Raw genomic sequence first — 56,192 nt, forward strand, 5'->3', positions numbered from 1 at the left:
CCCGAAGCCGACCATGCTGTGGTCACTGGTCCTGTCGGCCTTGCTGACACTGCTGGCGGCGGTCGCACCGAACTACGGCACCGTGCTGGTATTACGGGCTTTGCTGGGGCTGGCCCTGGCCGGCCTGCCGGCGGTGGCCATGGCCTATCTCAGCCAGGAGGTCGAAGCGGGCTCGCTGGGTCGGGCCATGGGCCTCCTGATCGCGGGCAATGCGGTGGGCGGCCTGTTCGGCAGACTGGTCGCCGCCACCGTGACCGACTGGTCTTCCTGGCGCATGGCGCTGGCCGCGCTGGGCATTGTCGGCGTGCTGGCGGCCTTATGCTTTCAGCGCTGCCTGCCGCCTTCGCGGCATTTCCATCCCAGCCGTTTCGATGCCCGCACCATGCTGAGCGACCTGCAAGCGCATTGCCGCGACAAGGGCCTGCCCTGGCTTTTCCTGCTGGGCTTCTTGCTGATGGGTTGTTTCGTCAGCCTATACAACTATCTCGGCTACCGGCTCGCCGCCGCGCCGTTCCACCTCAGCCAGGGGCAGATCGGCCTGGTGTTCTCGCTCTATCTGGTCGGCATGTTCGGCTCCACCTGGGGCGGCAAACTGGCGGACCGCTTTGGCCGCCGCCACGTGCTGTGGATCCTGGTTGCGGCCATGGCTACCGGCCTGTTGCTGACGCTGGCTCCCAGCCTGCCGGTGATCATCGTGGGTATCGCCCTGTTCACCTTCGGCTTCTTCAGCGCCCACTCGGTCGCCAGCAGCTGGGTGGGCCGCCGCGCCAGCCACGCCATCACCCTGGCCTCCTCGCTCTATCTATGCGCCTACTACCTCGGTTCCAGCCTGCTCGGATCGGCATCGGGACTGATGTGGCATGTGGATGGCTGGCATGGCGTGGTCGCCCTGCTGGCGTCCATCCTGCTGATCGCCGTCGTGCTGGCGCTGAGCTTGCGCAAATTGCTGCCGCGGGTGGCGGTAGTCTAAGCGCGGCAAGGGGCTGGTGCAGGAACTACCAGCCCCTTGCTACTTGCCTAAGCCGGATTACTTACGCGCCGAAATCAGATACATCACGGTTGCACCGCCCGACCAGTAGCGGCCGGCATCGACCAAGGACCGGGTTCTTTTGTAACGCTCGGCTCGCTGTGCCGAATAGCCGGCCACGAAAGCCGCATCGGCCGCATCAAGGTACGCGGACCAGCGGCGCACGTGCTCATCCCACACGGCACAACGCGCTGCCGACATGCCGTCGAGCAGTTCGTCCAGATTGGCTGCCTGCTCCAACCCCAGGTACGGCGGCAACGATGGCGCGGCCTTGTCCGAAAGATGGCTTTGCACTGCCTCGAAGCCGGCCTGCTGGAACAGGTAAGCCAAACGATCACCCAGCGAGGAATCCCCTTCCCCGCTCAAGCGCTTGCCGATTTCGCACAGCAACCGATAACGGTAGTCGGCTACCCGCTCGGCCGAACTGGATAAGTCGTCGGGTGCTTCCGCCATGCCGGCATTGGCGAGATTGCTGGGCTCACTGCAGATCACCATGCCGCCGGGCCGGACGACTCGGTGCATTTCGCGCAATGCCGCCAAAGGGTCGGCCAGGTGGATCAGCACCGTTTGGCAGGTCACCACGTCGAAACTATCGTTCGCGAACGGCAGCTGCTGGGCATCGCCCTGCCGAAAATTTAGCGTGGCACCCTTGGCCGCGAATTCGTCGCACAACTTGACATCGCCGGCCGCCCATTTCGGATCACGGTCCAGGCCGGTAATTTCGGGGTGGCTATCGAGATGGGGGAGCAGCAGGCGGCTCCAGTGGCACTGACCGCAACCGACGTCCAGGAGGGTCCGGTATTGCTTCAACTGCCAGCGGCGTGCCATCAATTCGAGGAAATCGGCATTCCACCAGAAGTCGCGGTAGTCACCGAAGTACTCTTCGGAGTGGGCGAGCGTAGCCGGTGCGGCCGACGTAGTAGGCTGGTTCATATTCTGTCCTTGCTTGAAACGCGATAAGGCGAACCGCGGCGCAGTGGCGGCGGTTGGCTAAGAGGTACGTACGCGTCCAAGAGGAACTTACATCGGCGGGGTTCCGGGCTGGGGAATATCCGAGAATACTAGCATGGCGAACTCGCCGAACCAATCGGGCATGGGCTACCGTAGCATGCCCGCGGACAGCGCTTGACAATATCTCCGTGATATCGCTCGGGAATTCCGCCAAGAACGTTGTATAATACCGGTTGATGCGACCCGACGGTTTATGCCTTGCAGTTTCAACTCAGCTTGTCTCACGGCACATGCCGGCCCGCACATCTACCAGCTCAGTCAAGCCTTTACCCTTCGATGGCAGCGCCCAAACGCGCCGCAATCGGGGTGGGGCGGTTGTATTCGATGTCTGGACCCGAAGCGGGAGACTCCGTGCCGGGCAGTGCAGTATCAGACCCTTTAACCCAGCGTGTTGGGCCAGCCTGTCGGGGCGGAGCCAACGCCAGGAGAAATTATCCGCATGGCAAAAGAAGAACTGATTGAAATGGAAGGCAGCGTGACCGAAGTGCTGCCAGATACGCGTTTTCGCGTAAAACTGGAAAACGGCATGGAGTTGATCGCCTATGTGTCCGGCAAGATGCGTATGCACCGCATTCGTATCCTTACCGGCGACCGCGTGACCGTGGAGCTGTCGCCCTACGATCTGACCAAGGCGCGCGTGAGCTTCCGGCACAAGGACGAACGTGCCACCCCTGGCGGCGCGCCACGTCGCCCAGGACAGTACCGCCGCTAAGCGCTACTGTATGCATTCGAACGGCACCCTAGGGTGCCGTTTTGCGTTTAATGCGCGGGGCCTTGCAAAGCGCAATACAAGTCCGCGCTATATAATGCCCGTCCCGTTAGAATCGATCTCCGCCCCTCACTCCGCCGCCCCTGCAAGGTTTTACGGATGACTCTATCGCGCCTGATCGGCCAGTTCGTGCGGCAACACTGGCAGCCTTACGCTCTTTCCGCCCTGATGCTGGCCTGTGTCGGCGCGCTGACGGTATTTATCCCGCGCCAGGTCGGCTCGGTGGTGGATGGCCTGGTGGCCGGCCAACTGTCGGGCGAACCGCTGCTGCTGCGCCTGGGCGTGCTATTGCTGGCCGGCCTGGGCATCTATTTTCTCAGGGTGGGCTGGCGCCTGCAGCTCTTCGCCGCCAGCTACCGGCTGGGCGTGCATTTGCGCACCCAGTTGTATCGGCGCCTGTCCTTGCAGGGTCCGAGCTTTTATCAACAGCAGCGCACCGGTGACCTGATGGCGCTGGCCACCAATGATGTGGATGCCGTCGAGATGGCGTCCGGCGAAGCCATGCTGGCCGGCTTCGACGGTACCTTGACCCTGGTCATGGTCGTGGCCATGATGACCCTGGGGATAGATTGGCGCCTGGCACTGGTGGCCCTGACCCCCTTCCCTCTGATGGCGCTGAGCTTCTGGTATATCTCCAACCAGATCCATCGTGCCTCGCACGATTCCCTGGAATGCTTCAGCCAGCTCAATGACCATGTGCAGGAAACCCTGTCCGGTGTGCGCACCATTCGGGCCTTGGGCCTGGAAGCCCGCTCGGCCGCGCGTTTCGCCGAACTGGCCGAAAACGCCGCCACGGCCAGCCTGCGGGCGCAGCGCTGGGAAGCCGCCTACGAGCCGGCAGTAGGCCTGACCCTGGTCAGTGCCTCGGTGCTGACCTTGGCGCTGGGTGGCTACCTGGTCTGGCAGCAACAGTTGAGCATAGGCGCGCTGACCGCCTTCAGCATGTATCTGGGCCAGCTGATCTGGCCCATGTTCGCCGCCGGCTGGGTGATGTCGCTGATCGAACGCGGCCGCGCCGCCTGGAACCGAATGCAGCCCGTGCTCGATGCCCCTTTGACGATCGCCGACCAAGGCCGCCAAGCCGATATCCGGCCTGGCCTGCTGAGCTTCGACAAGGTGGGTTTCCACTATCCCGGCCAACAGGCGGATGCCTTGCAGTCGGTTTCGTTCACGCTGCCCGCCGGCCAGACCCTCGGCCTGGTCGGACCGACCGGCGCAGGCAAGTCAAGCATCATCCGCCTGATCCTGCGGCAATATGCCCAGCAATCCGGCGACACCCGCTGGAACGACACAGCCTTGTCCGACTATCAGCTGGAGGCCTTGCACGGCGCGATCAGCTGGGTCCCGCAGGAGCCCTTCCTGTTCTCGGCCAGCATTGCCGACAATATCGCCCTCGGCAAACCGAATGCCAGCCAGGAAGAGATCGAACGGGCCGCGCGCCTGGCATCCATCCACGACGATATCCTGCGCTTTGCGCAGGGGTATCGGACACCCGTCGGAGAGAAAGGCGTGACCCTGAGCGGCGGCCAGCGCCAGCGCGTGGCGATCGCCCGCGCCCTGCTGATGGATGCACCCTTATTGCTGCTCGACGACGCCTTGTCCGCGGTCGATACCCAGACCGAAACCGATATCCTCAGCCATCTGCGCGAGGCGCGCCGGGGCCGCACCGTGATCATCGTCAGCCATCGGCTCAGCGCCGTGATGGATGCCGACCAGATATTGGTGCTCAAGCACGGCCGCATCGTGGAAACCGGACGGCACGCCGCCTTGCTGGAACACGACGGCTGGTATGCCGCGCAATGGCGCTATCAACAACTGGAGGCCAGCCTCGATGCGCTCTGAAGCCAACACCAAGTGGCAAGCCATAGCCTTGCTACGCCGCGCGGCTGCCCCGGAGCATAGGCATCTCTGGGTGGGCACCGCCTGGCTGATCGTGGCGGCAGGCCTGGAGGCGCTGGGCCCGTTGCTGGGCAAGCACTTTATCGACCAGCATCTATTGCCCCGCCAGCTGGACTGGCCGCGCATCGTGCTGTTGCTGATCGGCGTGCTGGCGGTCGGCTGCCTGGCCAGCATCATCCGCTATCGGCAGCTGACCCGGCTGGCCGGTGTCGCGATGCGCTCGGTCCGCCGCCTGCGCGAGACGGTGTATGGCCATGTATTGCGGCTGCCGATGGCCTTCTTCGACAAGGCGATCACCGGCCAACTGGTCAGCCGCGTGACGAACGATACCGAGCAGGTGAAGAATCTGTATGTACAGGTGCTGTTCGTGATGCTGGATAGCCTGATCGTCTTGACCGGGGCGCTGATCGCGATGGCCTGGCTGGATTGGCGGCTGATGCTGATCGTATCGGTGCTGGTGCCGGCCGTGGTGGTCATCGTCTGGTTCTACCAGCGCTGGAGCGCGCCCGCCGTCGCACTGGCCCGCGAGCGCCGCAGCGATATCAACGCACAGATGGCCGAAAGCATCGCCGGCATGGCGGTCCTGCAGGCCAGCAATGCCGAGACCCGCTTTCGCGACCGCTTCGGCCGTACCAACCAACAGCACTACGGTGCCCGCCTGGCGGAATTGCGGGCGAATGCCTGGCTGCTGCGGCCCATGCTGGACCTGCTCAATGTGCTGTTGCTGGTGGTGGTGATCTATAGCTTCGGCCAGCGCCGCCTCAGCGGCCTGGAAGTGGGCATCCTGTATGCCTTTGTCAGCTATATCGGCCGGGTGGTCGATCCGCTGATCCAGATCACGCTACAGTTCAGCCAGTTGCAGCAGGCCGTCGTGGCGGCGGCACGGGTCAATACCCTATTGAACGAAACTCGCTCCGACCCCACCGCCGGCGGCGTGCGAATCAGCCAGGGCCGTATCGATATCCAGTCACTGAAGTTCGGCTATACGCCTGACCGGCCGGTGATCCACGACCTCAGCCTGACCATCCCCGCCGGTGCTTTCTATGGCGTGGTGGGCCATACCGGCAGCGGCAAATCCACCCTGCTCAGCCTGCTCTTGCGTTTCTATACCGCCCAATCCGGCAGCATCCAGCTGGACGGCGTTCCCCTGGCGCACTTCGGCGACGAGGACTTCCGCGCCGATGTGGGCCTGGTGCCGCAGGAGCCATTTCTGCTGGCCGCCAGCGTGCGCGAGAATATCGATATGGGTCGCGGCTTGAGCGATGCCGAAATCGAAACCGCCGCCCGCGCCGCCCGTTGCCACGATTTCGTGCTGGCACTGGAGCAGGGCTACACCACGCCGCTGGGCGAAGGCGGAGCAAGGCTGTCGGTGGGCCAAAAGCAATTGATCGCCATCGCACGGGCGCTGGCCGGCAAGCCCCGCATCCTGTTCCTGGACGAAGCGACCGCCCATATCGACTCCGAGACGGAACAGGTCGTGCAACTTGCCCTGGCGGAACTGCGCGGCAAGGTCACCATCATCGCCATCGCCCACCGGCTATCCACCATCCGCGATGCGGACCGCATCATCGTACTCAATCATGGCCATATCGATGAACAGGGCAGCCATGAGGCACTGATGGAAATCGACGGCGGCATCTATCAGCGTTTGTACCTGCTGCAGCAGATCGACGATTAAATGGCCATGCCTATACTGCATCATCGTGATGCCGTGTGGATCCGCCATGAATAAGCAGCGTCGCCACTTGTTGCGCATGCTGGGGAGCGTGCCGTTCCTGACCGCCGCCAGCAGGCCCGAACGTTTGCTGGTCAGCTACAACGATGACTACGCGCCTTACTCGTATATCGACCCGCAGCAAGGCGGCGGCCAAGTCCTGGGAATCCTGCCGGAAATCCTCGATCCCCTCCTGGCCGAGATACCCGGCATCCTGGCCGGCAAGCAGGGCTTGCCGTGGCGGCGGGTACAGGCGATGGTGCAGCAGGGCGAGGCCGATGCCCTGTGTACTTTCGCCTCGGCCGAGCGCAAGCAATACGCCGTGTTCAACCGGGTGGCCGTGACGACCCTGGTTCCCCACCTGTTCTTCTCGGCCCGCCATCCACGCCGGGCCGAATTGGAGGCGATCCGATCGCGGGACGCCTTGAAGGCCTTCCATCTGGTGGACCAGAAGGGCAACCAGTGGGCGGAGCAAGCGCTCAAGGATTTTCCCAGCGTGGAATGGACACCTGGCCACGACGCCATCTTCCGCATGGTGATGGCCGAACGGGGCGACCTGCATGTCTCGCTCAGCCCGCTGGTCACCTTGTGGCGCCTGAAGAAGCTCGGCATCCATAGCCAGGTGGTATCGATTCCCGCGCCCTATGTGGCCGCCGAGGTGCCGTTCCATCTAGGCGTGCGCCTCAGCCATCCCTTGGCGACGGAAATCGCCGAGTACCTGGACAAGGCCTTGCTCAAACCGGCGGTCGCCAGGCGTATCGAGGACATCCTCAAGCGGTACGGAGGCCAAGCTTAGGCCTTAGGCCCACCCCGCAGCCTGGAAACCACGGCGCCGATACCGCTGACCACCGCCAGCACCACCGCACCGGCTACGATACCGGCCAGCCCGTCGATTACGGTGGGCGCAATAAAGGCCAAGGGCGTGCCCAGTACCGGCACCACGGCCAGCGCCTCGGTCCAGTGGTGGATCAGCTCATGCGCGCCGGGCAGGCCGTGGGTGAGGATGCCGCCCCCGACCATGAACATGGCGGCGGTACCGACCACCGACAGGGTCTTCATCAGATAGGGCGCGGTGCGTAGCAAAAGGCCGCCGAAGCTGCGCAAAGCCCCATCCAGGGCGCCGCTGCCGGACCGTTTGCTCAGATACAAACCACCATCGTCGAGTTTGACGATGCCGGCCACCAGCCCGTATACGCCCACCGTCATGATCAGGGCGATCCCGGCCACCACCGCCACTTGCTGCATAAAGGGCGCGGTCGCCACCGTGCCTAGCGAGATCACGATGATTTCCGCCGACAGGATAAAGTCGGTACGTATCGCGCCTTGGATCTTGTCCTGCTCGAAAGCCACCATATCGACGTTTTCATCGACCAGTGCTTCCACTTGCGCCAGATGCTCGGCCGCCGCCTCTTCCTTGCCATGCAGCAGCGGATGAATGATTTTTTCGAAGCCTTCGAAGCACAGATAGGCGCCGCCCAGCATCAGCAGCGGCGTGACCGCCCAAGGCGCCAGGGCGCTGATCGCCAGTGCCGAAGGTACCAGGATAAGCTTGTTGCGAAATGAACCCTTGGCCACGGCCCACACCACCGGTAATTCGCGCTCGGCGCGAACCCCGGCCACCTGCTGGGCATTGAGGGCCAGGTCGTCGCCCAGCACCCCGGCCGTCTTCTTGGCGGCAACCTTGGTCATCAGCGCCACGTCATCCAGCACCAGCGCGATATCATCCAACAGAGTCAGCAAACTGCTTCCGGCCACATCGGGCTCCTTTAAGAGGGGTAGGGAACCACCGTGCTGCGTCGTCGGTCTGCAGTCGGGGGTTCGCAAAGTTCGGTATTGTAACCGTAGCAAAGTGCGCAGTCCTTGCAGCCACAACAGCATAGAATGCCGCCTTTACCATGTTACTTGCCACTATGAATTCGTCACCGCACTGGCTGTTCAGATTTCTTCTGCTCTTGCTGATCGGCACGCTGGCGCATGCCGCGCCCGCGACCGAGGAAATTTTCGAACATTTCAAAGACCGCATCGCGCAGGTTCAGGTAATCGACCTGTCGGCCGGCAGCCGCGTCGGTTATGGCAGCGGCTTTGCCCTGGGCCGGGCGGATCGCATCGTGACCAATTACCACGTGATTTCCAAGCTGGTGATGGCGCCCAGGCACCATAAGGCCGAACTGAAGCTGGTCGACGGCCGGGTGATACCGGCCGAGCTGCTGGCCTTCGATGCCGTCCATGATCTGGCTGTGCTGGTTCCCGCCCAAGCGTTGCCGGCGGCGTTCGAACTGGCCGGCTCGCCCCCGCCCAAGGGCCAGCGCCTTTATTCCCTGGGCGTGCCTAACGACCTCGATTTCACCATCGTCGAAGGGACTTACAACGGCCTGGTCGGCAATACCTTTCACGACCGTATTCATTTCACCGGCGCGATCAATTCGGGCATGAGCGGCGGCCCGGCCATCGATGCCGCCGGCCGGCTGGTCGGCGTCAATGTCGCCAAGGATTTGCGCGGCGACCTGGTCTCCTTTCTGGTGCCCGCCGCCGATGTGGCCGCCCTGCTTGCCCAGCCTGCACCCAAGGGCGAACGCCGGACGGTATTGCGCGACCAGCTGTTGGCCAATCAGCAAAGCGTGGTGACCCAGCTGCTGGCCCAACCCATGGTGCGCCATCCACTGGGCAGCTTCCAGCTGCCCGGTCGCTTTGCCGAATTCATGCGCTGCTGGGGCGATGCCCAACGGCGCGACAAGCAGCGCTATCAGCAAGCCAGCTACCAATGCAGCAATCAGGACGATGTCTATCTCGACGACGGCTTCAGCACCGGCACGATCGCGCTGCGGCACGACTGGTATGGCAAGGGTGAACTCAACCCGCTGGCCTTTACCGCCCTGGTCAATCGGATGGCCTCCTACCACAACGCCTCCGGCGCCGATGGCGATGATGAACTGGGCAACTACGCCTGCCAGCAAGCCTATGTGAAGCTGCAAGGACGCGTACTGAAGACCGCCGTTTGCCTGCGCGCGTTTCGCAAGCTGGGTGGCCTATACGACCTTTACCTGAAGGCGGTCAGCGTCGGCGACGGCAGGGAGGCCGTGGTGAGCACCTTGCAACTGGGCGGGGTGACGCAGGCGAACGCCTTGGGCTTCGCGCGCCGGTATCTGGAGGCCATGCAATGAGCGCGGTCATCTTTATCGAAGAATTGGACCGCGCCGGCCGGGTGGAGCGGCGTCAGCGGGTGGCTGCCGACCATCTCACCCTGGGGCGCGGCTACGACACGGAAGTGATTCTGGACGACCCCCTGGTTGCCCCCCATCACCTTCAAGTCGAACTATTGCCTGAAGGTCGCCTCCGGGTTCGGGTGGTCGATTCCGACCATCCCTGCGCCATCGGCGGGCAGTGGGGCGAGGGCGGCGAGATCGGTCCCGACGATATCGTCCAGATCGGCCACACCCGGCTGCGTTTTCGCACCCCTGGCTACCAGGTGGCGAACGCGCCCCGACGCTCCATGCGGGACTGGCTGCAGCTATTCGGCCTGAAGGGTCTCGATTGGGCGCTGCTGGCACTGGTGGTGTGCACCGTCGGCATCGAATACTGGCTGGTCGATACCGAGACCCGCGGTGTGAGCCCCCTGTTGCTATCCATGGCATCCATGGGCGCGGCGATGCTGGTCTGGGCCGGATTCTGGTCGCTGCTGTCGCGCTTGCTGGTCAAGCACTTCGAATTTCACCGCCATCTGGCGCTCTGCGCCGCGGCCTTGCTGTGCGTACAATTCGCCGACTGGCTGCTGGTACCGCTGGGCCTGGTCTGGCTGCCGGATTGGTTGCCCTGGCTGGCCATCGTCGCCACCGCCGTTGCCCTGCTGTTTGGCCACCTGCGCCTATGCGCCCACGGCGACCGTGGGCCGGCCACCCTGGCCGCCGTGCTGGCCTTGGCCGGCGGCGGTATAGGGGGCTTGGACTGGTATATCGATGCACACCGGCAGAACAGCGAGATTCCCGCCGATGTGCGTATCGTGCCCTTGCCATCCAACTGGTTGCCGACAACCAGCAGCGACGCTTTTTTCGACCGCGCCAAGACCTTGGGCAAAGAAGCGGACGACGCGGCCAAGGCGCTGGATTGAAGTGAAAACAGCAGATTTGGCCGCGAACGGTACAAGCGCACCAAGTTTATTATTCCATAATGGAATACTGAAAGTACTTTAAATAAGTAAAAAGAATTAAATGCTTTGCTATCTTTCCTAGCTGCGCGGCGCCTTCCGATTGGGGGCGTCGATCCGGCAGCAAAACCGGCCGTCCTTTACCCGGTCATGGGCGGCCTTCAGGGGGAGAAAGCATTGAAAAAAAATTCAGGTTATTCCTTGACGGCGGTGGCGCTCGCCATCGCCACGCTCAGCCAGCATGCCCAGGCCGCGGATACCGACGACAACCCTACCGAAAAAGTGGTCATCACCGGTTCCCGCATTGCCCGCGCCAGCCAGGAAGGTCCCACCAGCGTGACGGTGATTACGGCCGAGGACCTGGAGAAGAAGGGCTATAAGAACGTCTTCGACGCCCTCAATAGCCAGACCCAAAGCACCGGCTTTGTCCAGGGCGCGGATTACGGCAACACCTTCACACCAGCCGCCAACGCCGTCAGCCTGCGGGGCTTGGGGGCGAACCATACGCTGGTCCTGCTGAACGGGCGGCGGGTGGCCGACTATCCGATCGCCTACGAAGGATCGATCAATTTCGTCGATCTGGCCAATATTCCGTCTGCCTTGATCGACCGTATCGAGATCCTTAACGGCGGTGCCTCGGCCATCTATGGCTCGGACGCCATCGCGGGCGTGGTCAACGTCATCCTGAAAAAACAGGCCAGCGGCGTGGACGTGGACCTGAAGGTGGGTACCACCCAGCGCGGCGGTGGCAGCAACGCGCGCGTGCAGATCAGCGGCGGTGCGGAATTCGGCAAGCTAAGCGCCATCTTCGCGGCCGAGATCAGCCGCCGTGACGCTATCTGGAGCAAGGACAGGGACTTCATGGCCGACACCACCCTGCACGGCGCCGCACCCACCAGCGTACTGTCGCGCAAGAATGTGGACAACGGCCGCTATATCGACCTTGGCGACAGCTGCCAACGCATGGCCGGCCATTTCGGCAATAGCCTGGTGCGGGTCAACGGCAGCAAAGGTGCCTATTGCGCCAGCGGCCAGGCAAGCCCCTCGTTCTGGACCACCCAGACGGAAAACCATAGCGAGAATCTGTTCGGGGGCCTGAACTACGCAGTGAATGAACGGACCAATCTATTCGGCGAGCTGGCCCTGGGTTTCAATACCACCCGCAACAATACCCGCGGTCCCAGCTGGACATCGGAAGCAGCCGGCAATGGCTATTTCTTCAATCGCGACAGCGGCCGCAACGAGGTCTGGAGCAAGCGCTTCTCGCCCGAGGAAATCGGCGGCGCCACCCGCTTCAATCGCCAATGGGATGACAGCGCGGCCAGCCTGGCCGTCGGCGTTCGCGGCGATATCGCTGCCAGCAGCTGGAATTACGAGGCGAGCTATAGCGCTTCCTCCTATGTCAGCAAGGACAATCGCCCACGTCTCCTGAAGGCCATCGACAGCTATTTCCTCGGTCCCAAGCTGGGCGAGGACGCCGATGGCGTGGCGATCTACGCGCCCGACGCCGCCCGCTTTACCCAGCCCATCACGCCGGCGCAGTTCGACCAGTTGGCCGGCGCTTCCCGCAGCAAGGACAAGGCCTGGACGCAAACCCTGAGCATCAGCGGGAGCGGTGAGCTGCTTGCGCTGCCCGCCGGCCCGCTCAAGCTCGCCGCCGTAGCCGAGCTGGGCAGCCAAGGTTTCCGCAACCAACCGGACGAGCGCATCAACCAGGGTGTGTACTACAACAGTGCCAATGCGCAGATCACCAGCGGATCACGCTCGCGCTACGCACTGGGGGCGGAGTTCAACCTGCCGCTGCACCAGCAGTTGAATGCCACCCTGGCCGGACGCTACGACCACTACAGCTTCGCCGGCCGCAAGGACAGCAAGCTGACCTACAACGCCGGCCTGGAGTATCGCCCCGCCAAGAGCCTATTGCTGCGCGGCAATTACGCCACCAGCTTCCGGGCACCGGATATGAACTATATCTACGCCGCCAAGACGCGCGGCTACTACGCTTCCTCCACCGACTACTACCGCTGCAAACTGAGCGGCCAGCCGCTGGCCGACTGCGAATTCGCGAACCAGTCGCCCGGCGCCAACTATATCCAGACCGGCAGCAAGGAGTTGCGTTCGGAAAACGGCAAATCCTACGGTTATGGCGTGGTGTGGTCGCCGGCCAGCAGTTTCGATATCTCGGCCGACTACTGGAATATCCGCATCAAGGATCTGGTCACCAACCTGGACGCCGACACCATCCTGCGCGATGAAGCCGATTGCCGCACCGGCGTACAGGACGCCGGCTCGGTACTGTGCCTGGATGCCCTGGCGCGGGTACACCGCAATCCCGCCAATGCGGTCTTCGAGCCCAATGCCATCCGGGAAGTCATGGTCAACCCCATCAATGCCGCCAATGAACGCACCAGCGGCGTCGACCTGACCGGCAAGTGGCGCTGGAAGAAGGCCGGCTGGGGCAGTTTCCTGGTCCAGGCCAGCTATACCCGCGTGCTTAGCCACCACTACCGCCAGTTCAGCAAGGATCCCGAAACGGATCAGTTGAAATCCATGCAGAACAGCAACTGGCCCAGCAAGTTGAATGGCAGCCTCGGCTGGACGGGCGAGTCCTGGCGCACCACCCTGCAACTGGACCGCTACGGCCGGATTCCGAACGGCGACCAGAGCGGCCGGCTATCGCCTTATGTGCTGGCCAACTGGAGTGCCAGCTACCAGTTCGGCAAGAACGGTTCGGTGGGCGTGATCGTCAACAATGTGCTGGACAAGGTAAGGCTGGACCCAAGCGGCGGCTGGCCTTTCTATCCGGTCGGCAGCTATAGCCCGCACGGCCGCCAGGCGTGGCTGCAATTGAGCTACCACTTCGGTAGCTGATAGAGGGACGGCAAGGCCGCTCTCCCGGCCTTGCCGTCGCTAGCCGTTGATGATTTCACCCCCGTTGGGATGCAGCACCTGCCCCGAGATATAGGACGAATCCGGGGATACCAGAAAAACAAAACTGGGCGCAATCTCGTCGGGTTGCCCCGCTCGGCCCATGGGCGCCTTGCTACCAAATTTGGCAACTTCGTCGGCATCGAAGCTGGCGGGTATCAAGGGCGTCCAGACGGGACCGGGTGCTACCGCGTTGACCCGAATACCTTCGTCGCGCAGCGAGACCGACAAGGACCGGGTGAATGCCACGATCGCGCCCTTGCTGGCGGAATAGTCCAGCAGCTTGGGGCTGCCGCGATAGGCGGTTACCGAACTGGTGTTGACGATCCGCCCGCCATTGCGGAGATACGGCAGCGCAGCCTTGACCAGATAGAACATAGCAAAGATATTGGTCCGAAAGGTCCGCTCCAATTGGGCGGCGCTGATGGCTTCGATGGAGTCCTGCGGGTGCTGCTCGGCCGCGTTATTGATCAGGATATCGAGCCGTCCCAATCCTGCCGTGGTGGCGCGGACGGCATCCCGGCAAAAGGCCTCGTCGCTGATATCGCCCTTGATCAGCAGGCAGCGCTGGCCAGCCACTTCCACCAGGCAGCGGGTTTCCGCCGCGTCACCCTCCTCGCTCAGGTAGACGATGGCGACATCGGCCCCCTCCTTGGCAAAGGCAATGGCGACCGCCCGGCCAATGCCGCTATCGCCGCCGGTGATCAAGGCGACCTGGCCGCGCAGCTTGCCGCTGCCGACATAGCTGGCCATGGCCGATTGCGGCGGTGGAACCATTTCGGACTCGATACCCGGCTGCCGGGCTTGATGCTGCGGGGGAAGAACGGTTTTCTCCATGATGGCCTCCTTGCAGTCAATTCAAGCACCCCTTCCGCATGCTGAGCAGCGCTTGAACCAACGGCGCCCTCGCAAAGCAGGCGCATTATTCGGAATATAATGAAAACGGGGTGTTTTATCACGATTGCTCGCATAAAATCACCCCGGTGTTTAGTTTAAACAAGCATTAATAAACGGCCGTCAACAGCCCATCAATTGCGTTGGTTGCCTTGCTGCTTGGTGGATGGTTGTTCGTTGCTCTTGACGGTGCTGCCGCTTTGGCGGCCGGCATCATTTTGCTGTTGTTGCTGCTTATTCGAACCCTGTTCGTTCTGCTGTTGCTGCTGCTTATTGGTACCCTGCTCGTTCTGCTGACTTTGTTGCTTTTCGCTTGGGTTGGAGGGCTTGTTCGTCATTGCAATCTCCTAGGTTGTTTCCGAAAAGCGCTGCCAGCGTTGCTGGCATTGCTCCTCTAGCCTTGCAATGACCGTGCCGGGGGCTGATGAAGCCCTCTATGGCTGCGTTTGAGGGCATTCAGCCCCTGAGCGACCGACAAACTTGCCATACCTGCAATAATTACGGGTAAGACTTACCGAACTGATCCGCTCACCAGTTCACCATGGCCCGCGCCTCTTCCCGATTGAAGTATTTCTCGAAGATACGCTGCAGGGTGCCATCCGCCCGCATGGCGAGCAGCAGGGCGCGCCATTTTTCGGCTTCAGCGCTACTGATGGTCTTTCTGGACATGATCAAGCCGTGGGGAATGGAAACGTCATCGGTGGCAATGACGTTAACAAGGTCACGCACCTGGTAGTCGTCCAGGTCGGAATAATCGAATGGCTCGATAATCACCGCCTGGATACGGTTGAGTATCAGATTTTTGTACAAGGCATCATAGCTGGTGGACTCGATGACCCGCTCGGTGGCGGCCAGCGTATCGACAAAGCGGTTCATCATTTCGCTGTAGCGAAAACTGCGGATCACGCCCAATTTGAGTTTGGGTATCTGCGCAAATTCAGCCAATTGCTGGACGCGCGCATCCTTACGGATCAACAGGGTATATTTATTGGCGAAATACCAGGCGAACATGGCGAATTTGTCGCGCTCGGGATTGCTGATGCCGGACAGGCTGAAATCCAGCGCACCGGCTTCCAGCATTTTCCAGATGCGTGAACGCGGCATCAGGCTTACCTGGATGGAACAGTTACTGCGTTTGATCAGTTCATCGGCGACATCGCGGTCTATGCCTGTGTTGCTGCTGGCGCGGTATAGCAAACCATGTTCGTGCAAGGCCAGGCTAAGCGGCCGGGAACAATCGGGGCCCTCAGCCGCCTGGGTGACGCCACCGAACAAGACCACCCATACCAGTACGCCAGCGCCAAGCGCAGCACGCATCGTCTTCCCCTCTCGTTGCCCCTGCGGGGATATTAGCGCTCATTCACATACTGGCAGTAACAATCGTTAGGCAAACTGGTCGGGCTTCGAATTTTCCGGTGATCTGCCATGCGCTTTCCTGTTCTTCTGCTGGCCTTCGCGCTAGCCCTTCCCCTCTCGCCGGCAGCCGCGGGCTTGCCCATCAACGTCGTTCAGGTTGCCGACCTATCGGGACCCAATGGCGATACCGGCCGGGATTTCGTGACCGGCGCGCAGGTCTATCTCGATCAATTCAACGAACGCGGCGGCCTGGCGGGCCGGCCGGTCAAACTGCTGGTGGCGGACGACCGTGGCGAACCCGCCAATACGGTGCGGCTCAGTCGCCAATTGACGGCTCAGTACAAGCCGGTGGCGCTATTCGGCTATCTTGGCGCCGACAATGTGCGCGCCGTACTGGCCGACAAGCAGCTGGCCGAATTGGCGACGCCGCTGGTCGCCCCTTACGTCGGCATCGATTTGGGCCATGCCCCATTTGGCAATGCACCACTGTACTACCTACGGGCCGACTCGTCGGCGGAGATCGCCAAGATCAGCCGGATTGCCGGAGCCAGCGGCCTGAAACGGATTGCCCTGGTCGCCGGCGACGATGCCCTGGGCAGGGCGGCGGCCGGCGGCATCGCTGCGCAACTTAACGATAATGGACTGCGCCTGGCCGGCCAGATCACCCTATCGAGTCAAGCCAATATGGCGCAGGCGGTCGAGCAATTGGCCGCCAGCCAGCCGCAGGCGGTGATCCTGGCTGCGCCCACCATCAGTTCGGCGGCCTTTGTGCAGGCTTACCAACGTAAACATCCCGGCACGCCGTTCTACGCCTTGTCCTGGATCAATCCGCAGACCTTGCAGGAATTCCTCGGCAGCGAAGCGGTTCGCTGGGTGGCGGTCAGCGCGCTGGTCCCTTCCCCTTACAACCCGACTTCGGCAGTTGCCCGGGAATTCCTGGGTGCGCTGAAGAAATACCGCGACGAGCCAGCCAGTTTTGCCTCGATGGAAGGCTATATGGCGGCTCGCCTGCTGGTGGAAGGGCTGCAGGCGGCCGGTAGCGTCAGCCCGCTGGCCTTGCGCCGTGCCTTGGATGATTTCCGTAGCGATATGGGCGGCGTGCCGCTGCGGCTCGACGGCAAAACCCGCCGCGCCTCGCGCTATGTGGAGATGGCGGTGTTCAGCAGCGGCGGAAAACTGGTCAATTAGCGCGGAAGCCAGCCGCGAGGCACCGGTTAACCGGTGCCTCGCTTCAGTACTTCAGCTCCAGCGTCGCCGTCCAGTTGGTCCAACTGCGCGAGGTGGAGCGATCGTTGCTGCGTAGACCATTGCGATTGGATTCCACCGTGCTGGTCAGATCCGCGTGCGCCAGATTGCTGCCTGCCAGCCTCAGCTGCACCGCCGGGCTGAATTTCCACAGCGCGTAGATATCGCCGACCCGCCGGCCAGGCTCGCGCCGGCGTTCGCTCGCGCTGCTTTGTACCGAATAACCCGGCACCCAGTTCAGATTGCCGCCCAGGGTCAGCGGCACGGCCTTGAAGCGGTAATCCAGTCCCAGGTTGACGCTGTACTTCTGCTGCCCGTCCAGGCGGTTGTCCGGTCCCGGGATACCGTCCACCCGCGACCAATACCGGCTGAGATTGGCGCGGACATCCAGCGGCGGGGCATCGTCCATCAGCTCGGCCAAGCGGAATTTGGCTTCCAGTTCCAAGCCATGGCTGACGGCGCGATCCAGGTTGTAGGGCTGGCTGAGCCAGCGCCCGTCGGCCTGTTGCGAAGTGATACTGCGCACCAGATTGTCGATGCGGCGGGTAAAGAGATTGGCACTGATCAGGCCGTTCTGGCTCAGGTAATGCTCCACCGCCATTTCCAGGCCCCAGGCCAGCTCGGGTTTCAATTCCGGATTGCCGCGCCGGTCGGGATTGAATTCGTCGTTATCGCTGCTGAATACCGTCCTACCCAATAAGTTGCCGCCTCGGGGTGACTTGTAGCTGCGCGCCAGGCTGACACGCAATTGGTCGCGCTTGGTGCCGGGTAGCCGCCAAACCGTCTGCAACGAGGGGCTCCAGACCGAACTACGGTTTTCCTGACGATAATCCGCGCCACTGCTGCGGGTCTGGATGCTTTCCCAGCGCAGGCCGCCATAGACCGACCACTTCGGATCGATCTCCCACTCGTCCTGGGCGAAACCAGCCAGCCTTAGGGTACTGGCGGCGGTATTGCTGGTCGAATCCGGATTGCGGCTATCGCGCAAGCCCATCTGGGTCTGCACCTCGCTGCGGCGGCTCCAGTCCGCGTCATACCCCAGCACCAGGCTATGGTTCTCCGCCAGCAAGGCCGTGTTCCATTTTCCACCCGTGCTGAAGCCATGCTCCCTGGTGGACGAACGCTCCACGATGGCACGCCGGGTCTGGCCCTGCAACTGTTCGAGGCGCTGTTCGTCATTGTTCATGCGGTGGCCATTGAAACCGACTTTGAGGTTGAGCTTGCCGCCGCCTGCCAGGGGCGTTTGCCGGCTCAAGGTGCCGCGCAGCATATTGCTGCGATTATCGCTGCGTGCCTCCGCATGATCGTAGGAAACCGGCCCCAGCACCTGTGCCTGCCGATATACGCCCCGATCGACGTCCTGGGCATGCATGGCGAGCAGTTGCAGGTTCAGCGTATCGCCTTCGCCGTAGCGCCAGGCGAGACGCGGGGCAAGGTGCAGGCTGTAGCCACGCGAGCGGCGCTGGCTATCCCTGCTCTGGTCGAAATCGACCTGGCCCTGTTGATCGAAGCGCAAACGCCGGAGGTGGCTTTCGGCTTCCAGCTGGTCATAGTGCTGCACCGTACCGGCAAGGGTATAGCTAAGCTGACCGCTACGGTCACTATGCTGCACACCCAAGCGCGGCTGCAGCTTATGGTTGTCGGTGATGCTTTCGGACAGGCTGAACTCGCTGCTGCGCTTCTTGGCGTCTTCGCGCAGCACGATATTGATGGTACCGGCCACCGCCTGGGCGCTGAATTCCGCGACCGGTGCGCGGATCACTTCGATACGCTCGATCAGTTCCGGCGAAAGCGAATCGAGCGAAAAACCACGGGCAGCCGGCTCGCCATTGATCAGGATCTGGGTGTAGCCGCTGCCCAAGCCGCGCATGCGGATTTCCCCGCCGCGCCGCCCAGGCGTGCCGGAGACTGTGACGCCAGGCAGGCGCTTGAGCACCTCGGCTACCGTGCTGTCGCCGAATCGGCTGATCTCTTCGCGGCCAAACACGATGCGGGTGACCGACTCGTGCCGGCGCTTATCGGTATCGCTCAATTGCTTGCCGCTTACATTGATTTTTTCCTCCGGCGCGGCGGGCTGTTGCGCTGTAGGTGTCGTATCGCCAGCCGCGACGGGTTCGGCTGGATCGGCCGAGGCCGGCCAGGCCAAGTTGCACAGCAGGACCAGGGTGCTTAGGCGGTGCGGAAAGAGTCGATTGCTGGATTGCTGCATGGATTTCCTATTGGACTATGTCGTCGGCCGAGTCAGGCTCGGACGGCATGCACTTCGATATGGGGGTGGCCGTGCATCATCCGGCCGATGACCGTGGCGGCGCCGAAGCCGGCGCCATGGAACAGCGCCAGCGCCGCCGGCACACTATCGGGGGCAACGGCAAGCAGCAGGCCACCGCTGGTTTGCGCGTCGGCCAGCAGCCGGCGTTGCCAATCCGGCACCGCGGGATCGAAATCCACCGCCGCGCCGAAACTGGCCAGATTACGTTCTATTGCACCGGGGCCGATGCCCTGCCGGGCGAAATCCGCCGCTGCAGCCAGCCAGGGCAGGCTGGCTGCATCCAGACTGGCCGCCAAGCCGGCGCCGCGGCACATTTCCAAAAGATGGCCCAGCAGGCCGAAGCCGGTGACATCGGTCATGGCATGCACGTCCGGCAGCGCCGCCAGTTCGCTGCCCACCCGGTTCAACTGGGTGGTGGTGGCGATCAGCTGCCGGTAGCCCGCTTCGTCCAGCAGGCCTTGCTTCATGGCACTGCCCAGCACACCCACGCCCAGTGGCTTGCCCAAGATCAGTACATCACCGGCTCGGGCGTCGCTATTGCGTTTGATACGTTCGGGTGCCACTAGCCCCATGGCCACCAAGCCATAAATGGGCTCGGGTGCGTCGATGGAATGCCCGCCGGCAATGGGAATGCCGGCTTCGGCACAGACGCTGGCGCCACCGGCCAGAATGCGCTGGATGGCTTCCACCGGCATGGCCTTGATCGGCATGCCGACAATGGCCAGAGCCATGATGGGGGTAGCGCCCATGGCATAGATATCGGACAAGGCATTGGTAGCGGCAATCCGGCCAAAATCGAAGGGGTCGTCCACGATAGGCATAAAGAAATCGGTGGTCGCCACCAGGGCCTGCTGGTCGTTCAGACGGTAGACGGCTGCATCGTCGGCGGTCTCGGTACCCACCAGCAGATTCGGAAAAGCGGACGTCGCCGGCAGCTTGGCCAACATCTCCGCCAACATGGCGGGGGCGATTTTGCAGCCGCATCCACCGCCATGCGACAATTGCGTGAGTCTCAGTTGCGTCATTTTATTCCATCGGTCTGGGCGATCCGGGCCACCCTTTTATCGGATTTTCAGCCGAACACGTGAAAAACCTGCGCGCCCGCCTCGATCAACTATACGAGTTCGACCAACTCATCGACACCCGCACCCCGCTGGAGTTTGCCGAGGACCACATCCCCGGCGCCCTCAATGCGCCGGTCCTGAGCAATGAAGAGCGGGTGATCGTCGGCACCCTGTACAAGACCTCCCCATTCGAAGCGACCCGCCTGGGCGCCGCCATGGTGGCGCGCAATATTGCCCATCACCTCGACACCCTGTTTGCCGACCGGCCCGCCGGCTGGCGGCCCTTGATCTATTGCTGGCGCGGCGGCAAGCGTTCGGGTTCGATGAGCAGCTGGTTCCAATTGATCGGTTGGAAGGCCCAGCAACTGGAAGGCGGCTACAAGGCCTATCGCGGCCAGGTCCGCGAGCGTCTGGCCCAGCTGCCCGGCCAATTGCGCTGGCGGGTACTGGCTGGCGAGACCGGCAGCGGCAAGACCCGCTTGCTGCAGGCGCTGGCGGAGGAAGGCGAGCAAGTGCTGGACCTGGAAGCCTTGGCCTGCCATCGTGGCTCCCTGCTGGGCGCCCTGCCCGGCCAACGCCAGCCCAGCCAGAAGTGGTTCGACAGCCAATTGCTGGATGCACTCCGGCGTTTCGACCCCGCCCGCGTCGTCTGGGTGGAGGCGGAAAGCAAACGCATCGGTCAACTGCAACTACCCACGGCCCTGATGCAAGCGATGCAGGCAGCCGATTGTCTACAACTGACGGCCAGTCCTGCCGCGCGCGTCGCCTATCTCTGCCGGGACTACGCGCACCTGTTCGACCGGCCCGACGATTTCAAGACCATGCTGGACAAGCTGGCGCCCCTGCACGGCAACGCGGTCATTGCCCACTGGCATGCGCTGATCGACCAGGCCGCGGATTTGGACCTATTCACCGAGCTGCTGGCAAGCCACTACGACCCTGCTTACCTGCGCAGCAACAAACGCCAACTATCTCGCTTGGCCGCGGCGCCGCAATTCAGCTTCGAACCCAGCACGGACGACAGCCGGGCGCAGGCGGCAAGGTTGTTGGATAGCCTGCAAGCCCGGCCTTGAGAGACCGAAGGCAACGCGAGAATCCCCCCTCCCCGCCACGAGAACTTACAATATGCCACCAGGGGTCATCGGCGCAGCTGCCGGGTCGGCCCGCTTCCCGCATTTATATTGGATTACCGCATGTTGCGACTGAACGAACTCCGGCTCCCGCTTGACCACGCGGCGGATGCCCTGCCGGCGGCCATAGCCCAGCGACTCAAGATCAAGCCGGCCGAACTGCTCGGCTTTACCGTGTTCAAGCGCAGCCACGACGCCCGCCGCGGGCATCCGCTGATGCTGAGCTATTGCATCGATTTTTCGGTAAAGGACGAAACTGCCCTGCTGAAAAAACTGGCCGGCGACAACAAGATCGGCCCCACGCCCGATACCGAATACCAGTTCCCCATCCGTGCACAGGGCGAACTGAGCGAGCGTCCCATCGTGGTCGGCCTGGGACCTTGCGGCATCTTTGCCGGACTGTTGCTGGCACAGATGGGTTTGCGCCCTATCATCCTCGAGCGCGGCAAGGAAGTGCGCCAGCGGACCAAGGATACCTGGGACCTATGGCGCAAAAACACCCTGCATCCGGAATCCAATGTGCAGTTCGGCGAAGGCGGCGCGGGCACCTTTTCGGACGGCAAACTATATAGCCAGATCAAGGACCCGCGCTACCTGGGCCGCAAGGTGATGGCCGAGTTCGTCAAGGCCGGCGCACCGGACGAGATCATGTACGTCAGCAAGCCGCATATCGGCACCTTTCGGCTGGTGGGCGTGGTCGAGCGCATGCGCGAGACCATCCAGTCGCTGGGCGGCGAGATCCGCTTCCAGCAGAAGGTCACCGACATCCAGATCGAACAGGGCCAGGTTCGCGGCGTCACCCTGGAAAGCGGCGAGCAATTGCGCAGCGACCATGTGGTGATGGCCTTGGGACATAGCGCGCGCGATACCTTCGAGATGCTGCACCACCGTGGCGTCTTTATGGAAGCCAAGCCCTTCTCGGTGGGCTTTCGCATCGAGCACCCGCAGTCGCTGATCGATACCGCCCGCTTCGGCAAGCATGCCGGCAACGAGATCCTCGGCGCGGCCGACTACAAGCTGGTTTATCACGCCGGCAATGGCCGCTCGGTCTACAGCTTCTGCATGTGCCCGGGCGGTACCGTGGTCGCGGCCACTTCCGAACTCGGCCGCGTGGTCACCAATGGCATGAGCCAGTACTCGCGCAATGAACGCAATGCCAATGCCGGCATCGTGGTGGGCATCACGCCGGCCGACTACCCCGGTGGCCCCTTGGCCGGCGTGGCATTCCAGCAGGCGCTGGAATCGCACGCCTTCGTCCTGGGCGGCGAGAACTATGAAGCCCCCGCGCAACTGGTCGGCGACTTCCTGGCCAAGCGTCCTTCCACCGCCCTGGGTGCGGTCGAACCCTCCTATAAGCCGGGCGTCAAACTGGGCGAACTCGATAGCAGCCTGCCCGACTACGCGATTGCCGCCATCCGCGAAGCCTTGCCCGCCTTCGACAAGCAGATCCGTGGCTTTTCCATGCACGATGCGGTGCTGACCGGCGTGGAAACCAGGACGTCGTCGCCCATCAGGCTGACGCGCGGCGACGATTGCCAAAGCCTGAATGTGCGCGGCCTCTTCCCGGCCGGCGAGGGCGCCGGCTATGCGGGCGGCATCCTGTCGGCCGGCGTGGACGGCATCCGGGTGGCCGAAGCGGTAGCGCAAAGCATGCTGAAAGGTCGCTGAACCAGCGGGACACTTCCCTTGGTGCTTTTCACACGAGGGGAGCGGGGCAACAGCGCTATCATCGAGTCCTTCGCCCATTAAGGACAACGTCATGACTACGCTGCGCGGTTTGTGCTTGCTCGCCGGGCTGGGCCTCCTGGGCGCCTGCGGTGGCGGCGGCGATGACGGCGGCGGCACGACCACGCCTCCGCCGGTGACCCCGCCGGCTGCCACCCTCCCCAGTATCCAGCGCTTCGATGCCAGCCCCGCCGCCGTTGCGCCAGGGCAATCGTCCGTACTGAACTGGCAAGTCAGCGGCGCCACCAACCTGAGCATCTCACCGGGCGGCCCGGTCAGCGGCACTTCGCTCAGCGTCGCGCCCGCCGCCAGTACCACCTATGTCCTGACCGCCAGCAATGCCGCCGGCACGATTACCGCCAGCACCAGCCTGGCGGTCGGCAGCAGCGCAGTCCACTACGGCTCGATGACCACCGCCGCCCTGGGCGTAGGCGCGCCCTTGAACGGCAGTCTCCCCTTCCCCGCCGACAATGCCTGGAACCGCGATATTTCCCAGGCACCGGTCGATCCCAATTCCGCCAACCTGATCAGCACCATAGGGCTGACCCGAGGCCTGCATCCGGACTTCGGTTCCGGCTTGTATGAAGGCGCGCCCATCGGGATTCCCTATGTGGTGGTCAGCGGGGCGCAAGCCAAGGCGACCATTCGATTCCTTGCCTATGGCGACGAGAGCGACCCCGGTCCCTACCCGGTACCGGGCAATGCCCCGATAGAAGGCCAGCGCCCCGATGGCGCCAGCTTCGACGGTGACCGCCACGTGCTGGTCATCGACCGCGACAACAACCGGCTGTACGAGCTTTACCGCGCCTTCCCCCAAACGGGCGGCGCCTGGGACGCGGATTCCGGCGCTGTGTTCCGGCTGGACAGCAATACCGTCCGCCCCGGCGGCCAGGCAGGCTGGACCAGCGCCGATGCGGCCGGCCTGCCGATCTTCCCCGGCCTGGTGCGATACGACGAAGCCGCTACCGGCGCCATCCGCCATGCGTTGCGCTTTACCGTCCGGCAGTCGCGCCGCGCGTATCTGCCTCCGGCCACGCACGCCGCCTCCAGCAGCACCGACCCGAACCGCCCACCCATGGGCATGCGTGTCCGGCTGAAGGCGAGCTATGCGATTCCGGCGCAATTCAGCACCGAATCCAGGGCCATCCTGCAGGCAATGAAAACCTACGGCATGCTGGTGGCGGATAACGGCAGCGACTGGTACATCAGCGGCGCGCCGGACCCCCGCTGGAACAACGACAAGCTGCTCAGCGAGCTGGGCAGCGTCAAGGGGAGTCAATTCGAGGTGGTCAAGATGGAAGGCCTGGTCACCCAGTAAAGGGGTAGCGAAAAACCGTCAGGGCGGTAGCGATTCCCTTACCGCCCTACCCGGACACCCAGCCGTCCCTTCATGGGCAACTGCCGCAATACCATGCGGCTATAGGTTTCCTGCACGCCGGCCCGTTCACGCAGTGCTTCGATCAGGCGGACCAGGTCCTGCTGGTCGGCGCAGGCAACCCGCAGCAGGTAGTCGAACGAACCGGTCAGCAGCGTCGCATCGACGATGCCGGGGATAGTCTGGATAACGGCCTCGAAATGCTCGGCGCTGGTCTCGGCACGCATCTTGACTTCGATCAGCGCTTCCAGCGGCAGCCCCAGGTCCGCCAGGTTTACGTCGGCATAAAAACCGGTCAGCGTACCCTTGGCCTGCAACCGCCGCACCCGCTCGGCCACGGCATTGGCACTGAGGTGGATACGTTCGCCCAATTCACGGTAGCTGAGGCGCCCATCCAGGCGCAGCAACTCGACGATATCGCAGTCAATCTTGTCCATCACAGCGTTTACCACTGAAAATTTAGGGAGATACTAGCAAATTCCCCGCCAAACGCAGCATCTACCTCGCTAAACTTCCACACCATTCGCCAACCGGCGTTCTTTGTTCTTTATATAGAGGTGTATGCAATGACTCCCTTGTCCCTTTCCAGAAAAGCGCTGTTGAGCGGCGTAGCGGCAAGCAGTCTGCTGGCCGTGGCCGCCCCGGACGATATGACGATAGACGCGGCTACCCGCGCGGAAGTGATAGGCAATACCAGCAAATTCATCGGCGCCGACTATATCTACCCCGAGCTGGCCGAAAAAATGGCTGCCGACCTGCGCGCCCGCCAGCAGCGTGGCGAGTATGACAAGCTGGGCAGTGCGAAGGCCTTCGCCAATAAACTGACCGACGACCTGCGCGCCGTCAGCCAGGACAAGCATCTGCGCGTACGTTTCCGTACCGAGCCGATCGCGCAGGACCAGGTGACCGCCACTGAATCGGCCGAGGAACTGGCTCGTTATGCGGTGGAAGCCAAGGCAAACAACTTTGGCTTCCGCCAGGTCAAGTTGCTCGATGGCAATGTCGGCTATCTACGGCTGGATGCCTTTGACGAACCGGCCCTGGCAGGCCCCACCGCGACCGCGGCCATCACGTTCCTGGCCAATACCGACGCCTTGATCATCGATCTGCGCAACAATGGCGGCGGCAGCCCGGAAATGGTGCAGCTGCTGACTTCCTATCTGCTCGGTACCACGCCGGTTCATCTGAACGACTTGTACTATCGGCCCCAGAACGCCACGACCCAGTACTGGTCGCATGCCTACGTACCCGGCCCGCGCCTGACCAATACCCCTGTCTTCGTGCTGACCGCCAAGCGGACGTTCTCGGCCGCCGAGGAGTTCAGCTACAACCTGCAATCGCTGAAGCGGGCCACCCTCGTCGGTGAAACCACCGGCGGCGGCGCCCACCCGGGCGATATGTATCGGGTTCATTCGCACTTCCAGGTCTTTGTCGCCAATGGCAAGGCGATCAACCCTATCACCAAGACCAACTGGGAAGGTAAGGGCGTGGTGCCGGAAGTGCCGGTGGCCGCCGCTGATGCGCTACTCAGCGCGCATAAGCTGGCTCTGGAAGGCATCATCAGCCGTAGCCGCGACGATGCCGGCCGGGAGGCGGCGAAATCCGCGCTGGCCAGCCTGACGGGCGGCGCGAAGTAGAAGCATCAAGTTGCAAATTGAAAACGGCCTCACTATGAGGCCGTTTTCCTTAGGCGGGTTTGACAACCGGCCTGCTGGGAAAAGCGTGGCGGAAAATTCTTGCCAGCACGGTCAGGAACTGGCCGGCGAAGCTGCCGGTATTGTAGTGCTGGCCATAACGCTGGCAGATCTCGCGGACTTCCACCGCCAGGGTGGCATAGCGCCGGGCCGGCAGATCGGGAAACAGATGGTGTTCGATCTGGTGGCTGAGGTTGCCGGTCATAAAGTGCAGCAGGCGGCTACCGCTCAGATTGGACGAACCGCGCAGCTGGCGCACATACCAGGCGCCACGCGTTTCGTTCTTCAGCACCGAGGCGGGGAACACTTCGGCATGCTCGGTAAAGTGACCGCAGAAGATCACGGTAAAGGTCCAGAGATTGCGCAACAGGCTGGCCAGGGCGTTACCCGCCAGCACCGCGAGAAAATGCGGACCGGCCAGCAGCGGGAAGATAACGAAGTCTTTCAGGAACAGGCGCCATAGCTTGCGCTTGACCGGCGGCAGCTTGGCCGCCAGCTCCGCCTTGCTGATCTTGCCCTTGAAATAGCGATCCAGCTTCAGGTCGAAAATCGCGATGGCGTATTCGAACAACACGGCCTGCAACAGGGCCCACAAGGGTTGCAGCAGGTAGAACGGGCGCCAGCGCTGCTCCGCAAAGACCCGGACCGTGCCGTAGCCGATATCGTGATCCTTGCCCAACACATTGGTATAGGTGTGATGCTGGTAGTTATGGGTATTGCGCCAGGCATCGCTGGTGGAGCTGTGGTCCCACTCATAGGTCTTGCCGGAAAATTCCGGATCGTTCATGAAATCATACTGGCCATGCATCACATTGTGGCCCAGCTCCATATTGTCGACGATCTTGGAATAGGCCAGCAGCAGTACACCGACAATCCAGGTCGGCATGAAGAAGCCGGCGAACAGCAGGGTGCGGCCGGCCAGCTCGGTGAGCCTGACACTGGCGCGGACGCGGCGGATATAGCGGGCATCGGCCGCGCCGATATCGGCCAAGGTGCGGTTGCGCAAGGCATCGAGCTCTTGGCCGAAGGCTTCCGACTCTTGTGGACTGAGGGTGCGGCTGGTCGCCATATGCATGGTTTCCTGAAACTTAAAGATCGAGGATGACATCGCCGACCGGCGCGCTGATGCACAGGCGGATGGCTTCGTCCGGTTCGGTCGATACCAGGCCGGTGCGCAAATCGCGTACCGCACCGGTGCGTTTGTGGCAGCTACAGGTATTGCAGATGCCCATACGGCAGCCGAAAGCCGGCCGCAGGCCCAGGGCTTCGGCCTGTTCCAGCAGGGTGCTGCCGGTGCGGCCGGGCAATTGCCCGACCGAACGGGCGAAAGTCAGGGTAATGGGTAAATCGTCGGCGGCTTGCCAGACGGGAGGCGTGAAGGCCTCGTCGGCCAAGGCCGGCAAGGCACGTGCCTGCCAAACAGCGCGGACCGAAGCGACGAAGCCATGGGCACCGCAGGCATAAGCCCGCCGCTCGGCGGCATCGGGCACCAGCTCATCCAGTTGCGCGGCGCTGAAACGGCCGCTGGATTCGCCGTCTCCCGGCGCTTCGCCAGTCAGACAGATATGCAGACGCAGGCCGGGAAAGCTGGCCAGATCGGTCAGATGCGCCAAATTGGCGCGCCGCCTGCCGTAGTACAGCATCACCACATCGCCCTGATAGGCCTGCGCGCGCAGGGCACGCAACATCGCCAACAAGGGCGTGATGCCGCTACCGGCAGCCAACAGCAACAACTTGGCGGGCGGCGTGGCCGGCAGGACGAAGTCGCCTTCGGCCTGGCCCAGCTCCAGGTAATCGCCCGGCTTGGCCTGTTCGTGCAGCCAGCCCGAGACCAGTCCGCCTTCCTGCCGTTTGACCGTGATTTCCACTTGGCCGCCGGGCAGCACCGATGGGCTGTAACGGCGGGTATGGCGTATGCCATCAATATCCACGGTAAGCGCCACATGCTGGCCGGGCTGCATGCCCCGCCAATTCGCACTGGGCGCCAGCGTCAGGACCAGGCTGCTGTCGCCTTCTTCCCGGCAGCTGAGCACGCGCGCGAATACGCGGTGCAGCTGCAGCTGAGGGTGCAGCAGGCGGCCGTAGAAATCGAAGATGTCCTCGCGCACCAGGCTGGCCAAGGCGCCGCGCCGCAGAGGACGAAGCTGGGGCAGTAGGCGATTGACCAGTGCAGCGGGTAGTAGCGGCATTGCCGGGACCATTTGAGTGAACGTATGTTTACCAAGATGCCAGTCAAACTGGTTTCAGTCAACAACTGTTCACTTAAATATTATCGCTCCCTATCACGACACCGCCCTCGTCCGCCCCGCTTCTGCTACATTTCGGCGCTTGGGAATGCGCATCCAGGGCTTAACGGCAGGCGTTTTCCCCAACCGGATACCAGTCAATACTGGTAGGCGGTATTTCTTATTTCCGAACCAACGCCGCCAAGCCGTATCAGCGGGAAGTCGTCGAGTAGGCAGCATGCAAACCGTCAGTAAACCGATCCGTGCCGAAAAGAAGCAGCAAACCCGCCAGGCGCTGCTGGATGCGGCGCTTGAGCTGATGGCCAGCGGTCGGGGTTTCAGCGCGATCAGCCTGCGCGAAGTCACCCGCCAGGTCGGTATCGTGCCTGCTGCCTTCTATCGGCATTTTCCGGATATGGACAGCCTGGGCTTGGCCCTGGTGGAGCAGGTCAGCTCCACCTTCCGCGAAGTGATACGGCTGGTTCGGCGCAACGAAATCGAACGCCAAGGCGCGATTACCGCCTCGGTCCGCATCTTCGTCGAATACGCCGAAGCGCACCGGCTGTTGTTCCTGTTCCTGGCGCGGGAGCAGTTCGGCGGTTCGGCAGCGGTGCGGCAAGCGGTAGCGACCGTTCAGCAGCACTTTATCGCAGACTTGCAGGCCGACTTGGCCTTGAGCAGCAAGCTGACCCACCTCGGCCCGGCCGATTTGGAAATCCTCGCCAGCCTGATTGTGAAGACGGTGTTTTCCACCTTGCCGGAACTGATCAACCCGTCCGACGACCAACCCACCGCCAGCCCCGGCACGGTCAGCCAGATGGAGGACAAGCTGCGCTTTATCCTCATTGGCGGTAAACATTGGCGCGGCATTGCCGCTGGGCGGATTGCGGATGAGTGAGTGCGTTCTTACCGCAGCAGCGACAACACCTGCTTGGAATTAGCATTGGCCTGGACCTGAACCGACAGTTCGGCCTGGCTGCGAAAGTTCTCCTGCACCAGCCGGCTGGTCGCGGCGGCGTAGTCGGTGTCGCCGATGCGGCTCTTGGCTGCCGATAGATTGTCGGACTGGCTGTTCAGATTCTTGATGCTGGCTTCGAAGCGGCTATTGAGCGCGCCCAGGGTGGCGCGGTTGCTGTTCAATGTGTCGATATCCTTGTCCAGGCTGTCCAGCGCGGCGGTCGCACTGGTGGTGGACGAGAGATCGATACTGCCAGTTCCGGCAATGGCGCCGGAATTCAGATTATTGAGCGATACCGTAATCTGGTCATTGGCATTCGGGCCGGCTTGAAAGGTCTGGCTGCCGCCCTGGAACAGCTGTTGGCCGTTGAAATTGGCATTGCGCAGGGTATCGCTGTTAGAGCGGCTGAGCGTATCGACCTCGCCCTGGATGGCCGAACGGTCGGCCGCGCTGAGGGTGCTATTGCCGGCCTGCACGGTCAGCTCCCGAATGCGCTGGGTATTGTCCTGCACCGTTTCAAGCGCGCCATCGGCGGTCTGCGCCAGGGAAATACCATCATTCAGATTGCGGGCCGCCTGGTTGCTGCCGACGATCTGTGCCGCGAACTGCTCGACGATGGCGCTGCCGGCCGGATCATCCGCCGCGCTATTGATACGCTTGCCGGACGACAATTGCCCCAATAACCGGCTTTTCGCGTTTTCGGTCGCGCTCAGATCGCGCTGGGCGCCCGGTACGGTACTGTTGCCTATGGTGTTGATCATAAGGTTTCTCCAAAGCGATGCCAGGGAGTCAGCGAGCCCTGCATCCCTATTGGAGCGACATTACGCCAGACGGTTTACCTTTGACCTGCTTTCCCGACGAGCGGCGACTCAAAAATAGTCGCGTAAGCGGTAGTAGGACATGCCCACCACCTGGAGCAGCCCGCCCAGCCTTTCTCCGCCCGGAATATCGGGATTGCGCAGGGCCATGAATAGATCGAGGTGCGCCTGGTCGCCACGTATGGCTTCCGCCAGCACACGGCCGGCAACACAGGTGGGTACCAGGCCGTGCCCGGAAAAACCCTGCGCCCAATAGACATTGCCGGCCCGGCCGAAGTCCGGCGTACGGGGCACGGTGATATCGATATGGCCTCCCCAGGCATGGGAAATACGTGCCTCCCGCAGCTGCGGGAACACCTTGAGCATGTCCTGTCGCATGCCCTCGGCCAGCCGGCTGGGCGTTCGGCCGGTGTAGGTGCATTTACCGCCGAACAGCAGCCTTCTGTCGGCCGAAAGGCGAAAGTAGTCGAGGATGAATTGATTATCGGACACCGCATGGCCGCTGGGCAGCAAGCTGCTTGCCAGGCTTTCGTCCAGCGGTTCGGTGGCGATCATATAGGTGCCGACCGGCAGCACTTTTCGCTGCAGACGGCTATCGAGCCGGTCGATATAGGCATTGCACGCCAATACCAGCTTACCGGCCCTGACGCGTCCGCGCTCGGTCTCCACCACGACGCCCTCGGCGGTTTCGCTATAGCGGCAGGCTTTTGTCTGCTCGAATATCCGTACCCCGCGCCCCTCGGCGGCGCGCGCCAAACCGTGCACATATTTGAGCGGGTGCAGATGGCCGCCGCTGCTGTCCAGCAGGGCGGCCTGGTAGCGGTCCGAGCCGATATGCCGCGGGATTTCGGACTTGGGGATGAAATGCAGCGATCGATATCCCCATTTTTTCGCGGCTTCCTCCTGCCAGTCGGTCAGCAGCTTGACGCGACGCTGCTGCACCGAGGTCCACAGATGACCCTCGGCCAAGTCGCAGGCTATGCCATGGTCGGCAATACGGCGGCGGATCTCGCCGGCCGCATCCTGGATCAAGCCCCAGACGCGCCGCGCACCGCCCAACCCCAGCGTGGCTTCGAACGGCGCCATATCGCAGGAGAAGCCCAGGATGATTTGCCCGCCATTGCGTCCCGATGCCCCCCAGCCCACCCGACTGGCTTCCAGGATCGCAACCGACAAGCCCGCCTCGGCCAGGTTCAAGGCAGTGTAGAGCCCGGTATAGCCGGCGCCGACAATCACCACATCCACCTCCAGCTCGTCCGCCAAGGCAGGTCTGGACTGCCTGGCTTCGGGGCAGCTGGCGGCGTAATAGCTGTCGATATGATCGGGGCTGGACAGGAACATGGTTAGTCTCGCGGTGGGGTCGGACGGGCGGCGGACATTATGGCCAAGCCACTTGCCACTGTCGCGCTTGCCTTTGCCGGCGGCCGCGCCGCTGTTTTACACTGCGGCTCCCTTATTTCGCATAAAGGCATGCCATGCCACGCGTTTTCGATCCCGGCCAGGAGATACAGGCGGATTTCGAACTGGTTCGCCAGCAGTTGCAAAAAGGCTATACCGGCCCGTTCCTGTTGATGGATAGCGCGGTACTGCGTGAGAAAGTGGCGCGTTTCAAGGCCGCCATGCCGCGCGTCACACCGCACTACGCGGTCAAATGCAATCCCGACCCGCAGGTGTTGAAGGTATTGCGAGAAGCGGGCGCCGGTTTCGAAATCGCCTCGCCGGCCGAGTTGGCGATGTGCCGTGCCTTGGATGTTCCCGCCAGCGAGTTGTATTACAGCAACCCGATGCGGGCGCGCGAAGCAGTGGCGGAAGCGGCGGCGGCCGGCGTGCAATGGTATGTCATCGATTCGGTCACCGAGTTGCGCAAGGTGCGTGCCATCAAGCCGGATGCCAGCTTTTACCTGCGCCTGCACACGGACAATACCGGCTCGGTCTCGCCGCTATCGGAAAAATTCGGTGTCTTCGAAGACGAAGTGGCCGCCATTCTGGACGAGGCGGTGCGACTGCGCGCCGACCTGGCCGGTGCCACCTTCCATGCCGGCTCGCAATGCCTGCAGCCACGCAACTGGCAGATCGGCATCGCCGCGGCGGTACGGCTATTCGACGCCATGCGCGCCCGAGGCCTCACCCCGCGATTATTGAATCTCGGCGGTGGCTTTCCGGTCGAGCATCGCGACGCGATTCCCGCTATCGCCACCATAGGCGCGCTGATCAACGAGGCCTTGGAGGCTGTCCCGGCCGACGTCCGCATCATGGCCGAGCCAGGCCGCTTCCTGGTTTCGGATGCCGGCTGGCTGGTGTGCCGGGTCATTGGCCATACCATTCGCAAAAACCAGCCCTGGGCTTACCTGGATGCCGGTGTCTTCAACGGCTTGTTGGAGACCACCACCGGAATCGAATACGACATGCGCAGCGACCGGACCGGCGCAACGATCCCATGGGTGGTGGCGGGCCCCACCTGCGACTCCATGGACATCTGCAGCCGTACCCAGCCGCTACCGGCCGACCTGCAGGAGGGCGACTTTATCTACGTCCGCAACGCCGGGGCGTACAGCAATGCCTGCGGCAGCACCTTCAACGGCTTCGCCTTACCCGAGGTGCTCGTCGTCTGAGATGAACAATGCCGCTCCCCAGCTAAGCTACCGGCCCCTTCGCGGTCTTGGCCCGTAGCCGCGCCGGCGTCCGATCCGAAGCCGCCGTGGCGCTACGGGCCGGCGTCTCGCCATCGCTCACGGGCTCGCTGAATTGCACGGCGGCGCCGATGGGCGAGGCAAACTGGATGCCCTCTTCCCGGAAGCGTTCCAGCAGGCTGATATTGATCGCCTGCTGGGTATTGGCGAACAAGGCGTAATTCGGCTTCAACATAAAGTACACCACTTCGAAGTCCAGGCTGTTCGGCCCAGCGTCTTGAAGTGGGCGCGATCGAAGCGGGTCTCGGGCTGGTCGCGGACGATTTCCTCGACCATGGCGGGGATGCGGCCGAGCATCTCGGTCGGGGTGGTGTAGCTGAGGCTGAAGCCGAACAGGGCGCGGCGCTCATCCATCCGCTTGTAGTTGCGTATGCGGCTCTTGAGCAGGTCGGCGTTGGAAAACACCACCTCTTCGCCCGAGTCGGCCTGCACCCGGGTGCTTTTCAGGCCCACGTGCTTGACCGTGCCGGAGATGGTATCCACCACGATGGAATCGCCCGCCACGAAGGGTTTATCCAGCGCGATGGACATGGAGGCGAACAGATCGCCGAGAATATTCTGCACCGCCAGCGCGACCGCCACGCCGCCGATGCCCAGCGAGGTCACCATGGCCGTGATATTGAAACCCAGGTTGGAGAGTACCGACAGTACCACCACCACCCACACCAGCAGGCGCACCATGAAATCCACCAGGGCCAGGTGGGTGACGATGGTATCGGACCCGGCACTCTCCTCGGCCCGCAAGCGCAGCCAGCCCACCATCACCTTGCTGACCCAGATGCCTGCCTGCACCGTCAGGGCAATCATCAACGCGTTGCTCAAGAGCCGGTCGGCCGTTACGGTCAGGTCCAGCTGATTGCCGCCGACATAGAGGGCCGCGATGGCCAGGACCACCCAGTGCGTGGTGGCCAGGGCCTTGGCGACGATATCGTCGAGCTGGGTCTTCTTCCTGTCGCCAAGTTTGCTCAGATAACTACAGGCCAGCCACCGCAACATCACCAGCAGGGCCATGGCGGCAGCCGCCGCCGCCACCGCTTCCAACAGGTTTTGCCAGGTATTGTTATCCAGCAGGTAGTGTATTGTTTGCATACGCGCATCCTCCCTGATCGATCCGGAATGCGGCGACGCTTGGCCACCGCGATCCTTAGCGGACAGAAAATATGCGTAGTGGTTCCTGGGACGGTCCGCTGCCTTGCCGGCAGCGCTTACGACTCGGTCATCTCATAGCTCATCTTCAGCACGCCACAGATAAAGGTGGCAATTACCGCGAGCAGTGTGCCGCCGGCCAGATAGTCCCAATGCGGCAGCACGTTGGCCACCAGACGGTCCGGGATCAGGTCGGCCGCCGTCAGCATGAAGACGATAAACAGGGCGATATCGGCGAACAGGAATAGCAGGGTGAGCTTCAACAAGCGGCCGGCCCAGCGGTCCGCTTTCTGCGCCGGTCCCATTTCGTGCTCGATCAGACCGGCCAAGGGGTCGAACTTTTCAGGTTTGGTCATGATGGCTTGGAAGGAAGAAGAATAATCGGGAAGGCTCCACACCAGCATAGACGAGTGGGGCGGAATGCCGTGATTCCGACAGCGTCCTTCGACGTTGGCAATATCTGCAAGGAAAGCAGCGCAACTATGGCGGGGCTTTGCAGTCAATTCGCTTTCACCATACCGATAGAGCGAAGAACAGGATGACCGAGAAGTCCACACACAACGCAAAGCTTGCCGATCGGCTGCTGGACTGGAACCGCCGCAACCTGCGGCACGACAGCGTACTCAGTAGCGATCTCATCGCCGAATGCTTTGCGCCCCAATTCACCGTATTCGCCAACGGGCGCCGCTACGCTGCCGAGCATGGAAATTACCAGGAGTTTCTGGAAAGTTTCAAAAGCACCATTTCCACAATCGATTATCGGGTGGATCACACTGTCGCTACCGAAGAGAGCATCGTGCTGGCGCTGCGTGCCAAGGTGCTGCGTACTTACAACTGCATAGATGACTTCGACGCAATGCTGCTGTTGCAATTCGATTCGGATGACAAAGTGACGCTCTGGCATGAGGTCTATTTCAAGACAAGCACCCACCCATTCAATCAGTAACGGGGAGGCTGAATGAAGCTGCCAACCCAGCGCACCATGGGCGGCGGGCCTGGCCCGATATTCAACGGCTCGGCTAAGCCGCTTAACAAGCTGAGCCGAGGCGGGATGCTATTCCGCTCCCCTTGCCGTCGGCCTTCCCGGATCGCTGCACCATTCACTCCATGAGCCCGGATAGAGCCGGCTGCCCTTCAGGCCAGCCACTTCCAGCGCCAATAGATTATGGCAGGCGGTAACGCCCGAACCGCACTGCTGCACGGTATCGTGGACATCGGTGCCGGCCAGGATGGCTTGCCATTCCTCGCGCAGCGTAGCGGCCGGTCTTGAGGCCGGATAGGTCGTCGTCCAAGTGCAGCGAGTGGACGGAATTCCGTGATGTCCACTGGATCAACTTCACCATCCAAGTGCAAACGGACCTATGGTTCATACACAGCAAGCCATTCTCGAAAGGATGGCCATGCTCCTGGAAGCAGCTGAAGCAAGCGTCAATCAAAGTTGATGAACGTAAACAAGTTATTTACACTACACTCATGATATTGAGCTTCCAACACAAGGGTCTAGCGCAGTTTCATCACACTGGAAACCAAGCAGGCATACAAGCAGCTCATGCCGCGAAGCTGCGCAAGCTGTTGACTGCCTTGGATGCCGCAGCCGCACCGTCGGATTTGGCGCTACCCAGCTTTAGCTATCATCCGCTTAAGGGTAACCTGAAAGGTTACTTTTCACTGACAGTAAGCGGCAACTGGCGTCTCATCTTCCGCTGGCAGGGAACAGATGTAGAACTCCTCAATTATCTGGATTACCACTAGGAGATCGTATGCACATGCACAACCCTGCCCATCCGGGCGAGATTTTGAAGGATTGGCTAGACGACCTGGACCAGACGATCGCAGGGTTCGCCGACCGTATCGACGTATCGCGCACAACCATGTCCAAAATCATCAATGGCCATAGTAGGGTAACGGCCGATGTGGACTTACGCTTGGCGGCAGCCCTCGGTACTACCGAGGGCTATTGGCTGCGCATACAGACCCAACGCGATCTATGGGAGGCAAAGCAGCAGGCTCGGCCCAATATTCAACGACTTGCCTTAGCCGCTTAACAAGCTGAGCCGAGGCGGGATGCTATTCCGCTCCCCTTGCCGTCGGCCTTCCCGGATCGCTGCACCATTCACTCCATGAGCCCGGATAGAGCCGGCTGCCCTTCAGGCCAGCCACTTCCAGCGCCAATAGATTATGGCAGGCGGTAACGCCCGAACCGCACTGCTGCACGGTATCGTGGACATCGGTGCCGGCCAGGATGGCTTGCCATTCCTCGCGCAGCGTAGCGGCCGGTTTGAAGCGGCCGTCGGCCGCCAGATTGGCCTGGAAAAACCGGTTGCGGGCGCCGGGAATATGTCCCGCCACCGGATCGATGGTTTCTCCTTCACCGGCAAAGCGTCCCGGCGCCCGGGCATCGATCACGGTGAATTCCTGCCGGTCCAGATTGTCCAGCACCGTCGAGACATCGACGGTCCAGGCCTTATGCACGCGCGCATCGAAGCTGCCCGCACGCACCGCCGGCACGGTTTGGGTCAGCGCGCCACCGGCGGCCTGCCATGCAGCTACGCCGCCATCGAGCACCTGTACAGAGTCAAAGCCAAGCCAACGCAACAACCACCACAAGCGCGCCGCATACATGCCGCCCTGCGCGTCATAGGCCACTACCCGCCGATCCGCCGCCAAACCCGATGCCGCCAGCCGCTGTGCCAGCGCTTTTGGATCGGGTAGCGGATGGCGGCCGTTATCACCGGTCTTGAGGCCGGAGAGATCGTCGTCCAAGTGCAGGAAATAAGCGCCGGGCAAGTGGCCGGCTTCATAGGCCTGACGGCCAGCCTTGGGGTCGGCCAGGTCGTGGCGGCAATCGAACAGCAGCAGCTCAGGCTGATCGATTTGTACAAGTAGCTCGGTGGCGGTGATCAGTGGCGACAAGACTTTCTCCTGACAACAGGCAAGTGCCTGCGGCAATGGGTTGAGTATCGCCGCGATTCTAGGCCGAGATGGAAGGAAATGGCATGGGTGTTCAAGCCTCGGCGGGCGCCTGCGGCTATTTCTGCATGACGCCTTCGTGGAAATCGGCCAGCGCCTTTTCCATGCTGCCGTCGCGGCGGATAATTTCCAGCGCCTGGTTGAAGCTGCTCAACAAGGCTTGGGCATGCGGATATTTGCGCGACACGATCAGGTGCAGCGATTGCTGCTCAGGCCCGAATGGCATGGCGATGGTGGCGAACTGGGTCGCCCGGCCGGGGGAATTCTGCTGGATAAGATACCAGCCGACCAATTCGTCCTGCGGCATGAAGTCCACCCGCCCGCTTTCCAGCACCCGCAGCGCGGCGGCTTCATCGGGCGAGTACAGGATGACGGCGCCGGCCGAGCGCATGGCTTCGTCCCACCAATATCCCCGCGGCGTAGCCAGTGTCTTGCCGGCCAATTCACGCACGTTCTGCAAAGGTGGGCGTATCTTATCGCCGGCGTGGTAGAACAGGACGGTGCGGCCGCCTATCAGCGGCGAACTGAAGTGATATTTCTGCATGCGCTGCGCGGTCGGCACATAAGGCAGGCCGGCAAAAGCCTCGCCGTTCTGCACCATCTGCTCCACCCGTGGCCAACTGACGAAAACCCAGGCCGGGCGGGTCCCCATCCGGGCCATGACGCGGTTCATCAGGCCGCCAAGGATGCCTTTGTCCTGCATCGTCGTGGAAATATACGGCGGCCATTCCCCGGTCGCGATCGGAATGGGCTGCAAGGCGCCGACTTCCTCGGCACAAGCTGCCCGGGCAAGCAATAGCGCCGCGAATGCTGCCGCGAAACGCCTCATGATCGAAGCCTCGACAAAGGATGGGGATCTACTCAGGATAGCGCGCCGGAATCGACGTGGTGCGAAAAGGTTGCCAGCTTAGGAAGTCGATAATTCTTGAATCATTCGCTGACGCATGACCACCTCCATTAGCGCTAACGGAACAGCACCTTCAGTCTACCCAGCGTGGAGAGTTTGGCTCCAGCGAACAAACTCGTTGGAGATCCCGCCATGGCAAGACCCTTCAAGCTGGACCAGGTGCGACAAAACGCGGAAGACAGGCGCGCCTGGGTGTCGAGGTTCGGCCATAGCGCTTAGTGGTTGCCGATTTCACCTGGGAGAGGTTATGCGAAGCCGGATCGAGAACAGACTTTCTTCCCATATGAATTGAAAATTTTCTCAAGCCTCCGCGTATCTTGGGTTTCTACGCCGTCAGGATTCTTTCCATCCTTGTAACGAACCTTAAATTCGCCCTGATCCAATTTTGCGTACCCTTCCGCCAAATCTCTTTTAATGGAATTCATTCGAGCCGACCCTCCCCCTTTACTACTTATTTCAGAGAGTTCGACTTCCAATTTCTCGCAACTGCGCAAAATATCCGTAGCTCCCTCAATTTTATAAGTTACTTCGTACCCTTCACTACGATTGGATAGCTTAAGCGTCTCCGTTTTGATAAAATCAACCTTTTCCTTAACACGATACTCATCCACAAGACGACTTTGAAAACATTCTTCCAACCCTCCCAGCGACGGCAATGCGGATCTATTAAAGCGGTGTAACGGACTTGCCTGGTTGAGTATTCTATTCAAAGCATCAACATCGGACGGATTAACAGCGGCAGCCCTCAGCTGCGCCTTATTGAATTTAGCATTGCACAAACCACTTCTTGCTTTTTGGGAAGCATCGTTTTGCAAATTACTGTTCTCGCGCAACAATGCGTAAATTTGTTGCCGCAGCTCTTCAAATACGAAATGGTGCTCGGTATTATTGCTACCTACAACTGCTTTTTCTTTTTCCGCTCCAACTCTGTCAGGCAAGGAATCTGCTAGCGCATTGCATTCATTTTCATACGCCTCGATGATGCGGCCGTACTCGATTCGCGGCGCAAAACATTGTATATGTCTATCCAGCTCTTCTTTCTCCCGCTTAACTCCCTCAACACATTCTTTCATGCGATCCAGCAGACCTCGAATCCGTGTATTGTTTTCCTCAATCTGACGTGCAATCAATTGATGATCTGGCTCTTGCGCCCGAGAGAACAGGTTTTTTATAATCCCATCAAAGCATTTCAATACGCCTTTCGCTGCAAGTTCAATTGAAATGAGCACACCATCCTGCACTTTAATTTCACCAGACCGAGTGGGCGGACTCCCTAATGAACTCGATCCAGAAATTGCATTCAAACTATTTCGACCAACCCTTACATCACTCATAGAAAATCTTTCCCGCACATATAATTCGGTTGCAAGCGCAATTCTTACATGCCCAAGTAATCTAGTGGATGGCGTAGACAAATCCATCACCAAGCGGGGGTAGGTTACCTATATGCCACATGGTAATTACGATGATATCCATTGTATTGGCATCAACATAGTCTGCTTTGGCAGATGATCCGAAACTTTCGTAAAATTCTCCGTCGGCTTGAATTGGCGCGGCTCCGTATAAAGGTAACTGTCGGCGTTGGAGCAAGTTTGCTGATCCGAACTCGATCAATCACCGGCACGTGTGCGTCTAGTGCCGTACGAGATCTTCCGGATTTCGACGTATCTGCTCGGTCTGAGAGGCCATACGATTCGCACCGACGACCCCGAGTTCATGCTATTTTGGTATGCCACGCCAAGATAGAACTGATTCATAATCCGGTATGCGGAACTTCCCACCCCCAGCTTCCAGCATGAAGGTTCCAACCCAACAAAAAGTGCACGCATGCGTAACTTCGTAGCTACTGGGATCCTTGCCGTCCAATTTACGCTTGTCGCCGTTGCGGACAGATTGCCCGCGATATTGGCACCAGCGGTCGCAGCTTCGGTTTACGGCCCGCTCTGGGTGCTCTCCATGCTTGGCCTACCCGTCTTCGGCAATGCCGAGTCCGGCGGCTGGGCGGGCCCCAGCCTGTTTGGCTGGCTGTGCGCCATCCTCTTCTGGGCGGTCGCATGGTGGATATTTGTCCAGGCTGTAGTCAAGCTTCGGTCTTAGGCAAAGCCGCCACACAATCACACGCAACTAATCAGCCGCCAAGCGGTCTGTTCGCGAAGCGGATGGCCTCGCCGTGGGTAGCTGCCCATTGCCATGGTCCGCTTGCGAATAGCCATATCAAGTTTATTTTACGCCACGACATATTATTTTAATAAAGAGGGATTCAGAAATGGTTGCAACGATGACGTTCGATACCTTACAAATGGTTGCACGCCTGGAGCAGGCCGGCATTCCAACCGAGCACGCCAAGGCGCAAGTGATGATGCTGGCCGACGTACTGGCCACCGAGCATGCGGGGTACGCTGAAACCTACTCGACCAAGTCGGATATTAACCAGCATTTGACCAACATCGATAAAGACCTCGTACTGACCAATGTCAAGATTGACCAGCACGTGGTCGAATTGAATGCCAAGATCGACCGACACGCCATCGAATTGAATGCCAAGATTGACCAGCATGCTAGCGAATTCAACGCCAAGCTTGAAAAAACCAACACCAAGATTGACCAGCATGCCGTCGAATTCAATGCCAAGCTTGAAAAAACCAACACCAAGATTGATCAGCATGCCGTCGAATTCAATGCCAAGCTTGAAATGCTGGATTCGAAATCCGATAAACGTACATCGGAGCTAAAGGCGGAACTGATTCGCTGGGTGGTAGCGGTCAGCACCTTGCAAGGAACGTTGATATCCGCCTTGCTGCTGAGACTCCACTAACCGCCAGGTACTCAGCTCCAATAGGATTGCCGCCACGGTTTTCGCCCGACTACCCCCTAGCCGGGCGCGCCCCTGGATTAGCTCGTGAACAGCAGGCAAACCGCCTGCGCCTCGATGCTGGCTCCTTCGCCGACCGGCCCCAGCTTTTCGTAGGTCTTGGCCTTGATATTTACCTGGGTGACGGCCACACCCAGATCCTCGGCGATATTGCCCTGCATGGCGGCGATATGCGGCGCCATCTTCGGCGCTTGCGCCAGGATGGAGGCATCCAGATTACCTAGCGTCCAACCGGCCAAGCGCACCCGGCGATAAGCCTCGCGCAGTAGCGCACGGCTATCCGCACCCTTGAATTCCGGGTCGGTGTCGGGAAAATGACGACCGATATCGCCTAGTCCGGCCGCACCCAGCAAGGCGTCGGTGATGGCATGCAGCAGCGCATCGGCATCGGAGTGGCCATACAGCCCCTTGTCGAACGGGATGGTGACCCCGCCCAATATCAGGGGACGCCCTTCCACCAGGCGGTGCACGTCCCAACCCTGCCCTATGCGAAAGCTCATACGCGGTTCCTTTCTGCGAGATATAGCGAGGCAAGCGCAAGATCATCCGGATAGGTCACCTTGATATTGCGCTCATTGCCGGCAACCAGGCGCGGCGCCAGCCCCAGCGCCTCGATGGCGCTGGCCTCATCGGTGATACCGGCATGCGTGGCGCTTTCCAGGGCACGCAGCAGCATGCCATGACGGAACATCTGCGGTGTCTGGGCGCGCCACAGCGTATCGCGCGGCACCGTGGCAAGGCTGCGGCCCTCGCCGTCGGCCCGCTTGAGCGTATCCGCCAGCGGCAAGGCAAGCAGCCCGCCGACCGGATCATCGCGCAGGGTGTCGATCAGGCGCTCCACTTCCTCGACGCCGATACACGGCCGCGCCGCATCATGCACCAGTATCCAATCGTCTGCCGCCACGCTGGCCTGCAAGGCGGCCAAGCCATTGCGCACGGTTTCTGCCCGGCTGGCGCCGCCGCAGCGCAGGACGGTGAGTTTATCCATGCCGGCCACCCACGCCGGCTCGAACCAGGCGTCGTCGGGCGACAGCACCAGTACGACCCGTTCCAGGCCGGGGCAGCCAAGCAAGGCGCGCAAGGTATGCACCAGCAAGGGCTGTCCCAACAATGGCAGGTATTGCTTGGGCGTTGCCGCGCCCATGCGGCTGCCCGAGCCGGCCGCCGGCAGGAGGGCGACGAAGCGATTCATGCCGTGGCCGCTTCGGTGTCCAGGCTACGCCATAGGCATTGCCCTTTTACCGCCTTATCGAGCGCGTCGAGATAGGCCGCATGCTCGGCCAGTTCCGCCTCGCTGGCGGCCACGCGCTTCAACGCGCCGCGCCGGTCACGCGCCGCACTGGCGGCTGCCGCCAAGCCGGCAAGATCGTGACTATCGGTCGCGGCGGTCGAGTCGATCAGCAGGCTGTCCTGGCCACGGGTCATGGACAGGTACACCTCGGCCAACAGTTCGCAGTCGATCAGCGCGCCGTGCAGGGTCCGGGCACTGCGATCCACTTCGAAGCGGTCGCACAAGGCATCGAGGCTATTGCGCTTGCCGGGAAACATTTCCTTGGCATCGCGCAGGGTATCGATCACGCCGCTGACGTAATCGCTCATCTTGCCGCGCCCCAGCTTGGCCAGCTCCATATTCAGGTAGCCGATATCGAAGGGCGCGTTATGGATGATCAACTCTGCGCCTTCGATAAAGCGCAGGAAGTCGTCGACGATGGCTGCGAATTTCGGCTTATCGGCCAGGAATTCGGTGGTCAAGCCGTGCACATTCAAGGCGCCCGGTTCGCTATCCCGCTCGGGGTTGATATGCCGATGGAAATGCCGCTCGGGCGGCGAAAGTTTTCGGCTCACCATTTCGACCGCGGCGATTTCCAGGATGCGGTTGCCGTCTTCGACCCTCAGGCCGGTGGTTTCGGTATCGAGGATGATTTGACGCATGTGAAGCGGGTTTCCTAAAGAAGCGCCAAACCTATCCACGTAACGGTGAGGTGGATGGATTCGGCGGTGTTACTGATTGAAATGCGCCGTCAGGCTGTCATGAGTGGGAGGCGGGAAGATCAACCGACGGAACGGTATCCCCCGCCGGCACCCTTCGCTGCCTGGCCTGACGATTGAAGTGCAGCACAGCCAGCAGCAGACCCAGCCCTTGCAACACCGAACAAATGTAGAAAGTAGCACCCAAGCGCCAATCGTTGCCGGGAAGGTGACTTACTTCCGCCAATAGCGAGCTACCAATCACGGGCGCGACAATGATGGCCACGCTATTGATGGCGTTGAGCGAGCCCATGGTAAGGCCTTGCTCGCTGGGATCGACCGATTTCGACACGATGGCCTGCAAAGCCGGTCCCGCCGCGAAGCTGAGGAAATTGGCCAGGACGATGCAGTACAGCATCCAGCCCTGCGTGGCCAAGCCATACAACAGGAAGGCGACGGTGCCGGAAGCCAAACCGAACAGGGCCAGCCTGACCTCGCCGAAACGCTTCAACAGCCGCCCTTGCAACAGCCCCTGCACCAGGGCGCCGACCATGCCGACGACAAACAAGGCCGCGCCGTTTTCAGGCGGTCCCCAGCCGAAGCGGAATTCGGTGTAGAGCACCCAGGTGGTCTGCAGGATGAACTGCGCCAACACCGTCAACGCGAACACCCAGATCAGGCCACCCACGCCATGGATGCGCGAGAGGTTGCCCAAGGCCGAGAAGGGATTGGCGCGCTGGAACGAAAAAGCCGCGCGCCGTTCGACCGGCAGGGACTCCGGCAGGACAAAATAGCCATAGAGCCCGTTGAGCAGCGCCAGAACGGCCGCCACGACGAAGGGCAGCCGCAGGTCATAGGCACCCAGCACGCCGCCCAGCATGGGACCGAAGATAAAACCCATGCCGAAGGCGGCGCCCAGCAGGCCAAAGCTCTTGCCTCGCTGCTCCGTGCTGGTGATATCGGCCATATAGGCGTTCGCCACCGAAAAGCTGGCGCCGGTGCCGCCACTCAGGATGCGGACCAGCAGCAGGCTGAGCAAGGAGGCGGCCACGGCATGGACGACATAGCTGACCGCCAGGCCGAAGATCGACAATAACAAGACGGGACGACGGCCGAAGCGATCGCTGAGGGCGCCCAGCATGGGTGCGCAGAAGAATTGCATAACCCCGTAGGTCACGCTCAACGCGCCATACCAGTAAGCCTGCTGATCACGGCTGGCGGTGAATTCCCCTACCAGGGAAGGCAGCACCGGAATGATCAGACCGATACCCAGCACGTCCAGAAAGACCGTGAACAGGATAAAGGCCTGGCTGGCCTGGCGATTCTTGCTGAACAACTTGCTCCACATGCTTGCCTTTCCGCTCGTTGGCTCCCTACCTGATCGATGCGACGCCCCGGTTGGCCAGGCCATCCGCTCTTTCGTTGCCGGCGTGGCCGGCATGGCCCTTGACCCAGCTCCACTCGACCTTATGCAGCTCGCGCACGGCATCCAGCCTTTGCCAGAGATCGGCGTTTTTGACCGGCTTTTTGTCGGCGGTCTTCCAGCCATTGCGCTTCCAGCCGTGGATCCAGCTTTCGATGCCGTTCTTCACGTACTGCGAATCGAGCCAGACCCTGACCGCGCAGGGCCGCTTGAGGCTTTCCAGCGCAGCGATCACGGCCATCAGTTCCATGCGGTTGTTGGTGGTATCCGGCTCGCCGCCGAATATTTCCTTTTCCTGGCCCTTATAGACCAGCAAGGCACCCCAACCGCCCGGACCGGGGTTGCCCTTGCAAGCGCCGTCGGTATAGGCGACGACGATATCGTCGTTCATCGCTTGGTCTTTCCAGCCGGCTTGGCGGCCTTGGCCGCGCCGGCGGGCTTGAAGCCGTAGCGATATTCGTCGCTCTTGCTGCCCTTGAAATTGTCGGCATTGGGCAGCAGCGCTTCACGCTTGAAGCCCAGCGCTTCCGCCAGGGCGATGGAGGGCTTGTTGCGGGTATCGATAAAGATCTCGAACGCCTCGGCCATGAAGGGGCCGATCAGGTGTTCGCGCAGTTTGTTCAAGGCTTCGGTGGCATAGCCCTTGCGTTGGTGGGGCGCGAAAACAAACCAGGACATGCTGGCGACATTGTCCTCGTTCACGGTGGCCTGCACCTGGCCGATATAGGCGCCGTCAGTGCCCAAGCGCACCGCCCAGTTCAGCCACCATTCGGCGCCATCGGGGGAACTGCGGCTTTCCAGGCGCTGGAACCGGGCCGTCAAGGCCTCCAACGAGGCGGGGGGATTCTGCGGGATGAACTGGTACAGCGAGGGGTCGTTCAAACCGTCCAATAACAGCGGCGCATGGGCGGCGGTCAGCGGTTCTAGCGTCAGGCGCTGGGTGGAAAGTACGGTATTGGCAGCGCTCATGGTTGCTTCTCTTCAATCAAGGTTTGATACAGCGTCATCAGCATTCCCGCCGTGGCGCCCCAGATGATCTTGCCTTCCCAGTTGAGGGAATAGGTCACCCGGCGCGCTTCCGGGAAGTTCAGCACGCGTTCGGTAAAGTTGGTTCGATCCAGCACAAAGCCCAGCGGAACTTCAAAGACTTCGTCCACCTCGTCCACCTGGCGGCTCAGCACAAAACCGGGCCGCAGCAGGGCCACCACCGGGGTGACCTTGTAACGGGTAATGGTGGTGTACTGCGCCAGGCGACCCACCGTGGTGGCAAAGGTGGGGGCAATGCCCACTTCTTCCTCGGTCTCGCGCAGCGCCGCCTGCTCGGCGGTTTCCTCGTACTCCATGCGCCCGCCGGGAAAGCTGATCTGGCCGGGATGCTTGGCCAGCCGCTCGTGCCGCTTGGTGAAAAGTACGGTGGGCTCACCGGCATGCATCACGATCGGCACCAGCACGGCGGCCGGCGTGGTGTCGTCGGCGGTCTGCACATCGCCGCCCGGCGCCAGCCTGACGGTATCGAGCCGGTGCGCGAGCCAGTTGCGCGCCGCATCGAAATCGGTGGGAAGGATCAACATCACGCTATTTTAACAGCAGGCCGCGCACGTGCCTCGGCGCAAATTCACCGAAACCGGCCAGCTAATAAAAAAGCGCGGCAATTTGCCGCGCTTTTTAAGTGGGACCGGGCGGACAACACCCGGTTCCATAAGGTCCGCTTGATTTAGAACTTGTAGTTCGCGGTACCACGGACATAACGACCGCGCATATCGTACAGCGTGAAGGCGGCTGGCAGACCGTAGCGGTTGGCGAAGGACGCGTCGAACGGAGGCGCCTTGTCGAACAGGTTCAGCACCGACAGCGAGACATCGAGCTGCTTGGTGAACTTGTAGCTGCCGAACAAATCGACGGTGGTGCCGCTGGCCACGCGATCCTGGCCAGGGGTCTGCTCTTGCTTGTAGCCGGCGGTATGGTTGACCTTGATGCGCGAGGTCAGCGGGCCCTTTTCCAGGCCGAAGGTCAGGCCAGCCTTGTAGCGCGGGTAGATACCGGCGGAGATACCACGGCCAACGTACTGTTCCACTTCGGCATCCGCAGCCGGCTGGGTCTTGTACGAGATCGTGTAGTTACCGTCGAACTCGACGCTGAAGCGGCCGAAGGACGTCTGATTGGAGCGCCAGGTAGCGCTCAGGTCCAGGCCCTTGGTCTCGACAAAGCCGACGTTGTTGTACGACGTCACGATGTACAGAATGTTGCCGGTATCCGGATCGCGCACCACGGCGTCCTTGTAACGGGCGTCGTTCTCGTGATCTGCGACATACTGGGTGTCGTCGGAGGTAACCAGCTTGTTCTGGCGGATCTTGTAGAAATCCAGGCTGGCATTGAAGTTGGCCGACGGCTCGAAGACGGTACCGAAGGAGTAGCTCTTCGACTTTTCCGCTTCCAGCTTGGAGTTGCTGGCGATGATGCCGGCAACCGACAAAGGCACGCGCTGCTTTTCGTTCCTGTGGAACTTGTCGGTCACGGTGACGAAGAAGGTCGAGTTCGACTGTGCATTCTCGGCCAGCGTCGGTGCACGGAAGCCTTCGCCGTAGGAGCTACGGAACATCACGGACTTGGTCGGGGTCCACTTCATGCCCAATTTGGGCGAGAAGGCGGAACCGAAATCGCTATAGCGGTCGGTGCGGCCGGCCAAGCTCAATTCCAGCGTCTTGGTGATCGGTGCGCTCAATTCGAAGAACAGCGCGCTGACGTTGCGCGAACCCTTCGTTGCGGTCGCGCCTTGGCCCAGCACCAGGCCGCTGGAGAGGGCTGGATCCGGCACATCATTGACCTTCTCGCGACGCCAGTCGGCACCCACCACCATGCCCAAGGAACCGGCCGGCAGTTCGGCGATATCGCCGGACAGCTGGAAGTCGGCGAACTGGACGGTCGATTTCGACTCGCGGTTCAGCGTCAGGCGCAGCTTGTCGGTAGCAGCAGGCGAGTTGGCCGGATTCCGGAAGTCGTAGGAATGGTCCTTCAACATCTGCGCCAAGGCCACGCCATTGATGCGGTTGTACTGGATGTTCTTGGCCTTGTTCTCGGCACTACCGGCCGCCATGTCCCATTCCCAGTTGCCCAACTGACCCTTCAGGCCGGCCAGCAGACGGTAGCTGTCGCTGGTGATGCGGGCGCTACGGGGACCGACGTCCACGAAAGCGTAGCCGAAACGCGAAGGTGCGGCGAACGGATTGGCGGGGTTACCCACCGGCAACTTGTTGTCGTCCTGCGTCAGACCACCCGTGGCCGGGTTATAGCGAAGGCCCACGCCGGTATTGGAGATGGCACCCGGAGTGGAGGACTGCTCGGTCTTGGTATGCGAAACCAGCGCTTCGGCATAGGCTTGCATGCCATTGCCGAAATTCAGCGAGCCACGGCCGAAGGCGTTCACGCGCTCGGTGGCAGGCATCAGTTCCAGATAGGACGCGAGATTGAAGGCACAGACGTCGCCGGTCAGGTTCAAGCCGGAATACGGATTGCTGAAGTCGGATGCGGGACGCTTGACCGTGCCATTCGGACAGTTGGCGAATGCTTGGCGCTGGGTCGCGTTGATGCGGTAAGTACCGCCGTTGGCCGACCAGGCGAACAGACCGCCTGGGAAGGCACGGAAATCCTGGTTTTCGGTCAGCTTGCGCTCGGAAGCCTTGAGGCTGTCGCGCTTGAAGTAGTCCAGCGACACCATCAGGTTGTAGTTATTGTCCTGGCCGCCGATACCGCCGGTCGCGGCCGCACGGTATTCGTTCATACCGCCTTCGGTCGAGGTACCGGCACTGAAGGAAGTAGCCAGGCCTTGGAAGTCCTTGCGCAGGACGATGTTCACCACGCCGGCGATGGCATCCGAGCCATACACGGCCGAGGCGCCATCTTTCAGCACATCAATGTGGTGGATGGCCGAAGCGGGGATGCTGTTCAGATCGAAGAAGGCATCGGACAGGTTCTGGGCGAAACCGTAGTTGGCAACCCGGCGGCCGTTCAGCAGCACCAGGGTGGATTTCTGGCCCAAGCCGCGCAGCGAGATACCGGAAGCGCCAGGCGAGAAGGAGTTCGAGAACGACTCGTTATAGCTGTTGGCGCTATTGGCGGTGATCGAACGCAGCACTTCGGCGGCCGACGCCTTGCCGCTCTGCTCGATTTCCTTGGCGCTGATCACGGTAACCGCGGAAGGCGTTTCGCCGGCGATACGCTTGATGCGCGAACCGGTCACTTCGATCTTCTCGGCTTTTTCTTCGGCGAACGCTTGCGCGGCGAAGCCGGCGATGCCGAGCAACAGCAATGCCTGGCTGATTTTCTTCAGTTTCATACAATCTCCCCTGAGTACTCAGGTATCTATATTCTGGCAGTCATGCGGCCCTCGCGGCCGTGTGGTCATGCGCCTCCCCCATCCGGGGGATGCAGCAAGGCCGCGATCCTACCCGGAAGCGGAGCGACGTGGTTCCAGGGCAGACAGAAGTGTTGCGAAGATGTAACGAAACGGGCCGACAACCCTGTCGATGCGTGAATATATGAGCAAACCCTTGTCGACGCCGCGCGGTTGTGCAGGGGCGCCCAACCTGGCGCGCTATACCTGCGGCAGGCGGAAGTCGCGCCAATGCGCCACCAGGCGGATCGCCAAGCCCAGCGAGAACAAGCCCCACACCACGGCGGGCCCTTGCCAGCCTTGGCCGTGCGCGGCATAGAGCAGGCCGGCCACCAGGATGGATACCGTGCCGTAGACATCCTTATGCAGAATAAAAGGCACGTCGTTGACCATCATGTCGCGCACGATGCCGCCGCCGATGGCGGTGACAAAGCCGACAAACAGCACGCCGAACAGATTGAAGCCATAGTCTATGCCCAGGTCCGCACCGGCCAGGCTGAAGGCGATCAAGCCGACCGAGTCGGCCACGATGAACACCCGGTGCATGGTGGCGCCATAAACCTTGTGCAGGCTGACCGCCCAGCTTGCCAGCAGGGCGGCGCAAATCACCCAGACCGAGCTGGCGTCGAAGAAGATAATCGGGATGCGGTTGAGCAGGACATCGCGGATCACACCGCCGCCGATCGCGGTCAACAGCGCCACGATCAGCACACCCAACATATCAAAACGTTTCTTTACGCCCAACAGGTAGCCAGACACGCTGAACGCGGCGGTACCGACCAGGAACAGCCAGTCCATATCGAACAACAGTGCCGCCAGATCGCTCATAGACTGTTCAAGCCCGGCTGCCAGCACACGTCGGCCACGCCTTCCGCGCGATTCGCGCTACGCGCCAACACGAACAACAGGTCGGACAAGCGGTTCAGATAGCGCGGCGCCAGCTCGGCAACGGTTTCCAAGCCCGCCAGCTCGACCAGGGCGCGTTCGGCGCGGCGACAAACCGTACGGGCAATATGCAGGGCCGCGGCCGCCCTCCCCCCACCCGGCAGGATAAATTCCTTCAGCGGCGACAGCTCGGCATTGAAGACCTGCACTTCGGCTTCGATGCGGGCCAGATGGGATTCCTGCAAGGCCACCCGGCCAGGAATGCAGACTTCGCCTCCCAGGTCGAACAGATCGTGCTGCACCTTGAGCAGCGTCGACCGGATCGACTCGGGCAGCACCTCGGCCAGTACCACGCCGAGATGGCTGTTCAATTCATCGATTTCACCCAGCACATGGACGCGCAGGCTGGATTTCGATACCCGGCTGCCGTCACCCAGACCGGTACTGCCGTCGTCGCCGGTACGGGTGACGATCTTGCTTAGGCGGTTTGCCATATTCTGCCCTTTCGGCCGCGACACGAAGCGCGGCCTGCTTGTCTCAATGGGCGGAATTACAGCACAGCCGGCTCCCCGCTCCAATTGCGGCGAATCCGGCCCGTGCCAGGCTCATTCGGCGGCCAGCCGCTTCAACCATTGCGGCGCGGCAAAGCGTGCTCCAAATTGCCTTGCCAGTGCGTCCGCCCGTGCCAGGGCCTGTTCCGCACCGTACTGGCGTAGAAACTGGCTCGCACCGCCGGTCCAGGCCGGAAAGCCCAGCCCCAGCAAGGAACCGACATTGGCATCGCGTTCGCTTTCCAATACCCCCTCATCGAAGCAGCGGGCGGTTTCCAGCGCCTGGATGAACAGGAGCCGGTCGATCAGGTCCTGCATGGCCGGCAAGCTGCGGCCAGGCTGGGCGAAGGCATCCAGGCCGGTCCAAAGCCGTTTTCTGGCTTCGGCCGGATAGTCGTAGAAGCCCGCGCCGGCGGCGCGGCCCTTGCGATCGAATTCCGCGATCATGCGGGTCAATACCGCATCGGCCGGATGCTCGCGATAGGCCGCGCCCAGATCGGCTCGGCTCTGTTCCAGGATATGCGCGCACAGGCTGAGGCTGACTTCGTCGGTCACCGCCAACGGGCCGACCGGCATGCCGGCTTGCAGGCCGGCCTGTTCGATCATGGCCGCCGGCACGCCTTCGCCCAGCATGGCCATGCCCTCGTTGACATAGCAACCGAACACCCTGCTGGTAAAGAAACCTCGGCCGTCATTGACGACGATAGGTACCTTGCCCAGCTGCTGGACGAAGTCGTAGGCACGCGCCGTGGTCTCCGCGCTGGTATCGCGGCCCTTGATGATTTCGACCAGTTGCATCTTGTCCACCGGGCTGAAGAAATGCAGGCCGATGAATTGCGCCGGCCGATCACACGCCGTGGCCAGGCCGGAAATTGGCAAGGTCGAGGTATTGGAGGCGAGCACGCCATCCGCCGCCAGCCGCTGTTCCGCTTCGCGCGTTACTCGCGCTTTAAGATCACGGTTTTCATACACGGCTTCGATGATCATTTCGCATCCGGCCAGATCGTCCGCCTGCTCGGTGGGCTGGATAAGCTCAAGTAGCGCGGCGGCATCTGCCTCGCTGATGCGTCCCTTACCGATGCGTTTGGCCAGTAATTGGCGGGAATACTCCTTACCCTTCTCGGCCGCCGCCTGGCCGACATCCTTCAGCACCACCTGCACGCCCTTGCTGGCGCAGGCCCAGGCGATACCGGCACCCATCATGCCGGCGCCCAGTACGCCGACCTTGCGCAGCTGCCGAGGTGCGAAGCCGGCCGGCCGGCTGGCCCCCGCCTTGATCTCGTTCATGGCGAAGAACAGCGTGCCTATCATGTTCTTGGCCACCTGGCTGGTCACCAGGCGGGTGAAGTAGCGGCTCTCGATCCGGCTGGCGGTGGCGAAATCCACCTGCGCGCCCTCCACCATGACGGCCAGGATCGCCTCCGGCGCGGGGTAGTTGCCACGGGTCTTTTCGTACAGCATGGCCGGCGCCACGGCCAGCATTTGCGCTACCTTGGGCTGGCTGGGCAAGCCGCCGGGCAATCTGTAGCCCTCGCGGTCCCAGGGCTGGGCGCTGGCGGGATTGGCCATGATCCAGGAGCGCGCCTGGGACAGCAGCTCGGCGCAATCGGCCGCCAAGGCATGGATCAACCCGGCCGCCAAGCCTGCCTGCGGACCGAATTGACGGCCTTCCAGCAGATAGTCGAAGGCCCCCTGCAAACCCAGCAATCGCACCATGCGGGTCACGCCGCCCGCGCCAGGCAACATGCCCAGGGTGACTTCCGGCAAGCCGAAGCGGCTTTTTTCGTCGGCCACGGCGATGCGGTGATGACAGGCCAGCGCCACCTCGAATCCGCCGCCCAGCGCGCTGCCGTTCAGGGCGGCCACTACAGGCAGGCCCAGCGTTTCCAGCTTGCGCAGATCCGCCTTGAGCGACTCGATCATCTGGAAGAATGCGGGAGCATCATCGGAAGGGATGGCGATCAGTTCATTCAAATCGCCGCCGGACAAAAAGCTGCGCTTGGCCGAAGTCAGGATCACACCACGCAATTGCGCCCGTTCCTCCGCCAGGCGGGCAACCGCCGCAGCCAGGTCGGCGCGGAAGGCGGCATTGAGGGTATTGGTCTTTTCTCCGACCGCATCGAAGGTCAGGGTGACGATGCCGTCGGCATCGCATTGGTAGCTCATCGCGCTCATGTTCTCTCCTTGAAGGCGGGTCAAGTTGCTTCTAAACCCGCTCGATAATCGTGGCGATGCCCATACCGCCGCCTATGCATAGCGTGGCCATGCCATAGCGCAGCTGGCGGCGCTCCAGCTCATCCACCAAGGTGCCCAGGATCATGGCGCCGGTGGCGCCGAGGGGGTGGCCCATGGCGATGGCACCACCGTTGACATTGATGCGGTCGAAGCCCACGCCCATTTCGCGGGCGAAACGCATTACCACCGCCGCGAAGGCTTCATTGACCTCGAACAGATCGATATCGGCCACCTCCAGCCCGGCCTTGGCCAGGGCCTTGCGGGCCGCCGGCGCGGGACCGGTCAGCATGATGGTCGGGTCGGTACCGGTCAAAGCGGTGGCAACGACGCGCGCACGCGGGCGCCAGCCATAGCGCCGGCCGGCCGCTTCGTTCGCCACCAGCACCAGGGCCGCGCCATCGACGATGCCGGAAGCATTGCCGGCATGGTGGACATGGTTGATGCGCTCGACCCAGGGATAGCGCTTCAATGCCAGGGCGTCGTAGCCCATGGCGCCCATCTGCTCGAAGCTGGGACGGAGCTTGCCCAAGCCTTCCAGCGTGGTGGCGGGCTTGATGAACTCGTCTTCCACCAGGATATCGATCCCGTTCAGATCGCGTACCGGCACGATGCTGGCCTGGAAATGTCCGGCTGCCCGCGCTGCCGCGGCCCGCTGCTGGCTCTCCACGGCAAAGGCGTCCACCTCGGCCCGGCCATAGCCGTCGAGCGTGGCGATCAGGTCGGCGCCGATGCCCTGCGGGACAAAGCCGATAGCCCGCGCGGTTTCCGGATCGGTCGCCATGGCCCAACCGTCCGAACCCATGGCGACCCGCGACATGGACTCCACCCCGCCCGCCACCACGATATCTTCCCACCCCGAACGCACCTTCTGCGCCGCCAGATTGACCGCTTCCAGCCCGGAGCCGCAGAAGCGATTGACCTGCACGCCGGCGGCCTTCCAGTCCCAGCCGGCCGCCAAGGCGGCGGTCTTGGCGATATCGCCGCCCTGGTCGCCGACCGGCGTGACGCAACCCAACACCACGTCATCGACCTCGGCGGTGGCAAGCTCGGTACGGGCTTGCAATTCATGCAACAAACCCGTCAACAAGGTGACGGGTTTGACCTCGTGCAGGCTGCCATCGGCCTTGCCCTTGCCGCGCGGGGTACGAATGGCTTGGTAGATAAATGCTTCGGACATGGTGGGTCCCTAATTTGATGGATATCGAGCGAGCGCTAGATTAATGTAAACACTCTAAGCAGGATAGCTCGCTACGACTCCGAGGAGACAAGATTGATCCCACGCCGCCATTTCGATGCCGAACACGAACTCTTTCGTGCCAATTTCAAACGCTGGCTGCACGAGGAGGTTTGCCCCCACCAGGCCGAATGGGAAGCTGCCGGCATCGTGCCCCGGCCGGTCTGGAGGCGGGCTGGCGAACTGGGCTTCCTGGCGCCTTTCGTGGACGAGCAATATGGCGGCGCCGGCTGCCGCGACTTCCGCTACGACCAGATCATCGCCGAGGAACTCGGCCTTGCCAACGAATGGGGATTGGCGCTGAGCCTGCACTCTTCCCTGGTCGCGCCTTACCTCGACACTTTCGGCAGCGAAGCGCAAAAGCAGCGCTATCTACCCGGCGTCGTCAACGGCGACTGCGTGCTGGCGGTGGCCATGACCGAGCCCGATACCGGCAGCGACCTGGCCGCCATCCGCACCCGCGCCGAGGAGCATGGCGACCATTGGTGTCTCAATGGCGCCAAGACCTTTATCTCGAACGGTATCAATAGCGATCTGGTCATCGTCGCCGCGCGCAGCCACCCCACCGAGAAGCGTGGACTATCGCTGTTCCTGCTGGAAAAAGGCTGGCCCGGCTTTGAAGTGGGCCGTCGGCTGGAAAAGTTGGGGCAACACAGCCAGGACACCGCCGAGCTGTTTTTCCACGATGTGCGGGTGCCCAAGGAAAACCTGTTGGGACAAGCCCACCAGGGCTTCAAGATGCTGATGACCATGCTGGCCGCCGAGCGGCTGACCTGTGCCATCAGTTCGCTGGCGGCAGCCCAGGCGGCCCTGGCCATGACCATAGCCTATGTGAAGGAGCGCAAGGCCTTCGACCAGCGGCTGATCGACTTTCAAAACACTCGCTTCGAACTGGCGGCCATCAAGACCGAACTGGACCTGGGACAGATCTACCTCGACCGCCTGGTGATGGAACACCAGCTGGGCGCGCTCGATGCGGTGGATGCCGCCGAAGCCAAGCTGTGGACCAGCGAGGTGCTGGGGCGCGCCGCCGATCGCTGCCTGCAATTGTTCGGCGGCAATGGCTATATGGCCGAATACCCGATAGGCCGGCTGTGGGCGTCGGCCCGGGTCGCACGCATCTATGCCGGCACCAGCGAGATCATGAAGGAAATCATAGCGAAACAGCTATAGCAATAAGCGCGACGACAGGGTAAAAATGCGCCATCAACCCAACAGGAAAAAAGAATGAATGCAATCAAGATCGCCGCACTGGCCCTGATCGTGGCCGGCGTGCTGGGCCTGGTCTACGGAGGATTCAGCTATACCAAGGAGTCGCACGAAGCCAAGCTGGGGCCGTTGACGTTTTCAATCCAGGACAAGGAAAAGGTCAACGTGCCGGTCTGGGCCAGCGTGGCGGCGATTGCGGCGGGGGCGGCTTTACTGCTGTTCAGCGGCAAGAAATAGTCGATCCATAGTCCAATGAAGACTCGCCGTGGACGATGCAAGTAGCGCGGGTGGGATGAATAGCTACGTTGCAGGAAAATCTCCGCAGGGCGAGTCCTCCAGCCTCGAACGGGCGATGGTGGTAGATCGCGACTTGCCGATCCAAGGCTGTACATCTTGGACTTACATACCATTGCCCTACGGAGCTATTGTTTCAAGATAAACTTTGAGAAGCCGTGTCATTGTCGAAAAATTACCTGCAAGCCCATCTATGCACGCCTGCTTCATTGCGCCATCACTCACGCCTTCCCATGCAATTGTAAAGCCAGCATTTAACGCCAACAGAGACAGAAGAACTCTTTGGGCACGTCCATTCCCTTCTCTAAACGGATGAATTCTGTTTAATTCAACCAAGAAAACAGCAACGGCCTGGGAAAATTCCGGCAAGGTTAGACCAAGATAATAGTTTCTCGACTGACAGTCTTCGAACAAAAGCCTTAATTTTTCACCTATATTCTCATTTCCTTCAAAACACGTATCTCCCTTTGCAATATCAACTTTCCTGAACTCGCCAGCCCATGGATAAACATCCATGAATATCTCGCGATGAATTGACTTCAGTGTCGCAATGTCAAACTTGCTCGGGGGTTCACGCTTCAGAATCTCTTCGATAGCCAAGGCCGAGTATTCGGCCTCTATCAGCTCAAGATCCTTGGTAGTGGTCAATCCATGCAGATTGACCAATACACCATTAGTTTGGCTATATGGATCATCGTCAATCGAGTAACCTTCAATATAATAGTGAGGGTCCTCATTCATCTATTCTTCATCCTTTAGCCGCCAAAGCCTTTGCACGCAATCTAATTTCCTCGCGAGCCTGGTCGTAGGAAATCAATCCATCTTCTTTTCGTTTCAACAAATCCAAACCAAAAGCAGACAGCTTGATATTATCGACCGCCAGGATGCCCACAGCCTGCCTAGCGCTCCAAGACGTCAAAGATTTCCTATTGATCCCAGTCATTTCCGTTATCTCCCCGGATAGGATACCGTCTGCAACCGCGCCTGCCCCGGCTGCCAATCCCAACTGGACTTCCAGGCACCCAAGACCATATTCGGGTATTCCGGCTTGCCCAGGCTGCCGTTATAGCGGCCCAGGGCGCGGTACAGATCGCCCTTCTCGATATCGAGGTAGTGGCGCAGGATGGTGCAGCCGAAGCGCAGATTGGTATACATATCGAACAGATTATGTTGACT

General features: G+C 61.5%; 55 protein-coding genes (2 of these 55 cut by a window edge). 22 read left to right on the plus strand and 33 right to left on the minus strand.

From position 1 onward, the window contains the following. Nucleotides 1–970, plus strand: partial view of an MFS transporter gene (locus FNU76_RS07140; protein WP_144277547.1) — the 3' portion only. The gene continues 284 nt to the left of window position 1, outside the view; only the last 970 of its 1,254 coding nucleotides appear in the window; its start codon lies off the left edge, out of view; it ends in the stop codon at nt 968–970. 57 nt (nt 971–1,027) lie between these two features. Here FNU76_RS07140 and FNU76_RS07145 read toward each other — a convergent pair whose 3' ends face one another. Then, nucleotides 1,028–1,960, minus strand: a complete 933-nt coding sequence (locus FNU76_RS07145; RefSeq protein ID WP_144277548.1) for a class I SAM-dependent methyltransferase — start codon at nt 1,958–1,960, stop codon at nt 1,028–1,030. 517 nt (nt 1,961–2,477) lie between these two features. On the opposite strand from FNU76_RS07145, the gene infA reads away from it, so the two are divergent. From infA to FNU76_RS07165, 4 genes are all read left to right on the plus strand, one after another. Next, nucleotides 2,478–2,750 carry a translation initiation factor IF-1 gene (gene infA, locus FNU76_RS07150; RefSeq protein ID WP_144277549.1) on the plus strand — a complete coding sequence of 91 codons (273 nt, stop codon included), beginning with the start codon at nt 2,478–2,480 and terminating at the stop codon, nt 2,748–2,750. Between the two features lie 156 nt (nt 2,751–2,906). Then, entirely contained in the window at nt 2,907–4,649 is a 1,743-nt protein-coding gene (locus FNU76_RS07155; RefSeq protein ID WP_144277550.1) for an ABC transporter transmembrane domain-containing protein, read from the plus strand. Further along, nucleotides 4,639–6,384: an ABC transporter ATP-binding protein gene (locus FNU76_RS07160; RefSeq protein WP_144277551.1), complete on the plus strand. Its 1,746-nt coding sequence runs from the start codon at nt 4,639–4,641 to the stop codon at nt 6,382–6,384. Before FNU76_RS07155 ends, FNU76_RS07160 begins: the two co-directional genes overlap by 11 nt. A gap of 46 nt (nt 6,385–6,430) precedes the next feature. Then, a complete protein-coding gene (locus FNU76_RS07165; RefSeq protein ID WP_179958381.1) occupies nt 6,431–7,216 on the plus strand; it encodes a type 2 periplasmic-binding domain-containing protein in 786 nt (261 codons plus the stop codon). Here the strand turns inward: FNU76_RS07165 and FNU76_RS07170 are convergent. Beyond that, nucleotides 7,213–8,175, minus strand: a complete 963-nt coding sequence (locus FNU76_RS07170) for a DUF808 domain-containing protein (RefSeq protein WP_144277553.1) — start codon at nt 8,173–8,175, stop codon at nt 7,213–7,215. The two genes, FNU76_RS07165 and FNU76_RS07170, sit on opposite strands and share 4 nt — an antisense overlap. Nucleotides 8,176–8,315: 140 nt before the next feature. Between FNU76_RS07170 and FNU76_RS07175 the strand changes: the two genes are divergently transcribed. The 3 genes from FNU76_RS07175 (at nt 8,316) to FNU76_RS07185 (ending at nt 13,432) form a co-directional block, all read left to right on the plus strand. Then, nucleotides 8,316–9,581, plus strand: a complete 1,266-nt coding sequence (locus tag FNU76_RS07175; RefSeq protein WP_144277554.1) for a S1C family serine protease — start codon at nt 8,316–8,318, stop codon at nt 9,579–9,581. Beyond that, nucleotides 9,578–10,525: an FHA domain-containing protein gene (locus FNU76_RS07180; protein WP_144277555.1), complete on the plus strand. Its 948-nt coding sequence runs from the start codon at nt 9,578–9,580 to the stop codon at nt 10,523–10,525. The genes FNU76_RS07175 and FNU76_RS07180 overlap by 4 nt, the downstream gene beginning before the upstream one ends. Before the next feature lie 213 nt (nt 10,526–10,738). Then, on the plus strand, nt 10,739–13,432 hold the full coding sequence (locus FNU76_RS07185; protein ID WP_223879256.1) for a TonB-dependent receptor plug domain-containing protein: 2,694 nt from the start codon (nt 10,739–10,741) through the stop codon (nt 13,430–13,432). A gap of 39 nt (nt 13,433–13,471) precedes the next feature. Here the strand turns inward: FNU76_RS07185 and FNU76_RS07190 are convergent, their stop codons facing one another. From FNU76_RS07190 to FNU76_RS07200, 3 genes are all read right to left on the minus strand, one after another. Continuing rightward, on the minus strand, nt 13,472–14,326 hold the full coding sequence (locus tag FNU76_RS07190) for an SDR family oxidoreductase (protein WP_144277557.1): 855 nt from the start codon (nt 14,324–14,326) through the stop codon (nt 13,472–13,474). A 191-nt stretch (nt 14,327–14,517) separates the two neighbouring features. After that, nucleotides 14,518–14,721 carry a hypothetical protein gene (locus FNU76_RS07195; RefSeq protein ID WP_144277558.1) on the minus strand — a complete coding sequence of 68 codons (204 nt, stop codon included), beginning with the start codon at nt 14,719–14,721 and terminating at the stop codon, nt 14,518–14,520. Between the two features lie 190 nt (nt 14,722–14,911). Next, a complete protein-coding gene (locus FNU76_RS07200; protein WP_144277559.1) occupies nt 14,912–15,700 on the minus strand; it encodes a substrate-binding periplasmic protein in 789 nt (262 codons plus the stop codon). A 108-nt stretch (nt 15,701–15,808) separates the two neighbouring features. On the opposite strand from FNU76_RS07200, the gene FNU76_RS07205 reads away from it, so the two are divergent. Continuing rightward, complete coding sequence (locus FNU76_RS07205) at nt 15,809–16,927, plus strand: ABC transporter substrate-binding protein (RefSeq protein ID WP_144277560.1); 1,119 nt, start codon at nt 15,809–15,811, stop codon at nt 16,925–16,927. Nucleotides 16,928–16,970: 43 nt separating this feature from the next. Here FNU76_RS07205 and FNU76_RS07210 read toward each other — a convergent pair whose 3' ends face one another. After that, nucleotides 16,971–19,193 (minus strand): TonB-dependent receptor plug domain-containing protein, encoded by a 2,223-nt coding sequence (locus FNU76_RS07210; protein WP_144277561.1) that lies wholly within the window; start codon nt 19,191–19,193, stop codon nt 16,971–16,973. 32 nt (nt 19,194–19,225) lie between these two features. Further along, nucleotides 19,226–20,278 (minus strand): selenide, water dikinase SelD, encoded by a 1,053-nt coding sequence (gene selD, locus FNU76_RS07215; RefSeq protein WP_144277562.1) that lies wholly within the window; start codon nt 20,276–20,278, stop codon nt 19,226–19,228. Between the two features lie 59 nt (nt 20,279–20,337). Here selD and mnmH point away from each other — a divergent pair, with 59 nt between their 5' ends. The 3 genes from mnmH (at nt 20,338) to FNU76_RS07230 (ending at nt 24,490) form a co-directional block, all read left to right on the plus strand. Beyond that, nucleotides 20,338–21,390: a tRNA 2-selenouridine(34) synthase MnmH gene (gene mnmH, locus FNU76_RS07220; protein ID WP_144277563.1), complete on the plus strand. Its 1,053-nt coding sequence runs from the start codon at nt 20,338–20,340 to the stop codon at nt 21,388–21,390. A gap of 120 nt (nt 21,391–21,510) precedes the next feature. Beyond that, complete coding sequence (locus FNU76_RS07225; RefSeq protein WP_144277564.1) at nt 21,511–23,115, plus strand: NAD(P)/FAD-dependent oxidoreductase; 1,605 nt, start codon at nt 21,511–21,513, stop codon at nt 23,113–23,115. A gap of 91 nt (nt 23,116–23,206) precedes the next feature. Then, nucleotides 23,207–24,490 carry a hypothetical protein gene (locus FNU76_RS07230; protein WP_223879257.1) on the plus strand — a complete coding sequence of 428 codons (1,284 nt, stop codon included), beginning with the start codon at nt 23,207–23,209 and terminating at the stop codon, nt 24,488–24,490. Between the two features lie 38 nt (nt 24,491–24,528). Here FNU76_RS07230 and FNU76_RS07235 read toward each other — a convergent pair whose 3' ends face one another. After that, the gene (locus FNU76_RS07235) at nt 24,529–24,984 is read right to left on the minus strand and encodes an Lrp/AsnC family transcriptional regulator (protein WP_144277565.1); all 456 of its coding nucleotides are present in this window, start codon (nt 24,982–24,984) and stop codon (nt 24,529–24,531) included. 129 nt (nt 24,985–25,113) lie between these two features. On the opposite strand from FNU76_RS07235, the gene FNU76_RS07240 reads away from it, so the two are divergent. Continuing rightward, on the plus strand, nt 25,114–26,184 hold the full coding sequence (locus FNU76_RS07240; protein ID WP_144277566.1) for a S41 family peptidase: 1,071 nt from the start codon (nt 25,114–25,116) through the stop codon (nt 26,182–26,184). A gap of 49 nt (nt 26,185–26,233) precedes the next feature. Here the strand turns inward: FNU76_RS07240 and FNU76_RS07245 are convergent, their stop codons facing one another. Then, nucleotides 26,234–27,310, minus strand: a complete 1,077-nt coding sequence (locus FNU76_RS07245) for a fatty acid desaturase family protein (protein WP_144277567.1) — start codon at nt 27,308–27,310, stop codon at nt 26,234–26,236. A gap of 19 nt (nt 27,311–27,329) precedes the next feature. Beyond that, nucleotides 27,330–28,430: a ferredoxin reductase gene (locus FNU76_RS07250; RefSeq protein ID WP_179958383.1), complete on the minus strand. Its 1,101-nt coding sequence runs from the start codon at nt 28,428–28,430 to the stop codon at nt 27,330–27,332. Nucleotides 28,431–28,704: 274 nt separating this feature from the next. Here FNU76_RS07250 and FNU76_RS07255 point away from each other — a divergent pair, with 274 nt between their 5' ends. After that, a complete protein-coding gene (locus tag FNU76_RS07255; RefSeq protein WP_144277569.1) occupies nt 28,705–29,364 on the plus strand; it encodes a TetR family transcriptional regulator in 660 nt (219 codons plus the stop codon). An 8-nt stretch (nt 29,365–29,372) separates the two neighbouring features. Here the strand turns inward: FNU76_RS07255 and FNU76_RS07260 are convergent, their stop codons facing one another. Further along, a complete protein-coding gene (locus FNU76_RS07260) occupies nt 29,373–30,185 on the minus strand; it encodes a flagellin N-terminal helical domain-containing protein (protein ID WP_144277570.1) in 813 nt (270 codons plus the stop codon). A 108-nt stretch (nt 30,186–30,293) separates the two neighbouring features. Then, complete coding sequence (locus FNU76_RS07265; protein ID WP_144277571.1) at nt 30,294–31,583, minus strand: NAD(P)/FAD-dependent oxidoreductase; 1,290 nt, start codon at nt 31,581–31,583, stop codon at nt 30,294–30,296. A gap of 134 nt (nt 31,584–31,717) precedes the next feature. Here FNU76_RS07265 and FNU76_RS07270 point away from each other — a divergent pair, with 134 nt between their 5' ends. Further along, nucleotides 31,718–32,854 (plus strand): type III PLP-dependent enzyme, encoded by a 1,137-nt coding sequence (locus FNU76_RS07270; RefSeq protein ID WP_144277572.1) that lies wholly within the window; start codon nt 31,718–31,720, stop codon nt 32,852–32,854. Between the two features lie 22 nt (nt 32,855–32,876). Here FNU76_RS07270 and FNU76_RS07275 read toward each other — a convergent pair whose 3' ends face one another. The 3 genes from FNU76_RS07275 to FNU76_RS07285 all read right to left on the minus strand — a co-directional run bounded on the left by FNU76_RS07275 (nt 32,877) and on the right by FNU76_RS07285 (nt 34,434). Continuing rightward, nucleotides 32,877–33,107 (minus strand): hypothetical protein, encoded by a 231-nt coding sequence (locus FNU76_RS07275; RefSeq protein WP_144277573.1) that lies wholly within the window; start codon nt 33,105–33,107, stop codon nt 32,877–32,879. Continuing rightward, on the minus strand, nt 33,101–34,021 hold the full coding sequence (locus FNU76_RS07280) for a mechanosensitive ion channel family protein (protein WP_144277574.1): 921 nt from the start codon (nt 34,019–34,021) through the stop codon (nt 33,101–33,103). Before FNU76_RS07280 ends, FNU76_RS07275 begins: the two co-directional genes overlap by 7 nt. 116 nt (nt 34,022–34,137) lie before the next feature. Beyond that, nucleotides 34,138–34,434: a hypothetical protein gene (locus FNU76_RS07285; RefSeq protein ID WP_144277575.1), complete on the minus strand. Its 297-nt coding sequence runs from the start codon at nt 34,432–34,434 to the stop codon at nt 34,138–34,140. A gap of 182 nt (nt 34,435–34,616) precedes the next feature. On the opposite strand from FNU76_RS07285, the gene FNU76_RS07290 reads away from it, so the two are divergent. The 3 genes from FNU76_RS07290 (at nt 34,617) to FNU76_RS07305 (ending at nt 36,123) form a co-directional block, all read left to right on the plus strand. Then, nucleotides 34,617–35,024, plus strand: a complete 408-nt coding sequence (locus FNU76_RS07290) for a hypothetical protein (RefSeq protein ID WP_144277576.1) — start codon at nt 34,617–34,619, stop codon at nt 35,022–35,024. A gap of 527 nt (nt 35,025–35,551) precedes the next feature. Then, a complete protein-coding gene (locus FNU76_RS07300; RefSeq protein WP_144277577.1) occupies nt 35,552–35,830 on the plus strand; it encodes a type II toxin-antitoxin system RelE/ParE family toxin in 279 nt (92 codons plus the stop codon). A gap of 8 nt (nt 35,831–35,838) precedes the next feature. Further along, entirely contained in the window at nt 35,839–36,123 is a 285-nt protein-coding gene (locus FNU76_RS07305; protein ID WP_144277578.1) for a HigA family addiction module antitoxin, read from the plus strand. A gap of 22 nt (nt 36,124–36,145) precedes the next feature. On the opposite strand, the gene FNU76_RS07310 is transcribed toward FNU76_RS07305, so the two are convergent. The 3 genes from FNU76_RS07310 to FNU76_RS07320 all read right to left on the minus strand — a co-directional run bounded on the left by FNU76_RS07310 (nt 36,146) and on the right by FNU76_RS07320 (nt 39,289). Beyond that, nucleotides 36,146–36,991 carry a sulfurtransferase gene (locus FNU76_RS07310; protein ID WP_144277579.1) on the minus strand — a complete coding sequence of 282 codons (846 nt, stop codon included), beginning with the start codon at nt 36,989–36,991 and terminating at the stop codon, nt 36,146–36,148. Between the two features lie 115 nt (nt 36,992–37,106). After that, nucleotides 37,107–37,877 (minus strand): substrate-binding periplasmic protein, encoded by a 771-nt coding sequence (locus FNU76_RS07315; protein ID WP_144277580.1) that lies wholly within the window; start codon nt 37,875–37,877, stop codon nt 37,107–37,109. 323 nt (nt 37,878–38,200) lie between these two features. After that, nucleotides 38,201–39,289: a hypothetical protein gene (locus FNU76_RS07320; RefSeq protein ID WP_144277581.1), complete on the minus strand. Its 1,089-nt coding sequence runs from the start codon at nt 39,287–39,289 to the stop codon at nt 38,201–38,203. Between the two features lie 622 nt (nt 39,290–39,911). Between FNU76_RS07320 and FNU76_RS24055 the strand changes: the two genes are divergently transcribed. Further along, the gene (locus FNU76_RS24055; RefSeq protein WP_179958384.1) at nt 39,912–40,052 is read left to right on the plus strand and encodes a hypothetical protein; all 141 of its coding nucleotides are present in this window, start codon (nt 39,912–39,914) and stop codon (nt 40,050–40,052) included. Between the two features lie 181 nt (nt 40,053–40,233). Further along, nucleotides 40,234–40,770 (plus strand): CCDC90 family protein, encoded by a 537-nt coding sequence (locus FNU76_RS07325; protein WP_179958385.1) that lies wholly within the window; start codon nt 40,234–40,236, stop codon nt 40,768–40,770. A gap of 77 nt (nt 40,771–40,847) precedes the next feature. Here the strand turns inward: FNU76_RS07325 and ispF are convergent, their stop codons facing one another. From ispF to FNU76_RS07385, 12 genes are all read right to left on the minus strand, one after another. Beyond that, the gene (gene ispF, locus FNU76_RS07330) at nt 40,848–41,327 is read right to left on the minus strand and encodes a 2-C-methyl-D-erythritol 2,4-cyclodiphosphate synthase (RefSeq protein WP_144277583.1); all 480 of its coding nucleotides are present in this window, start codon (nt 41,325–41,327) and stop codon (nt 40,848–40,850) included. Continuing rightward, nucleotides 41,324–42,019, minus strand: a complete 696-nt coding sequence (gene ispD / locus FNU76_RS07335; RefSeq protein ID WP_144277584.1) for a 2-C-methyl-D-erythritol 4-phosphate cytidylyltransferase — start codon at nt 42,017–42,019, stop codon at nt 41,324–41,326. Before ispD ends, ispF begins: the two co-directional genes overlap by 4 nt. Further along, nucleotides 42,016–42,759 carry a DNA polymerase III subunit epsilon gene (dnaQ, locus tag FNU76_RS07340; RefSeq protein WP_144277585.1) on the minus strand — a complete coding sequence of 248 codons (744 nt, stop codon included), beginning with the start codon at nt 42,757–42,759 and terminating at the stop codon, nt 42,016–42,018. Before dnaQ ends, ispD begins: the two co-directional genes overlap by 4 nt. 97 nt (nt 42,760–42,856) lie before the next feature. Then, on the minus strand, nt 42,857–44,143 hold the full coding sequence (locus FNU76_RS07345; RefSeq protein ID WP_144277586.1) for a TCR/Tet family MFS transporter: 1,287 nt from the start codon (nt 44,141–44,143) through the stop codon (nt 42,857–42,859). Nucleotides 44,144–44,168: 25 nt separating this feature from the next. Beyond that, complete coding sequence (gene rnhA, locus FNU76_RS07350; RefSeq protein ID WP_144277587.1) at nt 44,169–44,609, minus strand: ribonuclease HI; 441 nt, start codon at nt 44,607–44,609, stop codon at nt 44,169–44,171. Beyond that, nucleotides 44,606–45,187, minus strand: a complete 582-nt coding sequence (locus FNU76_RS07355) for a GNAT family N-acetyltransferase (protein WP_144277588.1) — start codon at nt 45,185–45,187, stop codon at nt 44,606–44,608. The genes rnhA and FNU76_RS07355 overlap by 4 nt, the downstream gene beginning before the upstream one ends. After that, entirely contained in the window at nt 45,184–45,789 is a 606-nt protein-coding gene (locus tag FNU76_RS07360) for an NUDIX hydrolase (RefSeq protein ID WP_144277589.1), read from the minus strand. Before FNU76_RS07360 ends, FNU76_RS07355 begins: the two co-directional genes overlap by 4 nt. A gap of 143 nt (nt 45,790–45,932) precedes the next feature. Next, complete coding sequence (locus tag FNU76_RS07365; RefSeq protein ID WP_144277590.1) at nt 45,933–48,551, minus strand: TonB-dependent receptor; 2,619 nt, start codon at nt 48,549–48,551, stop codon at nt 45,933–45,935. A 258-nt stretch (nt 48,552–48,809) separates the two neighbouring features. After that, on the minus strand, nt 48,810–49,436 hold the full coding sequence (locus FNU76_RS07370; RefSeq protein ID WP_223879259.1) for a trimeric intracellular cation channel family protein: 627 nt from the start codon (nt 49,434–49,436) through the stop codon (nt 48,810–48,812). Next, nucleotides 49,433–49,987 (minus strand): cob(I)yrinic acid a,c-diamide adenosyltransferase, encoded by a 555-nt coding sequence (locus FNU76_RS07375; protein ID WP_144277591.1) that lies wholly within the window; start codon nt 49,985–49,987, stop codon nt 49,433–49,435. Before FNU76_RS07375 ends, FNU76_RS07370 begins: the two co-directional genes overlap by 4 nt. A gap of 111 nt (nt 49,988–50,098) precedes the next feature. Next, a complete protein-coding gene (locus FNU76_RS07380) occupies nt 50,099–52,219 on the minus strand; it encodes a 3-hydroxyacyl-CoA dehydrogenase NAD-binding domain-containing protein (RefSeq protein ID WP_144277592.1) in 2,121 nt (706 codons plus the stop codon). Nucleotides 52,220–52,250: 31 nt separating this feature from the next. Next, the gene (locus FNU76_RS07385) at nt 52,251–53,456 is read right to left on the minus strand and encodes an acetyl-CoA C-acetyltransferase (RefSeq protein ID WP_144277593.1); all 1,206 of its coding nucleotides are present in this window, start codon (nt 53,454–53,456) and stop codon (nt 52,251–52,253) included. A gap of 93 nt (nt 53,457–53,549) precedes the next feature. On the opposite strand from FNU76_RS07385, the gene FNU76_RS07390 reads away from it, so the two are divergent. After that, nucleotides 53,550–54,686, plus strand: coding sequence for an acyl-CoA dehydrogenase family protein (locus FNU76_RS07390; protein ID WP_308418621.1), 1,137 nt, complete (start codon nt 53,550–53,552; stop codon nt 54,684–54,686). 54 nt (nt 54,687–54,740) lie between these two features. Then, a complete protein-coding gene (locus tag FNU76_RS07395) occupies nt 54,741–54,959 on the plus strand; it encodes a hypothetical protein (protein ID WP_144277594.1) in 219 nt (72 codons plus the stop codon). Between the two features lie 177 nt (nt 54,960–55,136). On the opposite strand, the gene FNU76_RS07400 is transcribed toward FNU76_RS07395, so the two are convergent. The 3 genes in view from FNU76_RS07400 to FNU76_RS07410 are tightly spaced (at most 7 nt apart) and all read right to left on the minus strand, a layout consistent with a single transcriptional unit that may run on beyond the window. Beyond that, complete coding sequence (locus FNU76_RS07400; protein WP_144277595.1) at nt 55,137–55,757, minus strand: Fic/DOC family protein; 621 nt, start codon at nt 55,755–55,757, stop codon at nt 55,137–55,139. Nucleotides 55,758–55,764: 7 nt separating this feature from the next. Next, nucleotides 55,765–55,959: a hypothetical protein gene (locus FNU76_RS07405; protein WP_144277596.1), complete on the minus strand. Its 195-nt coding sequence runs from the start codon at nt 55,957–55,959 to the stop codon at nt 55,765–55,767. A gap of 5 nt (nt 55,960–55,964) precedes the next feature. After that, on the minus strand, nt 55,965–56,192 hold the 3' end of the coding sequence (locus tag FNU76_RS07410; protein ID WP_144277597.1) for a lytic transglycosylase domain-containing protein. Its footprint extends 399 nt past the window's final position; only the last 228 of its 627 coding nucleotides appear in the window; its start codon lies beyond the right edge, outside the window; the stop codon is at nt 55,965–55,967.

This window comes from Chitinimonas arctica, assembly GCF_007431345.1.
In the GTDB taxonomy this organism is placed as follows: domain Bacteria; phylum Pseudomonadota; class Gammaproteobacteria; order Burkholderiales; family Chitinimonadaceae; genus Chitinimonas; species Chitinimonas arctica.

Coding starts and splice junctions, on each gene's coding strand:
- FNU76_RS07395 (WP_144277594.1), top strand. CDS start 54,741: ATGAATGCAATCAAGATCGCCGCACTGGCCCTGATCGTGGCCGGCGTG.
- FNU76_RS07285 (WP_144277575.1), bottom strand. CDS start 34,434: ATGACCAAACCTGAAAAGTTCGACCCCTTGGCCGGTCTGATCGAGCAC.
- selD (WP_144277562.1), bottom strand. CDS start 20,278: ATGACGCAACTGAGACTCACGCAATTGTCGCATGGCGGTGGATGCGGC.
- FNU76_RS07250 (WP_179958383.1), bottom strand. CDS start 28,430: ATGCCGCTACTACCCGCTGCACTGGTCAATCGCCTACTGCCCCAGCTT.
- FNU76_RS07275 (WP_144277573.1), bottom strand. CDS start 33,107: ATGTTGAAGCCGAATTACGCCTTGTTCGCCAATACCCAGCAGGCGATC.
- FNU76_RS24055 (WP_179958384.1), top strand. CDS start 39,912: ATGCTTGGCCTACCCGTCTTCGGCAATGCCGAGTCCGGCGGCTGGGCG.
- FNU76_RS07175 (WP_144277554.1), top strand. CDS start 8,316: ATGTTACTTGCCACTATGAATTCGTCACCGCACTGGCTGTTCAGATTT.
- FNU76_RS07270 (WP_144277572.1), top strand. CDS start 31,718: ATGCCACGCGTTTTCGATCCCGGCCAGGAGATACAGGCGGATTTCGAA.
- infA (WP_144277549.1), top strand. CDS start 2,478: ATGGCAAAAGAAGAACTGATTGAAATGGAAGGCAGCGTGACCGAAGTG.
- FNU76_RS07355 (WP_144277588.1), bottom strand. CDS start 45,187: ATGAGCGCTGCCAATACCGTACTTTCCACCCAGCGCCTGACGCTAGAA.
- FNU76_RS07360 (WP_144277589.1), bottom strand. CDS start 45,789: ATGTTGATCCTTCCCACCGATTTCGATGCGGCGCGCAACTGGCTCGCG.
- FNU76_RS07160 (WP_144277551.1), top strand. CDS start 4,639: ATGCGCTCTGAAGCCAACACCAAGTGGCAAGCCATAGCCTTGCTACGC.
- rnhA (WP_144277587.1), bottom strand. CDS start 44,609: ATGAACGACGATATCGTCGTCGCCTATACCGACGGCGCTTGCAAGGGC.
- dnaQ (WP_144277585.1), bottom strand. CDS start 42,759: ATGCGTCAAATCATCCTCGATACCGAAACCACCGGCCTGAGGGTCGAA.
- FNU76_RS07260 (WP_144277570.1), bottom strand. CDS start 30,185: ATGATCAACACCATAGGCAACAGTACCGTACCGGGCGCCCAGCGCGAT.
- FNU76_RS07385 (WP_144277593.1), bottom strand. CDS start 53,456: ATGTCCGAAGCATTTATCTACCAAGCCATTCGTACCCCGCGCGGCAAG.
- FNU76_RS07195 (WP_144277558.1), bottom strand. CDS start 14,721: ATGACGAACAAGCCCTCCAACCCAAGCGAAAAGCAACAAAGTCAGCAG.
- FNU76_RS07290 (WP_144277576.1), top strand. CDS start 34,617: ATGACCGAGAAGTCCACACACAACGCAAAGCTTGCCGATCGGCTGCTG.
- FNU76_RS07375 (WP_144277591.1), bottom strand. CDS start 49,987: ATGGCAAACCGCCTAAGCAAGATCGTCACCCGTACCGGCGACGACGGC.
- FNU76_RS07210 (WP_144277561.1), bottom strand. CDS start 19,193: ATGCAGCAATCCAGCAATCGACTCTTTCCGCACCGCCTAAGCACCCTG.
- FNU76_RS07400 (WP_144277595.1), bottom strand. CDS start 55,757: ATGAATGAGGACCCTCACTATTATATTGAAGGTTACTCGATTGACGAT.
- FNU76_RS07155 (WP_144277550.1), top strand. CDS start 2,907: ATGACTCTATCGCGCCTGATCGGCCAGTTCGTGCGGCAACACTGGCAG.
- FNU76_RS07200 (WP_144277559.1), bottom strand. CDS start 15,700: ATGCGTGCTGCGCTTGGCGCTGGCGTACTGGTATGGGTGGTCTTGTTC.
- FNU76_RS07145 (WP_144277548.1), bottom strand. CDS start 1,960: ATGAACCAGCCTACTACGTCGGCCGCACCGGCTACGCTCGCCCACTCC.
- FNU76_RS07405 (WP_144277596.1), bottom strand. CDS start 55,959: ATGACTGGGATCAATAGGAAATCTTTGACGTCTTGGAGCGCTAGGCAG.
- ispD (WP_144277584.1), bottom strand. CDS start 42,019: ATGAATCGCTTCGTCGCCCTCCTGCCGGCGGCCGGCTCGGGCAGCCGC.
- FNU76_RS07370 (WP_223879259.1), bottom strand. CDS start 49,436: ATGAGCGATCTGGCGGCACTGTTGTTCGATATGGACTGGCTGTTCCTG.
- FNU76_RS07180 (WP_144277555.1), top strand. CDS start 9,578: ATGAGCGCGGTCATCTTTATCGAAGAATTGGACCGCGCCGGCCGGGTG.
- FNU76_RS07225 (WP_144277564.1), top strand. CDS start 21,511: ATGTTGCGACTGAACGAACTCCGGCTCCCGCTTGACCACGCGGCGGAT.
- FNU76_RS07190 (WP_144277557.1), bottom strand. CDS start 14,326: ATGGAGAAAACCGTTCTTCCCCCGCAGCATCAAGCCCGGCAGCCGGGT.
- FNU76_RS07205 (WP_144277560.1), top strand. CDS start 15,809: ATGCGCTTTCCTGTTCTTCTGCTGGCCTTCGCGCTAGCCCTTCCCCTC.
- FNU76_RS07245 (WP_144277567.1), bottom strand. CDS start 27,310: ATGGCGACCAGCCGCACCCTCAGTCCACAAGAGTCGGAAGCCTTCGGC.
- FNU76_RS07305 (WP_144277578.1), top strand. CDS start 35,839: ATGCACATGCACAACCCTGCCCATCCGGGCGAGATTTTGAAGGATTGG.
- FNU76_RS07315 (WP_144277580.1), bottom strand. CDS start 37,877: ATGAGGCGTTTCGCGGCAGCATTCGCGGCGCTATTGCTTGCCCGGGCA.
- FNU76_RS07165 (WP_179958381.1), top strand. CDS start 6,431: ATGAATAAGCAGCGTCGCCACTTGTTGCGCATGCTGGGGAGCGTGCCG.
- FNU76_RS07230 (WP_223879257.1), top strand. CDS start 23,207: ATGACTACGCTGCGCGGTTTGTGCTTGCTCGCCGGGCTGGGCCTCCTG.
- FNU76_RS07240 (WP_144277566.1), top strand. CDS start 25,114: ATGACTCCCTTGTCCCTTTCCAGAAAAGCGCTGTTGAGCGGCGTAGCG.
- FNU76_RS07265 (WP_144277571.1), bottom strand. CDS start 31,583: ATGTTCCTGTCCAGCCCCGATCATATCGACAGCTATTACGCCGCCAGC.
- FNU76_RS07365 (WP_144277590.1), bottom strand. CDS start 48,551: ATGAAACTGAAGAAAATCAGCCAGGCATTGCTGTTGCTCGGCATCGCC.
- FNU76_RS07255 (WP_144277569.1), top strand. CDS start 28,705: ATGCAAACCGTCAGTAAACCGATCCGTGCCGAAAAGAAGCAGCAAACC.
- FNU76_RS07300 (WP_144277577.1), top strand. CDS start 35,552: ATGATATTGAGCTTCCAACACAAGGGTCTAGCGCAGTTTCATCACACT.
- FNU76_RS07235 (WP_144277565.1), bottom strand. CDS start 24,984: ATGGACAAGATTGACTGCGATATCGTCGAGTTGCTGCGCCTGGATGGG.
- FNU76_RS07380 (WP_144277592.1), bottom strand. CDS start 52,219: ATGAGCGCGATGAGCTACCAATGCGATGCCGACGGCATCGTCACCCTG.
- FNU76_RS07325 (WP_179958385.1), top strand. CDS start 40,234: ATGACGTTCGATACCTTACAAATGGTTGCACGCCTGGAGCAGGCCGGC.
- ispF (WP_144277583.1), bottom strand. CDS start 41,327: ATGAGCTTTCGCATAGGGCAGGGTTGGGACGTGCACCGCCTGGTGGAA.
- FNU76_RS07345 (WP_144277586.1), bottom strand. CDS start 44,143: ATGTGGAGCAAGTTGTTCAGCAAGAATCGCCAGGCCAGCCAGGCCTTT.
- FNU76_RS07280 (WP_144277574.1), bottom strand. CDS start 34,021: ATGCAAACAATACACTACCTGCTGGATAACAATACCTGGCAAAACCTG.
- FNU76_RS07320 (WP_144277581.1), bottom strand. CDS start 39,289: ATGAGTGATGTAAGGGTTGGTCGAAATAGTTTGAATGCAATTTCTGGA.